The sequence below is a fragment of the Brackiella oedipodis DSM 13743 genome (genome assembly GCF_000621025.1).
Taxonomy (GTDB): domain Bacteria; phylum Pseudomonadota; class Gammaproteobacteria; order Burkholderiales; family Burkholderiaceae_B; genus Oligella; species Oligella oedipodis.
The window spans coordinates 1-57,671 of the sequence record NZ_JHZJ01000010.1 but is presented as its reverse complement, the minus strand read 5'-3'; the positions used below and the strand labels follow the sequence as shown (position 1 = coordinate 57,671).

Below are 57,671 nucleotides of genomic sequence, written 5' to 3'. Positions count from 1 at the left end.
TTACTACGATTTTCTTATCGTGTGATTTTATTGGTTTTACATCTAATTTTAGGGATCAGCTTAGCCGCCACTGTTTTGCCACTTATTAATCGCCAAAAACGAGATGCCATGGTGTCATGGTGGTCACGATGGTTGATGCATTGCTGTGCCGTCAAAATCATTATTCGCGGCCAACCTGTGCGCCAAGAATCCGTGATGTGGGTCGCTAATCATGTCTCCTGGGTAGATGTCTTTATTCTTAATAGCGTTCGTAACACTATATTTGTCGCCAAAAAAGAGATTCGTGATTGGCCGATTATCGGTTGGTTAGTGGCGGTGGTAGGCACGATTTTTATTGAGCGGGGCAATCGTAACGTGGTTTCTGCCATTGCTCAGCAATTGCAGCGCCTCTTAACGCAAAATTACTGTATTGGCTTGTTTCCAGAAGGCACCACGAGTGAAGGTTTTGGAATGCTCAACATTCATCACGGTCTGTTGTCAGCGCCTCTGCAGGCCAAGGTACAAATTCAACCTGTGGCCTTAGTCTATCGTCACAATGATCAGCGCAGTGGTTTGGTAGCATTTGTAGGTGAGCAAACCCTAGTACATAATATTTGGGTCTTACTCAGCAGCCGCAATATTTCGGTAACTGCACACTTTTTGGAGCCGGTCACTAAAAATAACCAGGAGGTGCAGGCCTCGCGCACCGAGGTGGGTGAAAAAATCAAACAGCAAATTCAAGCCATTCTTGAACAAGACTAAAAAAGCGGCGTTAACGCCGTTTTTTTTGTGCTGGATAATGGCACCACGCTTATAGGCGTTTTTCACGATTTGGAATTTGGACCAAGGTGCGGTCATTGAGGCGGATGGCTGTCAATGTGCCCCCCCAAACACAACCCGTATCGAGACCGAGTAAATGTTTGTGAATATAAAGACCGAGGGTAGACCAATGACCAAAAATAATCGTGGTGTTTGCGGTTTTGCGATCGGCTAAATCGAACCACGGACGCACCGTTTCTTTGTCGTATTTGCTAGGCGCGTTTTTGAGACTAAAGTTGAGACGACCGTTAGGTTCGCACATACGCATACGAGTTAAGACATTCACGGCAAAACGGCGCTTGGCTTTTTTGCCCATGCCTGGCTGCCAAAATGACGGTTCATTACCAAATAATTCCGCCATATGATCTTGCCAGTCATCTGCACGTAGCACTTTACTGACTTTATTAGCCATTTTGAGGCATTTCTCAACGTCCCAGTGGTTAATTACGCCTGCATGAACCATTAAATGCTGATAATCATAATGCGCGAGGGGCTGCTTTCTGAGCCAGTCAATATAGTGCTTAGCTTGTTTGTGCTGCAAAATATCTTGAATCGTGTCACTTTTACTGAGTTCACGCACACCCGCATAAGCGCCCAGCAGATGTAAGTCGTGATTACCCAGCACACAACGAGCGCGGTCCCCCAACTGCATGATGAGATCCAAAACCTTGGCAGAAGAGGGGCCGCGGTTAACGAGATCACCAGCAAACCAGATCTGTGCCGTTTTATCTTTTTTGATGGCCGGTTCGGCGAGTAAACGCTCTAGAGTATCGCCACAACCTTGAATATCTCCGACAGCCCAAATATTTGGTGAGGTTTTGTGGTTTAGTTTGTTGTCAGACATGGCGATACTTTCTACGTTTAGGTTTGTTTTTGGATTCAATTAAAAATAAAGCCGTAAAGGCGATGATCAGTGCAATGATGTTCGGTAGCGTAGCGGTTAACCAAGCGGGTAAATTATTGAGCATACCGACGTTTAAGGATAGCTGGTTGATCATAAAAAAGCATAGGCCCAACAATATACCAAAGAAGATTTTAGCGCCCACACCACCTTTGCGCGATTGTATAAACGCAATCGGCGCGGCTAAGGTAATCATGACCAGTAACGTAAAAGGATAAGAAAGTTTGCGCCAAATCGCAATGGTTTGTCGCTCGTATTGTGAGTTATTGCTTTTGAGGAAATCAATGTAATCGAGTAACTCTCGGGTCGACATACGATCGGGATCGAGTTGTCCCGCTTGTAGCCGTTTGGGTGTAAGGGTGGTGTGGACCACTAGGCTAGGTTGAGTACTAAATTGCGCAATTTGCTTACTGACATCCTTGCCTTCAGCCAAATAGTCCTCGAGATTGGTGACATTACGGTTAATAATAGGATTGATGAGCTCAATATCATTGTCGGTGGTGAAATGTGCCTCTTGGGCATAAAGCATTTCTTTGATGCGGCCGTTGTTGCTATCGAGATTAATAATACGCACTTGCGAGATATCCTTGTCGGATTGTAACTTCACCACATTAATGATGCGTAGCTCATTGTCGAGATTTTCGCGGAACCAAAAACCTGTAGACAAAGTACTCCCAGAGGATTTATCTAAAAAGCGCAGGCGTGCTTGTGCCAACTTGGTCTCGGCATAGGGCGTAATAAATTCTGATAGCAAGGCCGCAAAAATCATCAAGGGGATGCAAATCAGCCATAAATTAACAATAAAGCGCGAGCTACTGACGCCAGAGACTCGCAAAATAGTGATTTCGTTGCGTTGTACCAGGCTAGCAAGACTGATCACAGCACCAATTAACAAGGCTATTGGCAGCATATCAAACATCCGCTTGGGGATGCTGATCGCTTGTAGTTGCAGTAGATTCCAAAAAGTGAAGTTTTTGCTCAGGTTATCTAGGTTTTCTATCATGTCAAAAAATAGAAACAAAGCGACCAGCATAAACAAACAGCCCGCGGTGCTTCGGTAGATTTCTCTGGCAAGATAATGACGTGCGGTTTTCATGAGTTTTTAAATCAAATAAATATAATCATAACCGATTAACGAGAATGCATAACAGTTAAGATTTTGCGGGTTAGCGCAGGAAGTGCTAGTAGTCTACGGTGTTGGCAACTGGCTACTGCGCAAACGAGCACGGATTTTGCGACTACGCATATTGATATATTGACTATGGATGTTTTTACCATAGACACGCGGATTGGGTAATAAGGCAATCAAATGTGAGGCCTGATCAGCATTAAGCTGTTTGGCATCAATGCCAAAATAATGCTGTGCGGCACTTTGTACCCCAAAAATTCCCTGGCCAAATTCAATCACATTCAAGTACAGCTCAAGAATGCGTTGCTTACTCATTAGGAGTTCAATCATCAAGGTAATGATTGCCTCTTACAAATTCTTAGCCAGTTGCTGTGTAATGGTCGAACCACCGCGTAGGTTTTGGCTGTGAGCTTGATTATGCTGCCAACCGTCCATCATGGCCGACCAATCAAAGCCATGATGTTGAATAAAACGACTGTCTTCGGCGGCAATGGCGGCGTGTTTAATGGAATCATTAATTTGTTCATAATCGCGCCACTGGTACTGGATTTGTACTGGCGGTTTTAATTGCTTAAGGCGCACCGCTTCGCTACGCATAAAGGCTGTACTCAAAGGCGTACTAAAACTAAATATCAAGACCCAGAATAAATACCATAGCTGTAATAGTAAAAAGGCTCCCAATAATGCAAGCAGCGCGAGGCGCAGTAATTTGCGCGGTGATAAATCAGCAAAAAGTGAAGATGAATCCGACATACTAAGCTTGTAGGGTGTGACGCAGATACTGCAGGGCGCCGGCAGCGTCTGGACGTTGTTGCAGCCAAATATAAAAACTTTCGGCCCCTTGGTAGACTAGCATGCCAAGGCCATCGGCACATTGTGAGGCGCCATCGACAGCGGCTTGCTCTAAGAAAGCGGTTTGGCCATTGGCACTATAAAGCATATCGTAGGCTAGGCAATCGGCACTATAGAGGTGTTTAGGCAAGCACAAGGCTTGGCCATGCAGGCTACTGGCGCTGGCATTGATAATAATGTCAAAACGTGTCTCAAGTTGCGCTAGCTCATCGAGTCCACTGGCGCTGAGTTGTTGCTCTGAACTGGCATGCTTGTGCATCGTGTGCATGAGATTGAGGGCCTTGTGCGCCGTGCGGTTGGCGATATGTAGGGCAGAGCAAGAGCTTTGCAATAACGGTAAGACCGCACCACGCGCCGCACCTCCCGCGCCAATCAGTAGCACACGACTCTGGGATAAGTCTCGTTGCAAGCGTTTTAGGTCATTGACAAGGCCAACCCCATCCGTATTACAACCCTGTAACTGCGAATCAGACATCCACAGGGTATTGACTGCATGTGCACTTTGAGCTCTAGCAGACAGCTGCTGGGCTAAATCATAAGCCTGTAGTTTAAACGGTACGGTGATATTGAGGCCCCGGCCGCCTTTGGCAAAAAAGTCCTGCACATAGTTTGAGAATTGATCCTCGGGTACAGTGATTTTTTGGTATTGCAAAGAGATTCCGCAAGACTGCGCAAAAAACTGGTGCAATAGGGGTGAGACGCTATGCGCCACTGGATTGCCAAACACGGCAAACTGATAGAGACTCATGCTGACTCCTGTTCTTGATGGGTAACCTGAGGGCTTTGCAGTACTTTTTGGTAGCGACAATCCAGCGTTAGGGTTAATAAATCGCACCCCATTATTTCAACGTCAACGACGGTATCCCGCGCCAAGTCTGGCAAATCATTAAGAGGACAACTCAAGGGCATATGACAAAAGCGAACCCAATTATCGCGCGTCACGACCGCTTGGGCATGGTGAATCTGCTGTTGTTCAATCCAGCGCAAACACCAGTAGCGCTCCATCTTCTCCTGAAAATTACGCCAATGCGTATAAGTAGTTTCGAACTGCGCGATAATGGCCATTAGATCGACAGACTTGGCAGGATAAGGCGCGACTAGCCGCGCCGACACCCCATGTTCTATGGCACAGATAAGCTGTTGCTGATTAAGCAAGTCAACATAACGACGCAAGGGGGAGGTCATCCACCCATATTGTTCTACGCCAATGGCTTCATGTACGCCCGGATAGGTAGATTGCCGTACGCGGCCGCCCTGTTGGGATCTAAAAATACCACTGAGATTAAGCTGCTTGAGTAAGCCCGCCCAATGTTGATTGGCATACAACATATATTCTTGTACGAGTAAATCTAGGGGAGCATTGCGAGGGCGCTCGCGTAAAAGCACCACAGAGGCGGGATCATCGGCGGGCCCCTCTAACTCAAAACTATATTCAATAAAATCATTATGAATAGGCTTGCCACGCACTTGCTCGCGTCGGGCGCATAGGTGCGCGCGCATTTGCCAAAGTGGACGTAAGAACTCAGCAAAGGGTAGGGCTTGCTCTTCATCTTCGAGGGCAGCAACGCTGACATCAGCCTCTAACTGATCAGTTCTTAAGTTTTGTTTGACTTGCAGACGTTCAATCTTATCCCAAGTTTCTAGAATCTCGCCGCTCGCTATATTGCACTTAATATATAGGGAAACGCAGGGTTGCAACTTGTTTTCGTCCAAAGAGAACGCCGCGATCACATTATCGGCTTGCATGGGAATTTTTGTGCCCGGAACATACACCGTAGACATGCGTTGTCTGGCCAGTTTGTCGGCTTCGCTATCACGTTGAATCAAAAGCGCCGGCGCTGCAATATGCACACTGATTTGGTAAATGTCATCACCCAGAGCCTGTACTGCCAAGGCATCATCAATCTCGGTAGTACTGCTATTGTCCAAAGAATAGGCCGCGACGTCTGCGATAGGTAAGTCTTCTAGGTTCACACTCGCATAATCGAGTGCGGTGGGTGCGATGGCCGTGCCTTTTGGGAAATGGTTTTCTAAAAACTGCGTCCAATGTAAAGCCAAGGCATGCGGATAGACCCCTAATTGCAATAATAACTGTGGCACCGTCATACCTAAGGCCTGACAGGCTTGATCAAAGGCTTTCCAGGCCAAGCTATTTTTGTCGGGATGAGTCAAAAACGTCTGCACTGTGTTGGCGAGTTCTTCGGGGACTTGTAGATTTTGGAATTGTGCCGCCCATGCCTCTTGCTGCTCAGCTTGTTGTTGTTTTTTTTGTAGAGCCGCTAAAGCCGCTTGTAAGATGTCTTCGGGAGCCGTGCGGTATTTGCCTTTGCCCTTACGATGAAAGTACACGGGGTGCTCGTGGAGTTTGAGCAGCATGGCCAATTTTTCGGTGGCACTCACCTGCTCACCAAAATAATCCTGAGCCAATTCATCGACATGGAATTCTTCGCTAGGTGCGCATTGCCACAAAAACTCTTGATCTAATTCGTCGCTGATCGCTTGGGCTTGACTCATCATGTCGCTAGGCTTGTTTTCAAAACGAAAAATCACCAGATTGCTTTTGATTTTACTGCGTTTACCCGATTCATTTTCTATTTGTAAAGAGCTCTCTGCCTCCGAAAGAATTCTGGCAATTTTAAATTGGGAACTGTCTTCGTAGATTAAATGCATTCAAACTAATCCGTGCTAGCTGTGCCCTAATGAGCAAGAATAAAGTCAAAAATAGTCGGTAGATAGGCCTGCAAATCGGTAAAGGCATGCGTTTGCCCCTGAGCAATTACCTGCTTGGCACCCTGATAGCGCGCTACCATTTCTTGCCAATCGAGCAGTTCATCGTTCGTGCCCGCGAGTAATAAATAACGTTCTGCATGTACCTTGGGCACAAATAAGTGTGCCAGTTCCTTGACGTACTGGCTCGTAAAGCAAAACGGTTCGCCCGTATGATAGTACTGGGTTTGGCCTATTTGAGTAGATAGATCACGGGCGGCATAGATACACGGATTGATGAGTACCGCTGGGCAGGCTAATTTTTCGGCGAGCCAAGTAGCATAGTAGCCGCCTAAAGAGGAACCCATCACGATTAAAGATTCGTCTTCGGCTTTGTTTTCTGCGATCAATTTTAGGCAAGTTTCAATGGCCAATAGCGGTGACTCAGGCAGTTGTGGTGCCACAAAATGAATATCTAAGGCCTGTGCCTGAATAGTCTTGTGCAGCAGTTGAGCCTTGGCCGATGAGGGCGAAGAGCGAAAACCATGTAAATATAAAAGCATAAATAATACTCTAGAACAATTAGGATGGGTGCTTGAGTGCCTCGATTAATTTATTGTGAATATTGGCAAAAGAGCCATTGCTCATAATGACAATATGGTCCTGAGGTTGAGCCATGGCGGCAATCTCAGAGACTAATTGATCAACATCATGGCTGACGCGAATTTTGTGTTGCTCATGACCAAATAACTGCTCAGGATCCCAGCCCAAAGCATGTTTACCATGTGTTTCGCCATAGCAAAAGACGGCATCGGCTTGCGCCAGTGCTTGTGGTAATTTCGCTGCCATGGTACCGAGTTTCATCGTGTTAGAGCGTGGTTCCAAGACGGCAATAATTCTGGCTTTGCCCACATGATGCCGTAAGCCATCTAAGGTAGTGGCAATAGCCGTTGGGTGATGCGCAAAATCATCATAGATTTTGATCTGATTAATGGTGGCGCGCAACTCCATACGCCGCTTAATACCCGTAAAGTGATTTAGCGCTTGCACCGCTTGCTCAATCCCAATACCGACATGGTGCGCGGCCGCTATGGCCATCAGCGCGTTTTGGACGTTATGACGGCCACTAAAACGATAATTGATCTGCGCTTGGGCTTGACCTTTGTGGACGACAGTAAATTGCGAGCCGTCCAAGCTAATGTCCGCCGCTTCCCAGTCCTGTTGGTAACCAGTGAATTCTTGTTTAGACCAACAGCCCATCGCTAAGACTTCTTGTAAATTGCTGTCATTGGCGGGACTTAAGATGAGACCTTGGCTGGGTACGATCCGTACTAAATGATGGAATTGCCGTTGGATGGCTTCAAGGTCAGGGAAAATATCCGCATGGTCATATTCTAGGTTATTCAAAATCACCGTACGTGGGCGATAGTGGACAAATTTAGAGCGCTTGTCAAAAAACGCCGTATCATATTCATCGGCCTCTATCACAAATAGCTTAGATTCAGGCCGGTAGCGCGCTGAAACGTCAAGATCGGGAGCCACGCCGCCAATCAAAAAATTAGGATGCTGATCTGCGGATTGCAGAATCCAAGCCAACATAGAACTCGTGGTAGTTTTGCCATGCGTGCCTGCGACAGCCAATACATGTTGATTTTGCAGAATATGTTGTCCTAACCATTGAGGACCAGAGGTATACGGTAGGCCTTGGTTAAGAATGGCTTCCATCAAGAGATTACCACGGGTGATGACGTTGCCCACAATATATAAATCGGGCTTAAGGGCCAACTGTTCAGTGCCAAAGCCTTCGATCAATTCAATCCCTTGTTGCTCGAGCTGCGTGCTCATAGGGGGATACACGCTAGCATCGCAGCCCGTCACTTTGTGACCGGCTGAGCGCGCCACCAAGGCGAGCCCGCCCATAAACGTGCCGCAAATACCTAAAATATGAATATGCATAAAGTTTCTCCTGCGCATATTTTAACGAAATACGCCCACATATGCCGCGTCCCGCTTGAGTTTTCAGAAGGACGCAGATTGTTTAAAATAAGTCAGTATTTTATAGGATGGAGTACCCAAACTCATGAAACGAGGACAATTTTTCGGCGCATCATGGCGACTGTTGTTGACTGGCTTTTGGCTGGCATTGCTGGCGCTTTGTGTGAGTAGTCACAGTTGGGCGCAGCCGGCATTGTCGAGTGCGAGCGCTCAGCGCCAAGACACGGCTGCGACTCAAGCGCAGGCACTGAGTCAGCTTTATAATTTGCAATTGCCAGACCTTAAGGGGCAAAACTTTGCCTTGTCGCAACTCAAAGGCAAGGTGACGATTGTGAATTTTTGGGCTACCTGGTGCGGCCCATGCGTTCGTGAAATGCCTGAGCTCGATCGGCTCGCCAAACAGCACCCCAAGCTGAATGTGGTGGGTTTTGCAATCGATAGCGCCGAGAATATACAAAACTTCCAAAAAAAAGTTCAGGTGTCTTATCCATTGCTCGTGGGGGGACCCAAGTTCCTTAAGCTTATGCGTCAATTAGGTAACCCCAAAGGCGGTCTGCCTTTTACGCTCATTCTCAATGAAAAAGGCCAAGTCATTCACAAAATTCTAGGCGAGCTCAACCCTGAAAAACTTCAGCAAGTGCTACAAAAAATATCGACTTAAGTGCAAGATAAGATTAAAATAGTCAAAATTACTAGAAATTACCCTTAAATAGCATTAAAATAACGTCGCTCGCATGGAACAGTTGCTTATCATCAACGGTCCCAATCTCAATATGTTGGGATTGCGGGAACCGCATATCTATGGTCACAGCACCTTAGCAGATATTGAACACAGGCTAGAGCAACGTGCCAGCCAATTAGGTCTTCAGATACAATGCGTGCACAGTAATTCTGAGGGTGAACTCGTTAGCCATATCCAAAACGCTTTACATAAATTTGCTGGCATCATCATTAATGCAGGCGCCTACACGCATACCAGTGTAGCGATTCGTGATGCCTTGGCTGCGGTTAACCTGCCTTTTATCGAAGTACATTTATCGAATGTTTATAAACGTGAAGCCTTTCGCCATCATTCCTATTTGTCGGATTTGGCGCAGGCCGTTATTTGTGGTTTAGGCGCATACGGCTACGAAGCCGCTTTGTGTTATTTTGCCCAACAACTCAAGAGCACCAACTCGCCAGACGGATGTTAGTGTTTGAGTTTTTCATATTTTTTAAATATTTACAGCCCATGGAATGATTTATGGATCTTAGAAAACTTAAAACCTTAATTGACTTGGTCTCTGATTCAGAGATTGCCGAACTCGAAATCACCGAAGGTGAAGGCAAGGTTAAAATCGTAAAAACCACACCACCAAGTCCGCAAGGCACGACGCAATCGTTTTATGCGCCAGCGCCTGCACCCATGCCTACATATGCTCCCGCACCCGCTCCCGAAACCCCCGCTCCCGCTTCTAATGCGGCGGCTCCAGCGCCTGCTTCTGAACCAGAACCACAAGGTCAAGTCATCAAAGCTCCAATGGTGGGTACGTTCTATCGTGCACCTAACCCAAATTCTCCCGCCTATGTTGAAGTGGGTAGCAGCGTTTCCGAAGGCGAAACACTTTGCATCATCGAAGCCATGAAGCTGCTCAACGAAATTGAATCTGATTGTTCAGGTATCATCAAAAAGATCTTAGTAGAAAATGGTGAACCGGTTGAATATGGTCAACCGTTGTTTATCGTTGGCTAATCTAAACCTTCTTAAAGAATTCAGTTATGTTCAAAAAAATCCTTATTGCCAATCGCGGTGAAATTGCGCTTCGAATTCAGCGCGCTTGCCGTGAGCTTGGCATTAAAACCGTGATGGTGCATTCCGAGGCCGATGCTGACACTAAATACATTCGTCTAGCCGACGAATCTGTATGCATTGGTCCCGCCTCACCAACGCTCAGCTACCTCAATATGCCCGCGATTATTTCGGCCGCCGAAGTGACCGACGCCGAGGCGATTCATCCCGGTTATGGCTTTTTATCCGAAAACGCTGACTTTGCTCAACGCGTTGAAAGCAGTGGTTTTGTATTTATTGGCCCGCGCCCAGAAACCATCCAAATGATGGGTGACAAAGTTAGCGCTAAGCATGCCATGATCAAGGCGGGTGTGCCTGTCGTACCCGGTTCTGAGGGCGCACTTTCGGATGATCCTGAAGAGATCCATGAAATTGCTCATCGCATCGGTTTCCCTGTCATCATCAAGGCTGCCGGCGGTGGTGGCGGTCGCGGTATGCGGGTGGTGCACACCGAAGCGGCCTTATTTAATGCCGTGCAAATGACCAAAACTGAGGCGCAAGCCGCCTTCAATAATCCCGATGTTTACATGGAAAAATACCTCGAAAATCCACGTCACATCGAGATTCAAGTATTGGGCGATGGTAAGGGCGAAGCGGTCTGGTTAGGAGAGCGTGATTGCTCTATGCAACGACGCCACCAAAAAGTCATCGAAGAAGCACCCGCTCCAGGTATTGATCGCAAATTAGTCGAAAAAATCGGTGAAAACTGCGTCAATGCATGCCGCCAAATGAAATACCGAGGCGCTGGTACCTTTGAGTTCCTCTATGAAAACGGGCAGTTTTATTTCATCGAAATGAATACCCGTATTCAGGTGGAACATACGGTCACAGAATGCATTACAGGCATCGATTTAGTACAAGCACAAATTCGTATTGCCGCGGGTGAACCACTTAACCTCAAACAAAAAGACATTTGCCTCAAAGGTCATGCCATTGAGTGTCGTATCAATGCTGAAGACCCTTACACCTTTGTACCATCGCCTGGCTTAATTAACATATGGCATACGCCTGGTGGCAATGGCGTACGTATGGACTCGCATGTCTTTAGTGGTTATCGCGTGCCGCCATATTATGATTCCATGATTGCTAAATTAATCACTTATGGCGCTAATCGCAAGCAAGCGCTAGACAAGATGGATTTGGCACTCTCCGAAATGATTGTAGAAGGCATCAAAACCAATATTCCGCTGCATCAGGAATTGGTTCAAGACGATCGTTTCCGTCAAGGTGGCGTTAGCATCCATTATCTCGAACAAAAGCTAGACGCTAAACGTTCCCAAAAATAATCACTGCAAAATGCCAGTCTATTTACTAGGCTGGCATTTCATCCATTATGCTTGAACTCATTATTAGTTGCCCACAAAACCAAGCCGAGGAGTTATCCGATCTTATGCTCGAGCTCGGTGCCTTATCGGTGTCAGTGGAAGACGCACAGCGCGATTCTCGCAATGAAGTCCCTTTGTACGGTGAACCAGGTACAGAACCAGAGGTCTTAGCATGGCAACAAAATCATGTCATTGCTTTGCTGCCCGACGATACAGAGGTCGATGATTTTGTTGCTCGTATTAATCAGGTGACCGAATACGATTGGTCGGCACAGATTCAGCAACGTCAAGTAGCCGATCAGGATTGGGTGCGTTTGACTCAATCACAATTTGATCCCATCCAGATTGGTCAAAAACTCTGGATTGTGCCCAGTTGGCAGCACCAAAATCCTGCGGTACAGCAGGCTACGCAGGACGATAGTAATATCTTGATTGAACTCGATCCTGGCTTAGCCTTTGGTACAGGTACCCATCCCACCACGCGTTTATGTGCTGAATGGCTAGAAGCCCATTTGCAAGGGACTGAATCGGTCCTGGATTATGGTTGTGGTTCAGGTATCTTGGCCTTGATTGCCAGTAAATTAGGGGCGCGCCCAGTCGATGGCGTCGACATCGATGAGCAAGCGGTGACCGCGGCAAAATTCAATGCGGACAAGAACCAATGTGCCGCCAATTTTTATTTGCCGGATGACTTTCAAGCTGGGCAATACCAAATCGTAGTCGCGAATATTCTTTCAAGTCCTCTTAAGCTCATGGCTTCTATGCTGTGTCAACGGGTTGCACCCAACGGTCATCTCGTGCTGTCAGGCATCCTCGAGCGCCAAGCCCAAGAAGTCGCTGATGCGTATGCGCCGTGGCTGCAAATGCAAGTGTGGCGTAGTGCTGATGGCTGGGTTTGCTTAACCGGTCATAAGCCAAGTGCGTAATTCTAAGGTCGCTTATGCAAACCTCATGCCCACAATGCGGTGCTACTTATACCTTAACCGCTGATCAAATTAAACAACGCCAAGGCATGGTGCGTTGCGGTCAATGTCGTCATGTATTTAATGCCCTCCATTATCAGACAACGGCCAGTCAGGCTTATGCACCCAGAGTCAGTGCGCGATCCCATCACAGTGTCGAACCACATCTACAAGCGCCTACAGCGCAGGCCGACAAGAGTTTTGATGAACGTATGGCAGAGTTAGCGCATGAACCGAGTTTGGGACTTTATGAGCAAGAACCCTCACCTTCTTTTGGGGCAGACCAAGAAAGGGCTTATCCTGTTCGCCACTACAAAACCTCTTCGGGTTGGGCGGGGCTATGGTTTTTCTTGAGTGTGCTTGCTCTGATCGCCTTAGTTGTACAAGCACTGTTTGTGTTTCGGAATCAGATTGTCAGTCAATGGCCTCAAACCCGCGGGCCAATGATGCAATTTTGCGAGATTCTGTCTTGCCAAGTGGGCGAAGTACGCAATGTCAAGAATATGACCTTAAGTGATGTCAGCATAAAAACCCGACCAGATAAAGCCGCCAAGGATGGTTTTGTCTATGTCATTCTGAGTGCGAAGCTGAATAACCAAGGTCAAGCCACCTTGCCTTGGCCTCATTTGGTTTTAAGTTTTCAAAATGCTTTGGGAGCAGTAGAAAGTAGCCGGATTATTGCACCTAAGGATTATTTAATCACTGAACTACAGACGCGGCCCATGAATCCGGAGTCTGATTATACGATTCGCTTACCGCTCAAAATTGAAGCCGACCAGTTGCATGGTTTTAATTTGAGTTTATATTTTTCTGATGAGAACCAACCATGAGTAAAGACGTTTTAATTTGTGGCTCAATAGCCTATGACACAATTACGCAATTTCATGATTATTTCAAGAATCATATCCTACCAGAGAATGTACACAGCTTAAGTATTTCTTTTTTGGTTCCAACGATGCGTAAAGACTTCGGGGGTTGTGCCGGTAATATTGCCTACAACTTGCACAAATTGGGCGGTCAAGCCGTGCCAGTGGCGGCAGTGGGCAAGGATTTTGGCGACTACAAAGAACATCTAGATCGTCTCGGTATTACTCAGCGTTGCATTAAAGTATTTGCCGAGACTTTCACGGCTCAATGCCATATCACGACCGACAAAGAGGGTAATCAAATTGCAGCCTTCCACCCGGGGGCGATGGAGCTGGCCGTGCAAAATCAGATTGATGAACCCAAGGCGGCTTGGGGTATTATTGCGCCTGAATCCAAAGATAGCATGATCGCTAAGGCGGACTATTTTTACCAACACAATATTCCGTTTATCTTCGACTTGGGTCAAGCCATGCCATTGTTTAGTGGTGAAGATATTTTGCAAATGCTTGCTAAAGCCTCTGTACTCACCGCTAATGATTATGAAGCTTCGATTATTGAGCACAGAACCAACAAAACCATCTCTGAATTAGCACAACAACTCAAAGCCGTCGTGATTACGCGTGGCACCAAAGGGGCAGAGCTTTATGAGAACGGCCAGACCACCACTATTCCAGCGGTTAAACCCGAAAAAATCGAGGATCCGACGGGCTGCGGCGATGCCCATCGTGCTGGTTTGTTATATGGATTAAGTCAAGGTTGGTCTTGGCTCAATAGCTGCCGTCTCGGTAGCATCATGGGTAGTCTAAAGATTGCGAGCCAAGGTCCACAAAACCACGATATCGATTTAGACCATGTCAAAGCCTTGTTTACACAAAACTTCCAAGAAAATCCATGGCAAGCTAACTAATTTGCACCTACCTAAAAAAGGCTCCCGAATGGGGAGCCTTTTTTTTAGTAGTAAAGCGGCAAGGGATTTAAATTGAGTAAAAACTGCGATAAGAATTGGCAAATCACCATTAAGATTAAACTAGAAAAATCAAATCGTTGTGCATCACGGATTAAGGGTAGGGTACGAATGGGAGCTAAGAAGGGTTCCAGTAAAGTTCTAAACATCGTCATCGCCGGTGAGCTTGGATTAAGCCAGCTGGTGAGCGCATAAATCAGGCATAGCCAAAAAATCAAATCCAATAGATTACGCAACAGCAAAATAAGACCAGTAATTGGAATTAGCCAGATATTATCGCCCACATACACATGACTCAAAGATAACATTAGAATCACTTGCAATAAACAAATCAACCAGGCGCCTACCAAGGACGCACTATCGAGTCGGTTGTGGGTGGGTAGGATTTTGCGCAAAGGCACAATTAACCAATTGGTATAGCGATAAATCCCCATGGCCAATGGGCTAAATGGAGGAATGCGCAAGTAATACATCCAAGCGCATAAAAGACAGGCCACAGACAGCAGGGTGCAAACGATGGAAATAAGAAAGAACAGTATACTCATAGAGTGACTAAGAAAGAAAAAAGTCTAAGACTGGTTAATTTACCCATCCCAAAAGTATAGCAAAAAGCGCCTCTGGAATACTCAGCAGCACTGGCTATATTCATATCTAATAAGGCGCGTGATTTAAGCAAGCTGAAAGAGGGGATTAAGGCCTGCATTAATCGTTTACAGCATACAGGGCCTTGGCAGCATGACAAAAAGCGATCAAGTCGATTTGATCGCTTTTTGGTTAAATCGTAGTTACTAGAAAAACAGACTAGTTATTTTGGTCATTGCCGGTCGGGAAAGGCCATACCGGTTCTTTTTTAGTTTTGTTGATCTGAATGCGTTTAGCTGATTTAGGTTTCTTCTCAGGGGCGGGATTCACCACCGCTTTGCGAGAAGCGCGCTTACTCGGGTTGATTTTTTTCTTGGTGGTTTTTTTGGTTTGAGAGCTTTTACTTGACGCTGCAGCTTTGTCAGTCTTGTCAGCTTTGTCATCCTTGGCTGCAGTGGCAGTAGGAGTACTAGTAGCTTGCGCAGGGCTTGTCTCTGGCGTAGGCTCGGCCGTTACGGTGGCGTTCTGCGCTAGAGTTGATTCACTGGTTGCCTCTGCTGCGCTATCGACGCTATCGACGCTATCGATGCTAGCGGGTCTAGCGGTGCTGATGCTTGTTTTAGTGGCCTTAGCGCGAGTATTCTTGGCAGTACTTGTCTTTTTGGGGGTTGTTGAGCTCGTTTTAGCAGTACGGCGACTGGTTTTTGGGGTTGCCGCGTTGCTGGCTTTAGTACTGGTTTTGGTTGTGCTGGTTTTAGTGCGACTGGTTTTGCGGGTACTAGTAGTAGTTGCAGGTTTGCTGCTAGTCGTACTGCTGGTCTTGCGTCGCGTGCTGCTTTTTGGTGAATCCTCTGTTGGCGCTTGCACTGGGCTCTCCGCTACAGTGGCTTTGCTAGTAGCGGTTTTGGATGATGTTTTAGGCGTGGTACTGGCTTTAGTGCGGGTCGCCGCTGAGCGTGCCGTTTGAGTGCGGCTAGCCGTTTTTTTGGTGGTAGTACGACGTGAAGTAGTTGTTTTTTTGGGACTTTCAGTGGAGCTAGCACGTTCTGTGCTGCTGTCTTTGGCGACGGCGCTACGAGTGGATTTAGTGGTTTTAGTTGCTTTGGTAGATTTACTCGTTTTTGCAGCGGATTTTTGGGTCGCCATAACACACTCCTTGTCCAGTAATAAGGTTAGATTACTCCATAATGCATTAAATTGCATCATGCCTTTGCGAAGATACAGGCAGTTACTGCCTAAAATTAATAACTTAGCGACAATTTAGCAAAAAAACAACAGGCGGGCGTCTGCACTTAAAGATCAACCACCGTGACGCTACCTCGTCGCTATATGAGTGGGTAGGATCACGGCTAGTTGGGCAATGATCCTACAAGATTGATGGGCAATTTTAAAGTAAGGGGCCTGGCACGACAAGCCTTGCATAAAAATTTATGCTTGGCTGGCTTTTTGTAAGCGTTCAAGCACCGTATCACGTCCCATGAGGGCTAGCACAGCATCGACGGATGGCGTTTGTTTTTGGCCCGTGACAGCCACCCGCACAGGAATACCTAGGGCTGGCATTTTGATACTGAGGTCTTGAAGCGTTTCTTTGATGGCCGCATTGATGGCAGGCGCTTGCCAGTCATCGAGTGCCTCTAGTTTTTGCAAAAAGTGTGTCAGTACCGTTTTGCTTTCTTGTGTAATAAATTGCTCATACAAGGCACTATCGACCTCATATTCAGGCTTACAAAACAACATGGCATTATCGGCCAATTGTTCTAGTGTTTCGGCACGGTCTTTAAAAAGGTTGAGCACGGCTGGCAAATTGACATGCTCCGTGACGCCACCGCGTTTAGCAATACGTGGTGCTACGGCTTGTTGCAGTTGCTCATCACTCAGTTGACGGATGTAATGGGCGTTAATCCAATTGAGTTTTTTGGGATCCCATTGCGCTGCTGCTTTGGAGAGGTGTTTGGTATCGAACCATTCGACGAATTGTTGACGTGAAAAGATCTCGTCATCGCCATGACTCCAGCCGAGACGGGCTAAGTAATTAATCATGGCTTCGGCCAAATAGCCTTGCTCGTGGTAGTCCATGACATTCACCGCCCCATGGCGTTTTGAAAGTTTCTGACCGTCAGGGCCCAAAATCATTGGCATATGACCGTATTCGGGTACCGGGGCATTGAGTGCCTTGAAAATATTAATTTGCCGTGGCGTATTATTGACATGGTCATCGCCACGAATCACCTGAGTAATACCCATATCCCAATCGTCTACCACCACACAAAAGTTATAGGTTGGGGAGCCATCGGGACGAGCGATAATTAAATCATCCAACTCCTCGTTTTTGATGGTGATGGTGCCTTTAAAGAGGTCGTGCCATTGCACCTCACCTTGCTGAGGATTTTTGAAACGCACCACGGGTTGGCGACCTTCAGGAATAGGCGGTAAAGTTTTACCGGGTTCTGGGCGCCAAGTGCCGTCATATCGTGGTTTTTGGCCTTTTGCTTTGGCGGCTTCGCGCATGGCATCAACTTCTTCGGGGGTACTATAGCAATAATAAGCCGTACCGTCTTTAAGCATTTGCTGAAGCACCTCTTGGTAACGGTCAAAGCGTTTGGTTTGGTAAAAAGGCCCTTCGTCGTAGTCTAAACCGAGCCAATCCATGGCATGCAAAATCGCATCAACAGCTTCTTGGGTGGAGCGCTCTAAATCGGTATCTTCTATCCTTAAAATAAACTTACCCTTAGCGTGGCGCGCGTATACCCAAGCAAATAAAGCTGTGCGAGCACCGCCTAAATGTAAAAAACCCGTTGGAGAGGGAGCAAAACGGGAGCGAACAGGAGAATCTGAAGTCGTCATTTGAAATTCAAAAAGTAAGGATTAAAGAGAATAGTTTAAGACTGAAAAATAGTTTATAACAGTACAGTAAGCCCTATTTTATCTTAATTAAAGGAGCTGTCATGTATTCGCATCGACTTTCCTCAGTGTTTAATCCACAGTCCATTGTGCTGATCTATAATCGTCCACTAGAGGGATTTGAACAGCTACCTGCAAGGCTCAAGAGTAAGTCTTTGTCGATTTGCTTAGATACTCATGATCCCAACACGAGTCGCGAAGCCTTGAAAGCCATGGGGCAATACGATTTGGCCGCTATTTATGTTGAGCAAGAGGAACTTGACAAAGCGTTACAGTTGCTCGAGGTTCAAGCCCCCAAGAGTTTATTGGTTCTAGCCAGCAACGAGATCACAAGAAACCCACGCCAAGATATCGAGACCCTAAGGCATTGGTGTCAGCAACATGACTGTAATTTCTTGGGGCCCCGCGCCTTTGGTGTGCAGCGACCTAATCTAGGGCTCAATATCAGTAAGATTGAACAAACACGCGCTGGTAGGGTGGCGGTAGTGTCACAATCACGCATGATTGCCAATGCCATTATGGACTGGGGCAGCGATATTCAAGTGGGTTTTTCGACCGTGGTGTCTTTGGGCGAAGCCGGCAATATTCATATCCCCGATATGTTGGAGTTTCTGGCCGGAGACTCGCAAACCGATAGCGTCGTATTGTACTTAGACAAATTGTCGCATGGCCGTGAATTATTTAGCGCTATGCGTATGTTAGCGAGTGTCAAACCGCTAGTGATTTTTAGAGCGGGCCGCAGCGATCCACAAATCGAGGGGCTCGATTCGGTGTTCGATGCCGTGGTACGGCGTGCCGGCGCGATGCGAGTGAATTTTTTCGTCGAAATCTATTCGGTCATCAAATCCATGACGCACAGAAGTCGCCCCAAGGGTGGCCGCTTAGCGATTCTGGGCAATAGTCGTGGCACGATTCAGCTTTTGTGGGATCGCATTCGACCGTATCGCGACAGCATTAAATTGGCGCAAATTAGTGATAAGGGACAGAGTAAATTGGCCGAGATCTTAAGTCCAGGTTCTATTCCTCAGAATCCAGTGGTCTCCTATGCCCCCTTTACGAGTCAGAGTTTGATCGATAGTCTCAAGTTGCTCGTGGCCGAAAAAAATGTGGATGCGATTTTATTGATTTTGGCACCTGATGATAGCTCGTCAATGAGTGATATGATCGAAGACTTAGCGATTTATGCCGCCAAAACCAATAAACCCATACTATGTACCTTATTTGGCGAAAAGAAAATGCGCTTGCTGCGCCACAAGCTGGATGCTGCCGGTACACCTGCCTTTAGAACCCCAGAAACGGCTTTTGGGGGAATCCATGCCTTAATCGCTTATCACTATAATCAACAATTGCTGCAACAAGTGCGCATTCCATTGCTCCTTTCGGAGGATCCCGATAAGGCTAGAGCCTTGGAGATTATTAATCAGGCGCGTCAGGATCAACGCCAGCAACTCAATAACACAGAAGCGGCGCAGTTATTGCAGGCGTACCTCATCGGTGAGATTAGACAGGATGCCATTTTAGATACGGCTCAGCGACACCAAGGTCAAGAGGATTTTTTACCGAGTGTCAAAATCGCGGTAGGACGTGACGAGATCTTTGGTCCTTGGATTATGTTTGCCGAAGATGGCCATAATATGTCTTCGGGTGATTTAGCCGTAGATTTGCCACCGCTCAATGCGTTCTTAGCCCAAGAATTAATTTATCGTAGCCGTGTCTGGCGCCAAGAACTAAAGGGCTTAGTCAGTCCAGAAGCCTTACAAAAATTGCAGAAAACGCTGGAGCTGGTGGGCGAAATGGTCACGGATGTTGCCGATATTTGTTCACTAGAGATTAGTCCTATCGTCATTGACGGTGATGAATTGATCTTTGCCGATGTCAATGTCACGCTGACCGAAAATCAACAAGTCGATCCGCTGAATGTCGAATATCGACATATGACGATTTATCCGTATCCTTCTCATCTTATTCAGCACCGCCATTTCAAAGACGGTACCCCTTGGACCGTGCGGCCGATCCGCCCCGAAGATGCCGATGCCTTACAGCTGTTTATTCGTAATTTGTCCGAACATTCTCGGTATATGCGCTTTGTCTCAATGATGACAGAGCTCACACCCAAAATGCTTAGTCGCTATACCTATGTGGATTACTACAAAGAGTTGGCGTTAGTGGCCACCACTAAAGTTAAATCGGAGGGCGAGCAAGCAGAGCATGAGATGATTATTGGTTTTGCCCACTATCTTATGAATAACGATGGCTATGGCGCCGAATATGCCTTGGTCATCGCGGATGATTGGCAACGTATGGGCTTGGGTCGCGTGCTAATGTCGCAATTATTAAGCGAAGCCAAGAATCAAGGACTCGAATATATCGAGGGCTTTATCTTAAGCAATAACCGTGCCATGTTAGGCTTGATGACCGGCTTAGGTTTACAAAATGATCCAGAGCCTGAGGATCCAACAATGCGCCGAGTTTGGATGCCCTTTTAGGCAAGCCCCAAATAAAAAGCAAAAACAGCTAGTTGCTCAAAGCGGACTAGCTGTTTTTTAAATCTTAAGGGATTAGAGGTGTTAGTTAGACAGCATATTTATTAAAAAATTGGCTAATATCGGCGACTTCTTCGGCGCAGACCTCGTGCTGCATAGGATAGGTATGATGCTCGACCTGGTAGCCAAGTGATTGTAAATGCTGTAATGATTGCTCTGATAATTGCAAAGGTACAATGGGATCCATGGTGCCGTGGCACATTAAAATAGCGGTGTCATGATTGGCTTGGCTAAATTTATCGCTTTGATCGGCTAGAGGTAGATACCCAGAAAGCGCGATTAGACCGGCGAGTTTTTGGGGATAGCGTAAACCACTCAATAAAGTCATCGCTGAGCCCTGAGAAAAGCCAGCAATAAAGATTTTTTCGGCAGCAATACCATGGGCAATCTCTTGTTCGATCAAATGATGAATCGCGGCCATGGACTCGAGTAAACCCTCTTCATCCTCGCCTGTGCGGATACCATTGAGAGATTTAATATCGTACCAACCGCGCATTTGCATGCCGTTGTTGGCGGTGATGGGACGCACCGGCGCATTCGGAAAAACAAAGCGCAATTTAATATCATCATTAAGCTTGATATGTGGGATGAGGGGCACAAAATCATTGGCATCTGCACCTAATCCGTGCATCCAAATCACACTATGACTGGCATTATCGATGCTAGCACCGGCTTCAATAGTCTCGATAGAATTAGCGGTTTTAGTCATTGTTTGTCTCCATGGGTTTGAGGGTTTTGAGTTGTTGAAATAAGGCCCGATAGGCTTTGCGTTGTGGATCTTGATTAGCGCTCAGTTGTTGATTGTGTTGTTGCTCCTTGCGTGCCGCACGGATTAAATTGCGTAATTCTTGGATATTCTCAACCTGATAGTGTTCAATCACTTGGGTCAGATAACTGTCATTTTCAAGCAAGCGATCGCGCAATAATTCCAAACCATGGAAGTGCGCGTTTTGTTGTTCGGACGTGTTGTTCCACTGACTAATTTTTTCTTTGAGGGCGTCTACGTCTTCGTCACGTAGCAATTTGCCGACATACGCTGTTTGGCGCCGTTTACCCTCACGACTGGTAATTTTTTGGGCTGTTTGCACGGCCTCTACACAACTTTCAGAGAGCGGCAGTTGCGATATATTGTTCGCTGGAAGCGCTATGATGTCTTTGGCGAAATCTACCAAAGCATGCATTTCACGTTTGATTTGCGATTTGCTAGGACGATCATAAACCTGATCAGTGTCTTCTTCTGGGCTGTGTTGGTACGGCGACATGGTTTTTACGTTATAGTTTTGAATACTCAAATATGATAACTTGTAGGCTTCTTGCAAAGCAAACTAGCCTGCTACCACCGTATTATACGTTTTATACAATGACTGAAAAACCAACCGATTTTCAACAATTAATTGATTATGTTTTACAACAAGCCAAGACGCTGGGCGCCACAGCGGCAGCCGCCGAAGTCTCCGAGAGTTCTGGCTTGTCAGTAAGTTGTCGCAAAGGGCAACTAGAAACGGTTGAGCGCAATCGTGATCGTGGCCTTGGTATCACCGTTTATAATGGCCAAAGTCGTGGCTCAGCCTCAAGCTCAGATTTTAGTCAAGAGGCGCTGACGCAAACTGTCCAGGCCGCTTGGAATATAGCGCGTTATACCGCCGCCGATGAGGCCGCGGGCCTCCCCGATGCCGCAGATCTGGCCACGGAGTTTCCGGATCTTGAACTCTATAAACCTTGGGACATTGACCCAGACCAAGCACTACAAATTGCCCTCGAAGCCGAAACGGCCGCCCTGGAATACGATCAAGCGATTAGTAATTCCGAAGGCGCTCAAATTAATACCCATCAGGGCCGTTTCCTAATGGGCAATAGTCTGGGGTTCAGAGGGGGCTATGCCGATACCCATCATAGCTTGTCGGTGTCTGTTATTGCGGGTCAGGGTAGTCGTATGCAAAGAGACTATTGGTATAGTAGCCACCGCTATCCCGAACGCTTAATGGCTGCCAAAGACTTAGGTCAATATGCCGCCAAACGAACCATGGATCGGCTCAATGCCAAACGTCTCAAAACAGGTAAATATCCTGTCTTGTTTGAAGCGCCGTTAGCGATTGGTCTCATTGGCCACCTGACCCAAGCCATTAGTGGTGCTGCTTTGTATCGTAAGGCTAGCTTTTTATTAGACGCCCTTCAAACCTCGGTCTTTGCCGACCATATCAGCATTCTCGAGGATCCGTTTATCAAGGGCGCTATGGGCAGTTCAGCTTTCGACAGCGAGGGGGTTCGTACCCGTAAGCGTCAGTTGATCGCACAAGGTGTCCTGCAAGGTTATCTACTATCGAGCTATACCGCACGTAAATTGGGCATGCATACCACTGGTAATTGTGGTGGGTCGCATAACTTAGTACTGCAATCGAGTTTGACGCAGGCCAGTGATAACTTGGCCGCGATGCTCAAAAAAATGGATCGTGGCTTGCTAGTAACCGAACTGATCGGGCAGGGCGTTAACTACGTGACTGGTGATTATTCGCGAGGTGCTTTTGGTTACTGGGTAGAAAATGGCGAAATCCAATATCCCGTCCAAGAAATTACTATTGCAGGCAATCTCAAAGAGATGTACCAAAATATCGCCGCCGTGGGCGCAGATACCCTGACACGTGGCTCCAAAACCAGCGGTAGTATCCTGATTGCAGAGATGCAGGTCGCGGGTCAGTAGGTGTTGTCCTATGTGCTGGACGGATGTTGTGCTGTTCGGATTCTGTTAGCCTTGTCGCTTCCAGGACTAACGCCCCCTATACGGCCCTAAATGCTTGTACTCAGAGGCAGCGGCAGCACCGACCCAGATCCGTAATAATCCTCTAAGTCACTGATTAAACTGTTGTTTTTTGGGACTTAAATAAGTAGATCACGCTATAAATTTATGCGTTTAGGTGATTTTGTGGTAGAATGTTAGGCTTACTATTTGGTACTGTTGCTTTGCTTTTAGGAGTAGTTTAGGAGCAAAAACGCATAATAACAACATGGCCAAGTAGTTGTTTTTAAATATTTTTATTAGGATTTATATCATGAAGACTTTTGTGGCAAAACCCCATGAAGTCAAACGTGAATGGTTTGTTATCGATGCAAAAGGCAAAGTCTTAGGACGTGTGGCCAGCGAAGTTGCACGCATTTTGCGCGGTAAACATAAACCTGAGTACACTCCTCACGTTGACACTGGCGACTATATTGTAATTATCAATGCGGCCGATCTTGTTGTGACTGGCAACAAATTCGAAGACAAAAAATACTATCGCCACTCTGGCTATCCTGGCGGCATTTACGAGACTAACTTCCGTAAAATGCAAGAGCGTTACCCAGGTCGTGCTCTAGAAAAAGCCGTCAAAGGCATGTTACCTAAAGGCCCTTTAGGCTATGCCATGATCAAAAAACTAAAAGTGTATGCGGGTAGCGAGCATCCACATGCAGCTCAACAACCGCAAACACGGGAAATTTAAGGATAAGCTATGATTGGTGAATGGAACTATGGCACTGGCCGCCGCAAAACTTCAGTGGCCCGTGTATTTATCAAAAAAGGTACAGGCAATATTATTGTTAATGGTAAACCTGTAGATCAATTCTTTGCTCGTGAAACTGGCCGCATGGTGGTACGTCAACCCCTAGAATTGACCAAACACTCCGAAGATTTTGACATCCAAGTCAATGTTCACGGTGGCGGTGAAAGTGGTCAAGCTGGTGCAGTTCGTCACGGTATTACGCGTGCCTTGATCGATTACGATGCCTCACTCAAACCTGAACTCTCTAAAGCAGGTTATGTGACTCGTGATGCTCGTGAAGTGGAACGTAAAAAAGTCGGTCTTCGCAAAGCACGTCGTCGCAAACAGTTCTCCAAACGCTAAGCGTATCTGGTTTATTGTTCTGCAAAACCACCTGTGTTTACAGGTGGTTTTTTTGTCCCTAGTGGGCATCGTATAAAGCGATGGCCGCCTTACAATTTAGTAAAATGACAGGACTTTTGGGATAACACTAAAACATTCAGACATCCGGGATGGCTGAATGACACCCACAGGGCGTCACTCAAGGAATCAATATGAGTCACTCAAAGATCAATGTTGCCATTGTTGGAGGCACCGGCTATACCGGTGTAGAGCTGCTACGCTTATTGGCGCAGCACCCAAATGTATCGATTAAGGCGATTACCTCAAGACAAGACGAAGGAATGGCAGTCGCGCAGATGTTTCCCAACTTACGCGGGATGATTGATCTGCAATTTACGAATCCAGAGCAGACGCCTTTGCACACCATGGATGTGGTGTTTTTTGCGACCCCTCACGGTGTGGCGATGTCACAGGCGCAGCGCTTAGTAGCGCAAGGCGTAAAAATCATTGATCTCGCCGCTGATTTTAGATTACAGGACAAGACGGCCTTTGAACGTTGGTACAAAATGCCGCATGCTTGTCCTGATGTCCTCAAACATAGCGTCTATGGCTTACCCGAGATTAATCGTGATAAGATTCGCCAGGCTCAAGTCGTGGGTAATCCAGGCTGTTATCCGACGACGGTGATTTTGGGCTTATTGCCTTTGCTCGAAAAGGGCTTAATTGCCCCCCAAGGCATCATTGCGGATTGTAAATCCGGGGTATCAGGTGCGGGTCGCAAGGCCGCGGTCGCCAATTTATTCCCAGAAGCTTCCGATAACTTTAAAGCCTATGGCGTGAGCGGACATCGTCACCACCCAGAAATCACTGAGCAGCTCTCAACGATTGCTAATGAACCGGTGGGCCTGACCTTTGTGCCACATCTCGTGCCCATGATTCGCGGCATGTTTTCAACGATTTATGTGCAGCTACGACAAGTGCATTCTGCTCAGGCAATTCAGCAACTCTTTGCGCAACGCTATGCTCAAGAGGCCTTTGTGGATGTTTTAGCGGTTGGCGACGTGCCACAAACCCGCACGGTGAGAGCCTCTAATTATTTACGCATTGCCGTACAAGTACCTAATCCAGATAACCGTACCTTAATTGTGATGGTGGCTCAGGACAATCTCGTCAAAGGCGCTTCTGGACAAGCGATTCAGAACATGAATGTGATGTTTGACTTGCCAGAAACTACTGGTCTAGCGCATATAGCGGTATTGCCATAGAGGCGTTTGAGTATGATTGCACGAGTTTCTTTACTAGCCTTGGGGATTGTGATTGGCGCTGGCGCGACGTATTATTTTGGGTCTCAGGCGCTGCAGCGTCAGCAGATCCATCAGCAGCAAGTTACGCAAGATCAAATTGATCATGCCATACGTCAGGCGCATATCAATCAAGAAGCATTGCAGAATAAATACAATGACTTGCATGCCAAATCTCTGCTCGATCAAGTGACCATCGAGCAATTACAAAATGAATTAACGCATAGTCAAGATGAACTCGATCAAGCCAAAGAGCAACTGGCGTTTTTTCAGGAGTTAGCACCTGCCAGTTCTAATAATCGCATCAGTTTGCGCGGTTATAGTGTCAAACTGCAGGGTCAGCGCATTCAGTTTAAAGTGCTTTTATCCCAAAATGGTAATCCGCTCAATCACTTTAAAGGGCGTCTGCAGTTTATTGCCCATGGTCAGCGTGAGGGTAAGGCGGTCGATCTGGCCTTATACCCAGAAGTCCAGGAAGGGCAAACCTTGATTGCGACCGATGCCCCCAAGGATCAACAACCGCCCGCGCTAAAGCCAGTGCAAGACTTGAAAAAAGACGATCTTGCCCCCATATTAAACTTAGATTTTGAGCGTATTCAACGTAGCGAGGGGCTTCTTGTCGTCCCCGATGATTTCCAAGTACAACAAATCACTCTCAAAGTGCTAGAAGGCAATAGCGTCTTGCTTAGCCAAACCCAAAATCTTGATGCGGATACACCCTAAAAGCATCACCCTCATGCATAAAGCTTGACACCATACGCTACACTATCAATATGCTAAAATTAAACTGAGACAGCTCAGTTAATCATTACAATAAATTCATTTTATCTTTAGGTCACTGTATCTGACCGGGAGTACACAATGGCAAACACTCACACTGTAGAATCTGTTGATTTACAAGAACCCCCTAGTCCTTTAATCTTTACCGATGCCGCTGCCGCCAAGGTTAAAGATTTACTCGAAGACGAGGGTAACCCAGACCTCAAATTACGTGTCTTTATTCAAGGTGGGGGTTGCTCAGGTTTCCAATATGGATTTACTTTCGATGAGGTCATCAATGATGATGACACCACGATTGATAAGTCAGGCGTCCAACTCCTCGTAGATCCGATGAGTTTTCAGTATTTAGTCGGTGCTGAAATTGACTACAAAGAGGACATTGAAGGCGCACAATTTGTGATTCGCAATCCAAATGCTACGACGACTTGTGGCTGCGGCTCTTCTTTCGGTGTCTAATAATCCACCCTTCCGCATAGCCTAGCGGCTCATCACAGTTTAATAGACTGACCCCCACTATAGAGATATAGCTGGGGGTTTTGCTTATTTAGGATACAAGCAACCCGCAATAGTGGCGTGACGGGCGCCCGTGATCGCTGGCGTGCAAACGGCTTGCCTTTCCGTAAAGGCTTTGGCTAGCCAGGCGAAAGCCAACGCCTCCATGGCCTGGGGATCAATCCCTAGTCGGGCACTCGACTGCACCGCCACTGAGGGTAAGGCGCTTTGTAAAGAAGCCATTAAGGCTGCATTTTGTACGCCACCACCAAACACAATTAATTCTTGCAAATCCATGTCGTGGATCGGTTGGCAGATGCTGCTAACTGTGAGCTCTCGTAGGGTTGCCTGTATCTGTGCGGCACTGAGAGGCGCCGCCTTGTGTGCTTGAAACTGCGCTAATCTATGTTGCAGCCACTGTAGATTGAATAAATCACGACCGGTGGATTTTGGGGGCGATAGGGCAAACCAAGGCTCTGATTGCAGCAAAAAATTAAGCAAATCGGCATTGGGCTCAGCGCTGAGTCCCCACCGCCCTGATTGATCATAAGCTTGGCCAGTGTGTTGGTAGCACCAGGCATCCATCAACATATTGCCAGGTCCTGTATCAAAGCCAGAGACGGCCTGTTGCGGCAGTAAGAGACTGAGGTTAGCAATGCCACCTATATTGAGTAAGGCGCGGCGCGATTCATTGCTGAACACGGCCGCATGGAAGGCTGGTACCAATGGTGCACCTTGGCCCCCTGCTGCAATATCACGACTCCTAAAATCTGCAATGACATCAATACCACAGATTTCGGCTAACAAGGCAGGCGCGTTGAGCTGCACCGAAAAGCCTAGCTCTGGATGGTGCCTAACGGTTTGACCATGAGCTCCGATAGCCACGATTTCTGAGGTCGTGATCCCAGAGGCTTGAAGCAATTGCTGCACCGCTTGCGCATATAGCTGCGTGAGTTCTTGGGCCGCCATATAACTGCGTTGCAATTCATTGTCACAGAAATGATTGAGAGCGAGCAAATCCTGTCTGAGTGGCAAGGGCATAGGGATAGACGCAAATTCAATCACTTTGGGGATACCTGTATTAGTGTGAAAAAGCGCTAAAACAGCATCGACGGCGTCGGTACTGGTGCCCGACATCAGACCAATGTAATACGGCTTTTGATGGCTCATAAAATCCCTTGTTTTTGCAGCAATTGCGCTGTAATCTAGTGGATAAACGTTTATTATAGTGACTAGATTTTTTCTGTCCAAAGCATTAGTATATTTTAATTATGAGCGATAACGAAACCCATTTAAATCCATCTTCAGACACATCCAACAGCTCAGCAGACGTCGTCATTAGCGATATTGTTAAGGACGAGATGCGTACTGTGTTGCGCGGTTGTGATGAGCTTATCGTGCAAGAGGATTTTATGCGCGCCATGCAAGTGAGCAAGAACAATAACAAACCATTGCGCATTAAATTAGGCCTGGATCCCACGGCTCCCGATATCCATTTAGGGCACACCGTAGTGCTCAACAAAATGCGGCAACTTCAGGATTTAGGTCATCAAGTGATTTTTTTGATCGGTGATTTTACCGCGGCCATTGGTGATCCAAGTGGTCGTAATGCGACCCGTCCGCCGTTGACCCCCGAACAAATCGAAACCAATGCCCAAACGTACTATGCCCAAGCAAGTATGATTTTGGATCCCCAAAAAACCGAGATCCGCTATAACTCCGAGTGGTGCGACAAACTCGGGGCTCGTGGACTGATTCAATTAGCCTCGCGCTATACCGTAGCACGTATGATTGAACGGGATGATTTCACTAAGCGCTATAAAGGTGGCATTCCAATTTCGGTACATGAATTCCTCTACCCTTTATTGCAGGGGTATGACTCTGTCATGTTACAGTCCGATTTAGAGTTGGGCGGTACTGATCAAAAATTCAATTTATTAGTCGGTCGCGAGCTCCAAAAAGAATATGGCCAAAAACCACAATGCGTTTTGACCATGCCTTTACTCGAAGGTCTGGATGGAGTCGACAAAATGTCCAAATCCAAAAACAACTATATCGGCATTAAAGAAGACCCCAATAGTATGTTTGGCAAAATCATGTCAATATCAGATGATTTGATGTGGCGCTACTATGATTTGCTGTCCTTTAAGTCCGTGGATCAAATTGCGCAACTCAAGATCCAAGCTCAAGAAGGTCGTAATCCCCGTGATATCAAGGTTGAACTGGCCCAAGAAATCGTCGCCCGTTTTCATAATCAAGGGGCGGCTGATCAGGCCCTACAAGATTTTGAAGCGCGTTTTCGTCAAGGTATCATCCCCGAAGATCTGCCTGAGATTAAATTAGGTCAGGGACCCTTTACTATGATCCAAGTTTTGCGTGACTCAGCGCTAGCGAGTTCTGGCTCAGAAGCCTCACGCAATATCCAACAAGGTGGCGTCAAAGTTGATGGCCAAAAAATCGCTGACAAAACACTACAATTAAGTACCGGTAGTTATGTGGTGCAAGTGGGTAAACGCAAAATCGCGCGGGTTATTATCGATTAAGAACTCATTTATAGGAGAATGCAATGAAGCTTACCAGTCAATCTATACAACAAGGTCAAGCCATCGACCCCAAATACGCTTTTGCTAAGCAGGACCCCGAAAGTCATGTCGCATTGTCCGATAACATCAGCCCACAATTCAGCTGGTCCGATTTGCCAGAGGGCACCCAATCCTTAGTCATGATTTGCACCGATACCGACGCACCTAGCGTGGCCGACGATGCCAATCGCGAAGACAAAGAAGTGCCTGCTGATTTGGAACGTGCCGAGTTCTATCACTGGGTGCTCATCGATATCCCTAGTAGCACGCAGGAGCTTGCCGAAGGGGAGTTCTCCAAAGGAGTGACCCCCAAAGGTAAGCAGGGTCCGGCCGCACCTAATGGCTTACGCCAAGGTTTAAATAATTTCACACAATGGTTTGCGAATGATCAGGACATGAAAGGTGAGTATTTTGCATATGATGGTCCTTGCCCGCCATTTAATGACTCACTTGTGCATCATTATCACTTCACTCTATATGCACTTGATATTCCTAAAGTCAATGTAGAGGGCAGTTTTGATGCTCCTAAGGTATTAGAAGCAATCAAGTCTCATGTACTCGCACAAGATACGATTACTGGTACCTATACGCTTAACCCACGTTTATCTTAACTTTTTAATTTTCAAGGACAAATAATGTTTTTACGTGAGAATACCTTAGACAAAGTTGATCCAGAATTATGGAGCGCCATCAAAAAAGAGGATCAACGTCAAGAAGATCATATTGAGCTCATTGCCTCAGAGAACTACACCAGCCCAGCAGTTATGCAAGCCCAAGGTTCACAACTAACTAATAAATATGCCGAAGGTTATCCGGGCAAACGCTATTACGGTGGTTGTGAGTATGTCGATATTGTCGAGCAATTAGCGATTGATCGTGTCAAGGAGTTATTCGGGGCTGAGTGCGCGAATGTTCAACCTAATTCAGGCTCTCAAGCCAATCAAGCCGTTTATCTTGCTGTACTCAAACCCGGCGATACCGTATTAGGTTTAAGTCTAGCAGAGGGGGGACACCTAACTCACGGTGCTTCTGTCAATGCTTCAGGTAAGTTGTATAACTTTATTCCATATGGTCTCAACGACAAAGAAGAAATCGACTACGAGCAAATTGAACGCCTAACCAAAGAGCACAAACCTAAGCTTATCGTTGGTGGTGCATCGGCTTACTCTTTACGCATTGATTTTGAGCGCATCGGTAAAATCGCCCACGACAATGGCGCCTTATTTATGGTCGATATCGCTCACTATGCGGGTTTAGTCGTTTCTGGTCAATATCCTAACCCTGTCCCGCATGCAGACTTTGTGACGACAACTACGCATAAATCTTTACGTGGTCCGCGTGGTGGCGTGATTCTTACTACCGCCGAGTTCGAGAAAAAAATCAATTCTGCCATTTTCCCGGGTATTCAAGGTGGTCCACTAATGCACGTGGTCGCTGCCAAAGCCGTGGCCTTTAAAGAAGCCTTAGCGCCAGAGTTCAAAGAATACGGTAAACAAGTGATTGCTAATGCCAAAATCATGTCAGAAACCTTGGTTAAACGGGGTATTCGCATTATTTCTGGACGCACTGAAAGCCACTTAATGTGCTTGGATTTACGCTCCAAAAACATCACTGGTAAAGATGCCGAAATCGCGCTAGGTAAGGCCAATATTACTGTCAACAAAAATGCAATCCCTAACGACCCAGAGAAACCGTTTGTGACTAGCGGTATTCGTTTAGGAACGCCAGCGATTACGGCGCGTGGTTTCAAGGAAGCCGAGGCGGAATTAGTGGCGAATCTTGTGGCGGATGTCCTAGACAATCCAAACGATGAGGCTAATCTCGACAAAGTACGTAAACAAGTATTAGAGCTCACCGCTAAATTACCTGTTTATAAATAATCGCTCATAGGGCACCCGTTAAGCGACGGGTGCCCTGATACTTTGTGACATGAAGTGTCCTTTCTGTGGTCATACCGAAACGCAGGTGATCGACTCCAGGGTAGTCGAAGAAGGCAGCGCTATGCGGCGTCGCCGTCGCTGCACGTCTTGTGATAAGCGTTTTACGACCTTTGAACGGATTGAGCGTAGTATGCCCATGGTAGTGAAACGCAATGGCACTCGTGTTGAATTTAATCTCAACAAAATCCACGACAGCATGCGTTTAGCCTTGCGTAAACGCCCAGTGTCTGCCGAGAAATTCGAAGCGGCCCTCAGTCGCGTGCAAGATAATCTTTTTAATCTAGCCACCAAAGAAGTCAGTACAGAGACGATAGGCGCTTTAGTAATGCAAGAATTACAACAACTGGATGCCGTCGCTTATATTCGCTTTGCGTCGGTGTATCAGAGTTTTGAGGACATAGAAGAATTCTTACATGCGATTCAAACCATGCGCCAAACCTCCTCAAGTTCGTCTTCTTAACCGCTATTTTCTATCTACTTCGTTCCTTTTTAACGCCTCAGCGATTTTATTATTCATGGTGCCTTAGGTAGCGCTTTTTGACCCTATGCCAAGCTCTTATTTCAGCGATCAAGACCAACAATATATGCAGCTAGCTCTCGCCTTGGCTGAGCGCAATCGGCATATTACGACGCCTAATCCAGCCGTCGGTTGTGTGCTCGTGAAAGCACAGCAATGTGTGGGGCAAGGAGCCACGCAAGCTGTAGGCGGATCTCATGCCGAGATTTGTGCTTTAAAGGAGGCTAAGACTCAGGGACATGATGTCGCTGGCGCCACGGCCTATGTCACCTTGGAGCCATGCAGCCATTTTGGACGCACGCCCCCTTGTGTGGATGCGTTAATTGCAGCAGATATTCGTAAAGTCGTCATCGCTTTACTGGATCCTAACCCTTTGGTGGCAGGCCGCGGTGTCCAACGTCTGCAGGCTGCAGGGATTGAGGTGCAATATGGTTTGTGCGCAGAGCAAGCGCTACAGCAGAATCTTGGCTTTATGTCAGCGATGACGCGCCAGAAAGTTTGGTTGCGTAGCAAAATCGCCAGCTCTTTGGATGGACAGGTGGCTTTAGTCAATGGGGTTTCGCAGTGGATTACCGGCGCCTTGGCTAGGACAGACGGTCAGCGCTGGCGTGCCCTTAGCTCGGTTGTCTTAACCGGGATTGGCACAGTATTGGCGGATAATCCTTTACTCAATGTGCGAGATATTGTCACCCCACGCCAGCCGCTACGCGCGCTTATCGATCGTCGTTTTCGTATAGCACCAGACTGCCGGCTCCTAAATGGCGATGAGGTCTTAATTTTTGTGGCCCCCGCATATTACGACAAACAAAAGGCGCAGATGTTAGAGGCCCATAACGCCAAGATTTTATGTGTTTCCGAACATGAGCAAGGTTTAGATTTACACGCCGTATTACAATCCTTGTATGAGCGTCAGCTGTATGATGTTCACCTAGAAGCGGGCCCTCGGTTAAATGCCGCCTTCCTGCAGGCGGGGCTTATCGACGAAATCATCCATTATCAAGCGCCGACTATTCTCGGGCCTGGTCAGAGTATGATGGCACTTGAGGCAAGGCAACGCTTGCCCGAAGACCACGAATTTGCCTTTATCAAGAGTCAATTGGTGGGGTCGGATCTGTGTTTACAGCTACGCCATGTGGCTTCGTGGCAAGACCTAAAACAACGTGCCTTAGGGGCAATACACAAAACATAAAAAGAGAAGTCAATGTTTACTGGAATTATTACCGCTATTGGTCAGATTGACCAGGTCACCCCATTAGGAACCGATCATAAAAGTGGTGTGAGGTTGCGTATTCAGGCGCCTAATTTTGATTTAAGCACCACCAAGATCGGCGATTCGATTGCCATTCAAGGTGCCTGCATGACGGTAGTGCAGTTACACGCTGCTGGTTTTGAGGTCGAAGTCTCTCGCGAAAGTCTCAATAAAACCACCGGTCTCGATAAACCTGGTCCAGTTAATTTAGAGCCGGCTATGCGCTTAGGCGATACGTTAGATGGTCATTTAGTAGCGGGGCATGTGGATGGTTTGGGCCAGGTCTTAGCGATCAATCACGTAGGTGAATCCACGCAATTGCGCGTTCAGGTACCTGCTGAGCTGGCCAAATACCTAGCCTATAAAGGTTCTATCGTCATTAATGGGGTAAGTCTGACCGTCAATGCCGTTGCGGATAATTCAAAAGGTTGTGAGATCAGCATCAACTTAATCGCCCACACGCTAAAGGCCACGACCTTGCAATTTTTGCAGCAGGGACAAGCCGTCAATTTAGAGATTGATCTCATTGCAAGATACGTGGAAAGAATGCTACAATATCGGGCTTAGCTTTACAAAAAAGGATTGGTGGCCGAGTGGCTGAAGGCGCACGCTTGGAAAGCGTGTATACGGAAACGTATCGGGGGTTCGAATCCCCCTCAATCCGCCAAAATCTATTTGTCTAAATCCCACCGCATAATTTTTCCCCACATTCGTTATCCCTGCACATCAGTTATCCCACTATATGAGTTAGCGTCAATCAGTGTTTTAAGCGGATGCAAATTTAAAGGCGCTTTTCAAGGGGCTTATTGTCTAATAGTTTTGATATCGTTTTTATCTGGAAGGGCTCAACTTAATGAATGTTTGGGTATTTTACTGCCCTTACAGCCTAGCGCTCTATTACAGTCCATCAAATTACAGTCCACCAAAGCCTTGATCACTTAGCTCTGACTCATTTTGTTTCTTTATAAGAAGGGCCGAGGCGGTGCTCACATAATTTTTTAGCAAGAAAAAACGAGCTTGGCGCATATCTGTCAATTTTTTGATTAAGGATATCAAGTAGTAACGCCCAGAAAGCCTACTCGGCGCTAAATATAAGCATTCTACAGCGAAGACAGTCGTGTTATGTGCGGACTCGAGTGGATTGCCAACAGAGTATAGAGCCCAAACAGACCATGGCGGCGCCTTTCCAAAAAGAAAATGGCAATGGCGTGCCGAGTACCAAAGCGGAAAGGGCAGAGGAAATCACTGGGATGAAATAAGAGGCACCGGCCATAATTGTCATATTGCCATGCAGTATGCCGACATTCCAGGCGGCATATCCAAAGCCCATAGCACAGGCGGCTAACGCTAAATAGCCAATGGCTGAAAAGCTGAAATGCATGGGCTCACCACCCATCAAGAAAAATTTGCACCACAAAGCCAGAGCCGTCAACATAATAAATAGGGTCACGCCATTCTGACCTTTTGCCATGCGAATAGTAATCACACAGTAAGTCGACCAAATAATAGCCCCAATAAAGGCCATGCCATAACTTCGGGGGTTGTCTTGAATGTTAAGCAGCATGCCTTTAATATCTAAGCCCTGATCACCCCCTAAGACCCAAGCCACCCCCGTAATGGCCACAAAAAGCCCAGGAACGAATAGCCAGCTAGCTTTTTGTTTATTAAATAAAATGGCAAATGTCATGGTCAGCGCTGGCCACAAATAATTTACGATGCTAACTTCGATGGCTTGGCGATTGCTATGCGCGTAACCAATAGAAAGTGCTAAGCATAATTCATAGCTGACAAATAACACGCTGCCAATCAGCAAATAAGGGCGTGGCAAGGTACGTAGTCGAGGGCGGCCCAAGGTAAGTAGTAGTAATAAAAAGGCACCACTATAAATCATGGCCGCCCCACCTGTAGCGCCCAGATAGGCACTAGCCCCTCGAAAAGCCCCTACAATTGTGCTCCATAATAAGATGGCGGTTAATCCAATGATCGTGGCTTTATGTTGCGTCATTTGTTGTCGTTATTAGGTGAAAAGGTCTTTGGGTAAATGGCGATGCCTTCACTCATTGGCTAATGCACTGGCACAGAGCCATACTTATTGGTATGTGGTTGACTCTTAAAGCACAGGAGAACGATCATTACGAGTTCTAATAGAAAGTAAATAGGCGCAAAAAGCAGTAGCTTATTATACAAGACGGCTAAGATCGGTATGCCGAATAGAAGAACGGATATGACTACTAATATGAGACAGCTGTAGCCGGCATCATGCAAACGTCTGACAGTGACGGCCAAAGAAGGGCAAAGCAAGAACAATTGGATACAAAGTTCGACGTTATCCCAAGCAGCAGGAAGATTCTCGATGCTGCCTACTACTTTTAAAAGAAAGTAGACGATAAATATAAACAGCGTAAACCACCAAAATTCTGCACGAGAAGCACGTCCACTAAACGTAAAATACTTTTTAAAGCACGTGCGAACCGCTTCAACAAACCCCATACTGCCCCGATGCTTGGGGGACGGTGGTGGTGCTGGAGAGTGGCTCCCTTGATTCTTGAAGTGTGCGTCTTTCCAGGTATTCGGTGTTAAGGTCGAGGCGCTATCTTTAGCATCGTCGTGAGCATCGAAATAACTCTGAAGACATTGAACAGATACGTTCATTCTTTTAGTCCTGAGCGTTGGCGATTTGTATACCCGTAATATTGTGACGCTGCGCCGCATCGGCCACAAAGCCGTTATTGAGCATCTCAGTGACAAATTCATTGAGCAGTTTTATGACGCTTGGATCGCGGTCTTTGGCGCAGCCCATGGCTTGTTCGATCACCATAAAGCGTTTATCGAGTAAATGTAAGCCTGATTTATCGGCTATATCTGATTGCAATTGCTGCTTGACACCGGCGGCTACTTCGTAATCATGGGTTAGAAATTCTTGCACCACTTGTTGCGATGAAGCGGCGCGGATAATTTCAGCCTTCTTAATATGACGACTCAAGAATAAATCATAGGCGCTGCCTTGACCGACGACAATTCGATTGCCTGCCTGGTCAATATCGGCGTTAGTCTGAAAAGGTGACTCATCGCGCACCAGGTAATAGCCCTCAATCAACACATAAGCTGGGGTGAAGGCAATGCTCTGACCGCGTTCAGGGTCGATCGCAAAAAAACCAAAATCGGCTTCATTGTTGCTAACGGCCGCCACAGATTGCATGGCTTTGTCGAACACTTTAAATTCAATGGCCAGCTCGAGTTGATGCGCAAGTTCATTGGCTAGATCAACGCTGATGCCGTAAATCCCCTGGTCATTGCGACCGGCTAATAATTTATTGCCAAGATTAATAGAGGCTCTAAGCACGCCCTTCGGTGCGATGGCTTGTTGGATGGCTGGTGTAATAATCATAGTACTTGTCTCCGCAGTCAGTCTGACGCTTTGAGAAGCCATGACGTTTTTTGTTGGGTGGGCGCTGGCCAGTGAGCTCTTGGTGCTGAAGTAAGGATAGGGTTTTGTGAAAAAACTGCCGGGTTTTTTTGCGGGCTTTAAAGCCAAAAGTGCGTCTTAACCAGTATTGAAAATTGAGATCTCGAGCGCCCAGACCGTCGATAAAAACTAGGCTACGTGAGCCGTCATCATGGGTTCGCAATAGCATGTTATCACTGCCATAATCAGCCAAGATGACATTATTGTCAAGCATCCAATTAAATGCTTCTGTTACAAACTCCCGCCCCTGGTCATAGCTGATCAAGCCGGATTCGCATGCTTGAAAAATCGTAGGTGAAGGCGTACCATCGAAATCATGTACAAGCTCATAAATGAGCCCTTCACCTTTATCGGTATGTGCCCAACCATAGTAGTCAGGTAGGTGCACACTACGATGAATCCCGTGCTTTTGCAGATGCTGCCAGTAATGGCTTTCGATTTTGTTTTGGTCACGTTCTAATTGTTGATTGGCGACCTTGATGCACAAATCCGCATGATTTGGATGCTGCCAACAATTACGGTCATTGCCGGCACCAATGATGTGATCTAGATGTAACGGAGTGGTTGCAGAACCCCTTAAAAGTAAATTTTTCATATCAGAAACACGGCTTGTGGTTTGGATATGAAATTTCAGCGTGCACAAGCCTTTGCTAGAAAGTTTGCGTTAAGATGGCAATAGTGGAGTTGGTGGTGTAACCAATGTAAATTAGAGATGTTGTTACACTATTGTGATATTTATTACCATTTTAGCAGCTATTTCATTAAATTGTAATAAACTAGGAGAAATTCATGAGTCAAAAAAAAGTCTCTGACATTATGGTAGAGGTTTTGGAGCAGGCGGGCGTCAAGAATTGCTATGGTATTGTTGGTGATACCCTGAATCACTTCACGGATTCACTCTCCAAAAGCAGCATTAATTGGGTTCATGTACGCCACGAAGAAGTGGGGGCTTTTGCTGCTGGCGCTGATGCCTTTATGACAGAGGGTATTACCGCTTGCGCAGGCTCTAACGGTCCTGGCAGCTTACACTTTATTAACGGAATTTATGATTGTCATCGCAATCGTGCACCCGTGGTTTTAATCTGCTCTCAATTGAGTAATGCGGCCATTGGTTATTTAGATTTCCCCCAACACGTAGACTTCAAAACCATTTACAAAGATTGCTCTGTCTTTTGTGAAGAGATTTCCGCGCCTGAGCAAGCGCGCTATGTGATGACCCAGGCGTGCCAAGCGGCTCTCACTAAACGCGGGGTCGCCGTCGTCATTATGCCGATTAATGTCAGCGAACAAACGACCGATGATGAGGTCGCTTTCACGATACACCATCCTAAACCAGTGATTCGCCCCTCCGACAGCGAGCTTCAAGCAATGGCGGATCTACTCAATCAGCACAAAAAAATCACCATTTATGCGGGGGCCGGCTGCCAACACGCGCATGATCAAGTCGTCGCCTTATCCCAAAAGCTCAAGGCGCCCGTCGCCCATACGTCAAGAGCCAAGGATTTTATCGAATATGATAATCCCAACAATATGGGTATGACCGGCGTGTTTGGTTGTAAATCGGGTTTTTATGCGATAGGCAATAGTGAGGTGCTTTTATGCCTAGGCTGCGATTTTGCTTGGACCCAATACTATCCCGATCATGGCAAAATCATCCAAATTGATGCCGATGCCACGCACTTAGGTCGTCGTCACCCCATTGAAATTGGTGCAGTGGGCGATATTGCTCCTTCCATTGAGGCATTGATGCCATTATTGCACGGCAATGATGACGACAGTTTCTTAAACGATTGCCTTGACAAACGTAAGAGCACCCTAGAAGCCCGTGCCAACGAAGAAAAAGTCGGCAAAGATGTTATTCATCCGCAGTACCTAGTCTCTTTGCTTAATAAATACGCCGACGATGATGCTATTATGACCGCCGATGGTGGCTCACCGATGGTGTGGAGTTTGCGTCACTTTGATGTTAATGGTAAACGACGTACCTTGGTGAGCTTGTTGCATGGTACTATGGCCAACGCCATGCCACATGCCTTAGGTTTATCCAAAGCCTTTCCTAAACGTCAGATTATTTCTTTAAGTGGTGACGGCGGTATTGCCATGTTATTAGGTGATTTATTGACGCTGCGCCAAGAGGATCTCAATATTAAAATCGTGGTCCTTAACAATAGTTCTCTAAACTTTGTCGAACTAGAACAAAAAGTTGAAGGTTTGCTCGATAATTACACAGACCTCAAAAACCCAGATTTTGGTAAGGTTGCCGCGTCTTTAGGTATGCTTGGAATCACCCAACCCACCAATGATGGACTCGAAGAAGCGGTGCAAAAATTCTTGGCCCATGACGGGCCAGCGTTATTAGACGTTCATACTAATCCAACGGAATTAGTCATGCCGCCTGATCCGACTTTCCAACAAGTCAGTTCATTCTCTTTATACGCGACTAAAGCCATGTTCAATGGTAGAGCCAAAGATGTGGTTGAACTCCTAAAAGATAATTTCTTACCTAATCACTAAGCACGAAACAGTCAACCCTCACCAAGCTGGTAAATTTGGTGCTTGAACCTCACAAAAGCCAAACCATTACGGTTTGGCTTTTTTATTCACTCTTTAGTCAATCACTCATAATGCATTGCCTATCACAGAGAGCGGCCGACTCACCGCTAACGTGGCTCTGCCAAGCTGTTATGCAATGGTCGCAATGGTGGCTTGTGCGTCGATAAAGCTACCTTTCTGGACTTGATGTTTAAGTTTTCCGCTAGTGTGGGCTTTGACTTCGACTTCCATTTTCATCGCCTCTAAAATCGCCACTGTTTGCCCAGCGTGGACCTCAGCGCCATCCTCTAGCACCCATTTTAAGAGCGTACCGGCGATGCTCGCTTGCACCGCTGAGTCATCTATCTCTTCGCTCTGTGGGGCACTGGTGTGGCTGGTATGGGCTTGTAGACTATTGATTAAAACGCTTGGCAAGGCAATTTCATGACGTTTACCATCGATCTCCATAACGGTATGAAGCAATGACTGAGCGCTCGACAAGCTACGTGGCGCCGGTGTAAATTCGGCTTGCAGTTCTTCTTCGATCCACTTAGTATGCACCGCAAAATCCTTGCAAAAGGCCGGCTCATTTAAGACTGCTTGATGAAAGGGCAGGACTGAGGCCACCCCTTCGATTTTGAATTCTTGCAAGGCTTGGCGTGCTCGCGCCAGCGCTTGTTGGCGCGTTTGGCCCCAGACAATGAGTTTTGCCATCAAGGAGTCAAACTGGGCCACTACTTGGGAGCCCGCATGAACCCCGCTATCTAAGCGAATGCCCAGGCCGCCAGGGACATCAAAGCGCGTAATAGTACCAGGGGTTGGTAAAAAGCCATTGGCAGGGTCTTCGGCGTTAATCCTAAATTCAAAAGCATGTCCGTGGGGACGCGGTGTTTCTGTGAAACTAAGGTCTTGGCCGCTGGCCAGCTTGAGTTGCTCGAGTACGATATCGACGCCGCTGGTGGCTTCTGTGACAGGGTGTTCGACTTGCAAGCGGGTATTGACTTCCAAGAAAGACAATTCGCCATTGGCGCTCAACAAGAATTCCACCGTACCCGCACTACGATAATTAGCCGCGGCCGTAATATCGTGTGCGGCCTTGAATAACTGGCTCTGTAGGGCCTCACTTAGAAAAGGGGCCGGCGCTTCTTCAACTAGTTTTTGATTGCGGCGTTGTAAAGAGCAATCACGGCTACCCAAGACCAACACTTTGCCGTGACCATCACCAAGAATTTGTACTTCGATGTGGCGCGGTTTGGCCAAGAACTGCTCGATAAAACACTCACCACGTCCAAAGGCCACCTCGGCTTCACGTACGGCAGATTCATACAGGCTCTTCACATCGGCTAATTCGTAAGCGATTTTTAGGCCACGACCGCCGCCACCAAAAGCGGCCTTAATGGCTATAGGTAAACCATATTCTTGCGCAAATGCTAATGCTTCTTGGGCATTCTTGACGGGCTCACTCGTGCCCTTGGCTAACGGTGCACCTACACTAAGCGCTAATTGCCGGGCACTTACTTTATTACCAAGAAGTTCAATCGTTTCTGCCTCAGGGCCCACCCAAATTAAACCCGCATCTTCAATGGCGCGGGCAAACTCTGCATTTTCTGATAAAAAACCATAACCGGGATGCACCAGGGTGGCCCCTGATTGTTTCGCAATCTGAACAATCTTAGTGATAGATAAATAGGTTTCAGTCGTACTAGTGCCTTGTAAACCATAGGCTTCATCAGCCATTTGCACATGCAAGGCATCGATATCCTGATCGGCGTAAATGGCCACGGTTTGATAATCAAGCTCATGGCAGGCACGGATAATACGTACGGCAATTTCGCCGCGGTTCGCAATCAGAACTTTGTGTTTTTTATTTAGAGAAGAAGTGGAGTTGCTCATAGGATTAATCTGGTTTTGAATTATTGTGGAGATCTGGGTGCAAAACATTAAAACGCACGTGGCAATTAGGCGGTAATTGTGCGGCGAGATCCAAATGCTGGGCGCAGACAGAGGCAATCACGGGATAGCCACCGGTAACAGGGTGGTCATTTAGAAATAGTACGGGTTGACCATTTTGGGGCACTTGTATCGCACCTTTGCAAGTCCCTTCACTCGGCAGTTCACGTGTGATTTTTCTGCTAAGGGGCGTCTTACCCTGCAAGCGTACCCCAATACGATTGGAAGTTGCGGTCACTTGCCAATGTTGTTGTGTCAATAAATTGAGCGATTCGTCGGTAAACCAATCTTGGCGTGGTCCCAATTCAATATCTAAGGTGACGATATGCTTAGCGTCTGGCATGGCAAACGCTGGTGCTTCATAGATGGAAACTGTCTGCAATGCCAAGGGATCACCTTTATAGAGAATATCTTCAGTCTGTAAAGGGGCGGGACCCAGTCTAGCAAGCGTGTCGTAAGAAGCACTATTGAGCACACGAGGACACGCGAAACCATCTCGAATGGCCACGTAGTTACGGACCCCCGCCCGAGTGCTTTTGAGCTCGATCACATCTCCCACTTCGGCACTGAAGGCGTGCTCGAGAGGTAATATATGCTGGCTGCCCTTGCCGGTGGTCAGGCATAATTCAGTAATCGCCCCGGTAATGGCTATGACACAGGGGCTCATGACCTGAAATTTAGCATGGCCTTGAGTAATTTCTAGGGCTGGGGTATGGCTTGGATTACCACATAAGCGATTGGCTCTGCCAAAAGCCTGCTGATCGAGAGCGCCTGATTCGGAGACGCCTGAGCTGAGTAAGCCATGTCGACCTTGATCTTGGATTAATGTTTGTAAACCTGGCGCTAAAACCTTGAGAAGGGCGGCTCTGGCAGGTTCCGCTGCTGGCGTTTGTTTAGCTACTGAGTGAATACTAGCTAGTGTATTAGTCGAAGGCGCGGCAAATACTTTGGCGGCTTGGCTATCTTTAAAGAGCACTTGATCGCCCGCTTGCAAGAGCGCTGCTGGTTCGCGCGCTAAATCCCACATCGGTGTATCTGTATGCCCCAATAATTGCCAACCGCCGGGACTGGCTTGTGGATAAATGCCACAAAACTCATCCGCCAAGGCCACCGAGCCAGCTGGAATACGAGGCCGAGGCGAGGAGCGACGCGGCACGACAAGACGATTATGTTCGGCAGCCGCCATATAGGCAAAACCCGGTGCAAAACCTGTAAACGCCACTGTGTAGACCGTCTCTGTATGGGTTTTAATGAGTTCAGCGACACTCATGCCACAATATTCGGCAATAGCCGCGAGATCTTCACCGTTATATTCGACCTCTAGAATATGTTGTTTTTGGGCAGCGTGGTCCGCTTCATAAGGCGCTAGCGCTTGGATTTGCTCCTGTAGCGCGGCTGCCGTGGTGAGCCACGGTTGAAAATAAATTAGCAAAGTACGTGCCGCAGGCACAATTTCTTGTATGCCCTTGAGGCCGGCTTGTCGTATGGCCTGATGTAGATTCAAGGTGGCTTGTAAACTGGCCAACTCGATTAAAAAGGCCCTTTGATTCACAAATAAAAAACGCATAATACTTACTTGTTTGTGGTACTAAAGGCCTGAATACGGATCCCCGCTTGTTGCAATCCCTGCCGCAGCGCCTTGGCAATATTGACGGCTCCTTCGGTGTCACCATGTACACAAATAGACTGTGCCGCCAAAGGTATAAATTTGCCATTAATTGAATAGACGCCACCCTCTTTGACAAGACCGATCATGCGCTCGGTAATAGTTTTGGCGTCGTGAATCACCGCCTGTGGATGCTGGCGTGATACCAAGCGACCGTCGTCCTCGTAATTGCGGTCAGCAAAGGCCTCTGCGACAACCTTAAGGCCTGCATTTTGGGCCCAATCGATTAGTGGTGAACCGGCCAGAGCCATCAAAATCAACTCATCATCCAAGGCCAACATGCCATCAATAACGGCTTGTGCCTGCTTAGCATCATGCGCAATCGTGTTATAGAGCGCCCCATGGGGCTTAACATATCGCACTTGCGTCCCGGCGACCTTGGCGAGTCCTTGCAGGGCGGCAATCTGATAAATCACATCGGCTTTGAGATCCTCATAACTGAGTTGCATACTGCGGCGGCCAAAGCCCACTAAGTCTGGATACGCTACATGCGCGCCCACAGCGACCTGTTGCGCTTGTGCTGTCTGCAATGTCTGTAGCAGATTGCTCGGGTCACCCGCATGAAAACCACAAGCAATATTGGCGCTACTAACGATAGGTAAGATGAGGTCATCGTGACCCATGCGCCAGGCACCATAGTGCTCACCGAGGTCACTGTTGAGGTCAATAGAAACTGACATACGTTGAAGATGGGAGTAGGTTTTAAATAAAAACTATCAATATTATACAAATCGCATAAATTCGTTAAGTGGTGATAACCCCGAAGCTGAAAACTAGGACAAACCCTTGTAGGTAAAAATTGTAGGACATAAGTAAAAAACTGTTATTACAATGATTTTGGTACAAAAACAAGAGGCGGCAAGTGCCTTGCTTATCGCCTAATTTAAGAATAGTTAATAACAAATACCTACATATTCACTTGTGTTATGTGAATTATGTGATTTTTAAAAAAGGAGTTTTATTTCATGCAATTCGAGCCAGAGACCAAGACCTTTGAATTCAATGGTCTAAACGTCACTTATCATTCCCTCACGCGTCCCGAGCATACACGTAACCCTGTGGTCTTGGTGCATGGCACCGGTGGCACGCTTAAAACCCATTTTTATTACGTTTTCAATATGCTCTCAGTGCACCAAGATGTTTATGGCATCGATTTAGCCACACCAGAGGGCGATGATCCCATGGAATTGAATGATTGGTCAGATCAAGTGATTCACCTCATCCAAAATGAACTAAAACTCAAGAATGTCACACTTGTCGGCTATTCCTTAGGGGCTGTAGTGGTATGCGACGTGGCCGCTCGCATTCCAGAGAGCATCGATAAATTAGTACCCCTAGCGGGCTGGGCAAAAACCGAAAACGATCATCGTTTGCGTGCGGTGGCTTTTGATACCGTCACCAAAATGGGGGGGGCCGAAGCGATGGATCATATGCGTACTTTATTTTTCTTAAGCGACAAAGCCATTGCGGCCATGCCTCTAGAAGATAGTATGGCCATTGGCGCCCGTTTGCGCGAAAACCATACGCCCGGATTTGGCAAACAAGCCGAATTGACCACTCGTATCGATATTCTCGATCAACTGCTTAAGATTAAGGCTGAAACTTTGGTAGTCGGTTGTACATTTGACCGTCTAATTCCCGTCAAACACAGTCATATGCTGTATGGCGCCATCGAGGGTGCACGTCTGGCGATCTTAGATACCGGTCATGCCCTGATGGTAGAAATGCCAGCTCGCGTGGTGCAACTCATCAATAATTTCAACCAAGACAGCAATATCTATCCACGCGATCAAGTGATCGAAAATTATTCCGTTTAAGCAGTGATTCACAAAATTTAGGAGCTGACTATGCATGCAGGTTTACAAGCACAGCCACAAGGCTTTTCAAACATTAACTATGAATTTGATAAGTATGACGAGCAACCATTAGTGACCATAATTGGCGCTGGTTATGCGGGTCTTGGCTTAGGTATTTTACTCAAACGCAGTGGCTACAAGAATTTCCGTATTCTCGAGCGTCAAGAGGATGTTGGCGGTTGTTGGCAAGCCAATACTTATCCAGGCATTGCCTGCGATATTCCCTCTCACTTGTATTCTTTTTCGTTTATAAAGAATCCAAATTGGAGCAAGATGTGGTCGCCAGGCGACGAAATTCAACGCTATTTACGCAAATGCGCCGAAGATGAAGGTCTACTCGACTACATCACTTTTGGTGTTGAACTCGATGAATGTCATTGGGATGAAGCCCAAAACAAATGGCTCGTCAAAACCAATCAAGAAGAATTCGCCACCGATTACTTTATTAATGCAGCAGGTGCTTTAGTCGAACCCGATATTCCAGATATCCCTGGTATCGACACCTTTAAAGGCAAGATCATGCATACCGCCAAGTGGGATAATAGCGTAGATCTTAGTGGCAAGCGCGTGGCGTGTATTGGTACCGGCGCTTCGGCTGTCCAGATGGCCCCACAAGTCGCAAAAATTGCCAAGGAATTGATCGTCTTTATGCGTACGGCGTCTCATGTGATGCCACGTGAGAATTTTCCCTATTCTGAGGCACACAAACGTATGTTTGCCAAAGACCCACAAAGTATGGAAAAGCATCGTATGGATATTTTCTGGATGTGTGAAAACCGTTATGGGGCGCGTCGTAATATCGAAGGTCTGGTTCATGAACAGGCCGAAATTGCGCGCAAACATCTAGAGGCGCAGGTCAAAGATCCCAAACTGCGTGAACAACTTACCCCTAAATTCAAACCAGGGTGCAAGCGTCTATTGTTCACTAGTGACTTTTTCCCGATTTTTGAGCGCGACAATGTCACACTTGAACCTTCTGCGCTCAAAAGCGTCACCGAAAACACCGTTATTAGTGCCGATGGCAATGAGTTTGAAGTCGATGTGATTGCTTTCGCAACGGGTTTTGAAGTGGCCGATAGTCCTATTCGCCATCATTTATATGATCGCAATGGCAAGTCGATGCAACAAAACATTAACGAAGGGGTACGCGGTCTACGGGGTTTGACCATGCCAAATTTCCCTAACTTCTTTAATTTAGCGGGTCTTAACATTGGTTCAGGTCATAATTCTCAAGTGATCTATATTGAAACCTTGATTGCCGAGACTTTAGGCGCGCTCAAGTATTGTCTCGAAAACAAGGTCAAAACCCTAGAGCCAACGACCAAAGCGGAGCATCATTACAACCAAGATCTTGATCAAGAAGCCGAGGGCACCATCTTCTTAGATGGGGGTTGCAGTAGTTGGTACCTTGACGAAAATGGTAAATTGACGGCGTTGTGGCCAAGCTATACGCATGAGTTCCAATTTGCGAATGGCTATTTCCGTCCCGAGGAATATGGTTTAAGTAATTCCAAAAAAGCCGCTTAAATTGCCCTAAGCCTCAAGGCTAAGCAAGCCTGCTCCTAAGAGCAGGCTTTTTTAGTGTTCAAAAGAAGTTGTAGAGTAGCGTGCAGCAAGCGAGTGCTCGCTAGAATAGAGTGTACGCTGTACTATATAATAGCGCTTGAATAGGGGCTGGCAATGCCGTAATTGGCCCCACAAATCGATTATACATATGAGGTGTCATCATGCGTTGGCAAGGTAGAGAAGGTAGTTCTAATGTCGAAGATAGACGAGGCCAAGGCGGCCGCGGTCTATTACCCAAAGGCAAGGGTTTTGGGATTTTGGGGATAGTCATCGTTTTGGTGGGTGCCTATTATGGGGTAGATCTTAGTGGCTTAGTCGGGGGAACCGGCGGGGCGCCGACGAGTCAACTGAGTTCCGAACAAGAAAGCCAAGTCAACGAATTATCCCGTGTCGTTCTCAAAGAGACAGAGGACGTTTGGTCTGCCTACTTCCAAGAACATGGTGCTCAATACAAGGCACCCACCATGGTTTTATATACCGGCACGACGTCAACCGCTTGCGGTCGAGGTCAGTCTGTCATGGGACCGTTTTATTGTCCGATGGACCAAAAAGTCTATTTAGATTTATCTTTTTATGAAGATATGAAGCGGCAACTGGGTTCAGGAGGTGATGCCGCTTTTGCCTATGTGATTGCCCACGAAATTGGCCATCATGTGCAAAATTTATTAGGAATTTTGCCAAAAGTACACGAGCAACAGCAACAATCGGGGCAACTACAATCTAACGCCTTATCCGTTAAGCTCGAGTTACAAGCCGATTGTTTTGCGGGGGTTTGGGCCAACAAAGCGAACCAAAGAGGTTTGTTCGAACAAGGAGATGCTGAGCAAGCGTTCAATGCCGCCGAATCTGTGGGCGATGATCGCATCCAAAAGCAAGCGCAAGGCTATGTGGTTCCAGATAGTTTTACACATGGAACCTCAGCGCAACGTTTGCATTGGTTTCAACAAGGCCTCAAAACAGGTGATGTCGAGCAATGTAATACGCTTGCCAACTAAATTCTGCTCAATCTGATCTCATAAAAACTCCCAAGCACAAGCGTACTTGGGAGTTTTTTCATGAGGTTGCTAAAAGGTCGCTAAAAGGTCGCTAAAAGGACGCTAGAAGGTCTCTAGGTTAGGGATTATTGGCTAAGCGACTGCGCTGCTCATAAGTAGGAATTTGCGGAGCAATATACATGAGCGTAAAGCGCTTATTCTTGCTGACAGTTAAATTATAGAGACTGGTTTCCGCGAATAATTTGACGGCATTTTGATTAGGTACCGCTAAATAAAAGGGTTTGTTTTCGGCCAGTTCTTCGAGCAACTTATTGTCATCGATAATTTTGGCATGACCGCCAGAGTAGTATTGCGCCGAAAAAGGCAGTTTTGAGTAATAAAACAGAGTTTCACCGACTTGCTGATGTTGCTGAACATAATTGATCAGGGTTTTTTCTGTGTTGCCTAGATTAGGTTGTGACCACAACACAATGCTCACTAGGACTAAACCGAGTGGTGTACTTAAGGCCGCAAGGTTGAGCAAAGGCAAAGGTCGTGTTCTTGTGGCTAGATTGGCATGTAAATACAAGGCCAAGTAAATACTAAATGCGGCGATGGCCGGTAAGACATACGTCCAAAGAATATTAGCCGAAAACGTAAAAAATATAGGTGTAAAGAGCATGGCACTTAGCCAATAGCGGTTTAGAGCTGTATGTTCAATACTTTTCATGAGCGCTTTGAATTGTTTTTTGAAGATCGCACTGACCATGGCGATGAGCGCCAAAATACTCCAAGGCGAGGTCGCTGCCAAAAAATACACCCAAATCATGGCAAAAGGTTGTTGATGGGCAGTGCCATACATATCGCCTTTCCAACCAGACACGGCAAAGCGCAGGATATGTTCACCCACCAAAAAATAGTATAAAAAGCCCGGCGTTTTTAGTTCAGCCAAAATGTACCAAGGCAGCGCAAGCGCGGCGCAAAGCAGACCGCCTTTAACCCAGGGTAAGTGAGTGAGCACGGCTTGGTGATGTTTTTTATTGAAGCAATAGATAGCGATAGGCGCAAAACTAATCACCGCCGCTAAGGGACCTTTCGCTAATAGTCCGATGGCCAAACCAATAAAAAATAAATAAGACCAGAGGGTGGATGGAGTGGTTTGTTTGCGTGCATCATCTTGCATTACCACTGCAACAGAAAAGAGACAAAGATTGGTACCCAGCGTCAAAAATGGATCGGTCAACACGGCAGCCGCGCAGACTGATACCAAAAAGCAAGAACTATAAATGAGCAGGGCGAGACTAGCGATTTGGCGGTTGTAAAGGCGTTGGCAAGCTCGATAAATCACCATATTACTGAGTACGAGGCAAAGCCAAGCTGGCAGGCGTAGGGCAAATTCGCTATTACCGAGCAGTTTGATAGACAAAGCTTGGCACCAAAAAGACAACGGTGGTTTGCCCCAAAAAGGCGTATCGGCATTGAACCAAGGCGTGATCCAATCACCGCTTTGTGCCATGATGCGTGCAATTTCGGCGTAGCGTGGTTCAGTGGTGTCATAAAAAGGCAGCAAAAACATAGAGATCAGTGGTAGGAAGACAATGAGTCCAATAAGCACAACAATTTGCTGCTGAGAAGATAGGTTTGTTTTCATGATGGATCCTTGTAACTTTGCACTCTGTGAAGCCACTCAAGGAAAGCCAGTGGCTTGACAAGGGTGATGATCAATTATCAAGGCAGGCAATTTGAATGATAGACGGCGATGCAAAATGACACTTTTGATAGTTTTTCTAAAGACAGCGAGATGCCATCATTAATTGACTGCCACAAAACAAACACAGTTTAGAGAGAGTGATAACAAACAAACCTAAAGTAAATATCAAGCAAATATCAAACGCCGCAGTATTTGCTTGAGTTTTTGATAAAAAACAGAAAAAACGTTCAGTCAGGGCTGAGCGTAGGCAGGCATGACAGAGAGCTAGGGTTAGTGTGGTGGGATTAACCGCAACTGAGTACCTTGTTGATCGGAATTCAAAACCGTTAAACGCCAATGCAATTTTTCGAGTAATAAAGTGACAATATATAAGCCCAAACCGGTAGTGCCTCGCTGACCGAGTTGTAAGCGATTACTTTGTAGCATTTGTCGTTGTTGAGGACTTAAACCATGACCTTCATCCTCAATATCGAGGTAGTCCTGATGAATTTGTACAAAAATATGACCGGGGGTGTGGTTAAGGGCATTTTGTAGTAAATTGCGCAACAGCATTTGTATAAGCGTTTGATTGCTTTCTACGTGCATAGGGGCATGCGTATTGACAATGAGTCGTGTCGAAATGTCAGCATTCTGGCTTTGTAAATCTTCGCTGATTGTATGAATTAGGGCTGTGATATCTATCTGTTCTTGCTGTTTTAGTGCGGCTTTATTGCGCGCCATCGTCAAGAGCACGTTGACGTTGTCTTGCATCTCGTTGCAGGCATTGCGCACGCGCTGCAGGGTAATGCGATCGTTGGCCGCTAAGTTGTCACGCGCTTCGATCACATCGAGGGCGCCAGACATGACCGCAATCGGAGTTCGCAGCTCATGGCCAGCAAAACCCAGCAACATATTTTCGCGGGCAACGAACTCTTCTAGTTGCTCAAGAAATTGATTAAAAGAGTCAGCAATTCTGCGTAACTCGGTATCTTTATAATTTGTGTTTAAGCGCGGCATATTGGCAGCCGCGCCGGTTTGACTGATTTGCTCGGCCAGATGCTGTAGAGGGCGTACCAAACGTTTGCTACAGAGCCAAGCCAACAATATACTCACTAAAGCCAGTGCTACGCTGAGCAAAAGCAAAATTCGATTAAACATATCGACTCGATGCTCAAACGGTGTGGAATTTTTGGCGAGATAAAAAATACCTTGATCGGTGGGTTCAGCCACTACCAAAAAGGTTTGCTGTCCTTGATGGCGTTCGAGCCGTTGCTCAGGCTCTAAACCCTCAAAAATAGCGGGTATATGTATTTTATGTTCGAAGCCATGCGGCACAAATGCCATGGCTAAGGTCTCGGACTCCCATACATATTCGCCATGGTTAGCAAAGTGATTTAAATAAAAGTGTTTTTCATTGTCAAAACCCTGTACGAGCATGGTTTCTTCTAGGTCTTCATTGACAACATAAACGGTGATCACCATCACGGCTAGACACAATATGGTCACCCCCAAAATGGCTAAATAAATTTGGTGCGCAATGCTTTTAGGCTTCATGGCTATCTTCTCGAGTCATTAAACGGTAACCGCGACCGTGCAAGGTCCGTATACAGGTATAGTTAAAAGCATCTTGGATTTGTTTGCGCAAGGTATACACGTGGGTGCGTACCGTATTCATATCGACTTCTTGTTCGCCCCAAACATCATCAATAAGCTGTCGATACGACACAAAATTAGGCCAGGCTTTGATGAGACTCACAAAAATATTAGCGGATAGTCCCTTGATTTCAATTTGTTGGCCTTGATCATTGCTCAGCTCAAAGGTGTTGAGATCCAGGACTAAGCCTGCGCCTTCTAGTTTTTGGGATTTTTTGTGACCGCCACCTTGTCGTCGTAATAAGGCTTTAATGCGCATTTTAAGTTCACGTAAATCAAAGGGCTTGGTGAGATAATCATCCACCCCTAGATCAAAGGCCTGCTGCTTATCATCTAATTGGTCTTTGGAGGTCATGATGATGACTGGTACATCGCTACCTAAGTCATCACGAAGGCGACGGCAGATGTCGAGTCCTGAGACCCCTGGCAACATAATATCGAGGATAACAATATCGTACGCTTGAGTGGCCACTAAATGTAAAGCCGTCAGACCGTCATAGGCAAAATCGAGGATATATTCTTTGCCCGAAAAAAATTCTTGTAGATTGGCTGCTAAGGCAGAATGGTCTTCAACAATGAGGATGCGAGTCGTATCTTGCATAAAATAATCTCTGAGAGCTAAAGCAAGTTCATTTTACACGGCAAATAATGATTGAGAACTTAAAGAAATCGACCGAATGTCAAGCAATAACAAGCAGTAACAGGTACTGATCTTATGAGAATTGTAAAAGTCCGAGTCAGTAACAACGTCAGTTCAACAGAGCTGCTTGATCTCGAGGGATGGCTCAGTGTACTTGTTCAGTGCCAACAATCAACAAATAAGACAGAGACTTAATAGGGAAAATGAAGCTAGAAAAATGAGAAAGGAATAAGCAGGGAAGTAGAATAATATGAGAAGCGGTTTAGCAGGAGATAAGATGAAGGAATTCTGTAAAGAACTCTGCTGAAAAGATATAGAAAGGATAATGAATTTTTGGTGGCCTGGGGCGGAATCGAACCGCCGACACAAGGATTTTCAATCCTCTGCTCTACCGACTGAGCTACCTGGCCATCAAAAAATAAAATTATATCAGAATTTTTTGGTTTGTCAAAGCCTTTATGCACGTATATAGAATCTTAAGAAAATGTTGTTGGAAATTTGTCTACATCACTAAACCTCAGTGCGAGTAGTTGCTAAAAAGCGACAACTACCTGTAAAAATCCTAAACTAATCAAGCTTAGCGGTAATAGAGGCGGGAAATCCCTAGTGCATTTGGTCTGATTTGTCAAAAAGTTTTATAATGTTCTCTGTCTATTAATGAATAACTAAAAAGTAAAAGATCATGACTGGAGGTGTTTTAACATTCGGACTTAATCACCACTCCGCACCGGTTTCGTTGCGCGAGCGGGTGGCTATGTCTGGTGATTTAGTGCGACCAGCCCTAGACGGTATTCGTAACGCCTTTGGACAATCCATTCAAGAAGTCGCCATTCTTTCTACCTGTAATCGCACAGAGATTTACTGTGCCGCTAAACCTGATATTGCTTCGCAAATCCCGGATTGGCTAGCCGAGTACAAGACGGTAGACCCTACGGCTTTGGCGCCACATTTATATCAATTAAATCAGGCCGATGCGGTTCGTCACGCCTTTCGCGTGGCGAGTGGTTTAGATTCTATGGTGTTGGGAGAAGCCCAAATTCTCGGTCAAATGAAAACCGCGGTACGGGCCGCCGAAGAGGCAGGCGCCTTAGGAACCACCTTACACCAATTATTCCAAAAAACGTTCTCGGTTGCCAAAGAGGTTCGCACCAATACCGCCATTGGTGAAGAATCCGTCTCTATGGCGGCCGCCGCCGTTAAGTTGTCTGAGCGCGTATTTGGCAAACTCGATAAAACCAATATTTTATTTATTGGTGCTGGCGAGATGATTGAGCTTTGCGCCGCACATTTCTGTGCCCGCAACCCAAAACAAGCGACGATTGCTAATCGAACCCTCCAAAAAGGGCAACAATTGGCAGAGCGTTTCAATGCTAATACGATGCAGTTGGCTGACTTACCAGAGCAAATCGCCAATTACGATATTATTGTGTCCTGTACGGCCAGTTCCTTGCCAATCTTAGGCTTGGGCATGGTCCAAAAAACCATTCGTTCTAGACGCGGCAAACCCATCGTCATGATAGACCTTGCCGTGCCACGCGATATCGAACCAGAAGTCAGCGAATTAGCCGACGTGTATTTATATTCTGTAGATGATCTCGGTCGCTTTGTGCAAATGGGTAATGAGTCCCGCCAAGCCGCAGTGATTCAAGCCGAATCTATTATTGATCACCGTGTCCAGAATTTCATGTCTTGGTTACAACAACGGCATGCGGTGCCTGTTATCCAAGGCCTCAACTGTGGTGCGGATTTAGTACGTGAAGCTGAACTCCAAAAAGCCCGTAAACAGCTCGCCAAAGGCGAGGATCCCAATGCCGTGCTGGAGTCACTCGCGCGGGCCTTGACTCGTAAATATTTGCATGCGCCATTGACCGCGATTCAACGCGCTCAAGGTCCCGAACGCGAGCAATTGCTACAAGACTTACCACAGCTTTTCCCCTATCAAGAACGCAACACCCAGCATTAGCTGTGTTAACCTGTTGCTATCTCTGATGACTGCTAAGTACACGCTTAGCAGTCATTATTCTTAATTTCTACTCATTCCACAACAATAAAGAAACAATATTATGAAAGAATCAATGCGCAGTCGCTTAGAGCAACTGGCACAACGGATTGTTGAGCTTGACGCTTTGTTGGCAGAACCTTCTACCATGGAAGATATGGATAAATTCCGTAAACTGTCACAAGAACGCGCCGAGATAGACCCCATTGTGCAACTTTTTAAAGCCTATGAGCAGGCCGAAGCTGACCAAGCTGCCGCTCAAGAAATGATGTCAGATCCTGAGCTCAAAGAAATGGCTGAAGACGAATTCAAACAAGCCAAACAAACGATTGAGGATCTAGAGTCTCGTTTGCAGATTGAACTCTTACCTAAAGATCCAGATGATGGTCGTAGCGTCTTTCTTGAAATTCGTGCTGGGACAGGCGGTGACGAAAGTGCCATTTTTAGTGGTGATTTGTTCCGCATGTATTCCCGCTATGCCGAAAATAACAAATGGAAAGTCGAGATCATGTCAGAAAACCCCTCCGAAATGGGCGGCTACAAAGAAATTATTGCTCGTATCGATGGCGCTGGCGTCTATGGTCGACTCAAATTCGAGTCCGGTGCGCATCGTGTACAGCGTGTGCCAGAAACCGAATCGCAGGGTCGGGTACATACCTCAGCCTGCACGGTCGCCGTTTTGCCCGAAGCGGATGAGGTGGCTGATGTGGTGCTCAATCCAGCCGATCTGCGCATAGATACCTTCCGTGCCAGTGGTGCCGGGGGTCAGCATATTAACAAAACCGATTCTGCCGTACGTATTACTCATATTCCTACGGGGATAGTAGCCGAGTGTCAAGATGATCGTTCGCAACACAAAAACAAAGCGCGCGCGATGAGTGTTTTGGCAGCACGTATTAATGATGTGCAACGTCAAGAACAAGAACAAAAACAAGCGGCCGAAAGAAAAAGCTTAGTAGGTAGTGGCGATCGCTCCGAACGTATTCGCACCTACAATTATCCACAAGGTCGAGTGACCGACCATCGCATTAATTTGACCCTATATAAGTTACAGCAAATTATGGATGGCAGTTTAGACGAATTAACAGATGCCTTGATGACCGAAAGACAGGCCGAATTACTGGCAGAATTAGGTCAAGATTAAACGCCATCAATGAGCCCAACTGTGCCACAAACCGTCAAACAAGTAATGGCGCTGAGCCCCTTACCCTTGCTCGAAACGCGCATGATTATGGAGCATGTATTGCAGGTGCCTCGTGCTTGGTTGTTTAGTCACGACACCGATGCGCTGACTCAGGCTCAGGTACAAGCGATTGAGGCCTTGTACGCCAGAAGAGCGCAAGGCGAGCCCATGGCGTATTTATTGGGTTATCGTGAATTCATGGGTTTAAATTTTATGGTTAATCCCCATGTGTTAATTCCAAGGCCCGATACCGAAACCCTGGTCGAGCAAGCCCTACAATCAATTGAACAATTGCAAAATTCAGGCCAGTCTTTGTTGGTGTTAGACGTGGGGACAGGCAGTGGTGCCATTGCGCTGGCCATCAAATACTATGCGCCAAAGACGCGGGTGACGGCATTGGATATAAGTACGGTTGCACTGGCGGTGGCGCGGGCGAATGCCAAGTTACTGAATCTCGAGGTTAACTTTATGCAAAGTGATGTCTTAGATGCTTTGCAGTGCCTAGAGGATGAGCATGAAAGGGCGGGTTTTAATTTAATTGTTTCTAATCCACCGTATATTGCGGCCCGAGATCCGCATCTGCAAAAAGGCGATTTACGCTTTGAACCGAGCTTGGCCTTAACGGATCAGGCTGATGGTTTAGAGATTATTCGCAAGCTAGTGTGTCAAGCCAAAGAGCACTTAGCACCACAAGGGCAATTGTGGTTAGAGCATGGTTGGGATCAGGCACCAGCCGTACGAGCGCTTTTGCAAGCCCAGGGGTTCGTAGCGGTGAGCAGCAAAAAAGACTTGGCGGGCATTGAACGTATTAGTGGTGGCACCCGGCCATAAATGCCGAATTAAGCCGATATTTCATAACCGTTAAGCACCTATGGCTTTTGTTTATATGAAGGCCAAAAGGTTTACAATGCAATAAGTTTTTTAAAGAGGATAACTATGAGTTCAGACGTTAATGATTTCATCAAAAATACAGTGACCGAGCATCCTGTCGTATTATTTATGAAGGGTACGGCGCAATTCCCACAATGTGGTTTTTCTGGTAAAGCGATCGAATTGTTGCGTGCCAATGGTGTGCGTAAACTAGTCACGGTCAATGTCTTAGAAGATCCAGAAGTGCGTGAAGGCATCAAAACCTACTCAAATTGGCCAACTATTCCGCAACTCTACGTCAAAGGTGAGTTTATCGGCGGTGTCGATATTATGGATGAAATGTCCAAAAGCGGCGAGCTCAAAAAAGAATTGCAAGCAGCGGGCGCCTGTGCCGACGACGAATAAATAAGTTAATAAAGTCATGACCCTAGCTCGAGCCAACTTGCCCAAAAAGCGTTTAGTAATCGCTGTCACCGGTGCAACCGGAGCTATTTATGCAGTACGTATGTTGCAGATGCTACAAAACAAACCTGAGGTGGAGACCCATTTGGTGGTGTCTTCCTCAGGTGTGTTAAATTTGCAATACGAGCTGGGCATGGGGCGCCATGAGCTTTATAAATTGGCGGATTTCACCTACAACTTCAAAGATGTGGGGGCGAAATTAGCGAGTGGTGCTTTTGCAACAGCAGGTATGGTGATTGTGCCGTGTTCCATGCATACCTTGGCGTCTACCGCGATTGGCCTATCGGATAATTTAATCACGCGTGCTGCAGATGTACACCTCAAAGAAAAGCGTCGATTGGTGCTGGTGGTGCGCGAGACGCCTTTTAACTTGGCGCATTTGCGTAACATGACGAGCGTCACTGAAATGGGTGGCATTATTTATCCGCCGTTACCCGCCTTTTATCAGCATCCCAAAGATATGGCAGAGATGATTGACCACACGGTAGGACGAATCTTAGCGCTGTTTGATATCCAAACGGATATGCCTGAGTGGCAGGGTGCCTAACTAAAATCAAAAAGGTCGCTTAGTGGTATAAGCGACCTTTTTTGTGGTTAATCGACGGTTTTCTAGTAGCTTTCTAGTAGTTAGCTGGCCGCCTCGATGACTTTAGTCTGACGGAGCTGACGCTCGAATCCAAGCGCTGTTAAGCCATAGTGGGTATTGGCCAAAATGGAGTATACAGGCATAACTAATAGTCCTACCAACGGAATCAGCGCCAGCAAGGCACACACCAAACCAATTAACCAAAAACCACCGTTATATTTGTCTAGAATTAATTGACGTTCAGCTTTGTTAGCATGTTCGACAATAGCATCGATCTTGCCCATCTGAGAAAACGCATAGCTCCCCCAAAAAACACTCAGTACGATGGGCATAAAAGGGATTAGCCAAAACGGTAAGGTCAGTAGCCAGCCAATAATGGTAATCGCTGAGACTTTGATGGCATTAGTAATGCTGACGGTATTGGCATTAACGCCTTGCTTGCTGAGCTGGGTATAGTCTTGCTGACTCAGGAGGTTAAGCGCCATTGGCGTCACAAAGATAGAGGCACTCGCAAAGCCAATAATGGCACTAAAAACCATGACTGTCACACCACTGATGATTTTGATAAACCAGTCAGTAATCGCAAAATCGCCAGTGTGAGCCATCAGCCATTGCACCCAACCCCACTGGCTCACAGAATTGAGTAACCAATGATTCAAGGGACTATATAAAATAAAGCTTAGAATTAATAAGCTGATTAAACCGACCACGATAGGCAGGCAAACAGCAAATAGCATTTTGGGGTGCAATTGCGAACGCAAGGCTTTGAGTAGCGCGATCCAGGGATTGGGGGCGGCCGCTAATTGCGGTAATTTACTGGTAGGCATAAAAGGTAAAGATCACTAAAATACAAAGACACTAAGATACAAGGCAATATAGCACGGGACAAGAGAGAACTGGATAAAGTTAGCATATGACCCAAACACGCCGTGCTCAGACAACACTTAACTGTATCAGATGGTTAACGTATTGATTTATCGTGACTTCAAAAAGACGAGTGCAAAAAAACCAAAAAAATATAAAATTTTTTCTAAAAAGGCTTGCCAAGCTTTAAAAATACTGTCATAATTTCATTCTTTCTTGATAACCAACTAGGGGTTATCCACTAGTGGTGATTGAGAAGCTGACTAAAGTAAACGTAGAATAAGTGTGAAAAAACGCTAAACATTAGTTACGTTAACTTTAAAGTTAGCCATATTCTAAAAAGCCTTTTAAACGACATATAAACATCGCTTAAAAACTTTTTAAAATATTTAAAAAAATCCTTGACAATGATTTAAAACGCTGTCATAATTTCAATCTTTGCTGCTGAGCAAACAGCGCAGTTAAGCAAAAGAAATTAAATGAATTTAATCTGGATATTAAAAGCGATATCTAGATCGATTGATAAAGTAAATAGCTTTATTAATCACTTTGTTCTTTAACAATTAACAGCCGATAAGTGTGGGCACTAACAGGTAGTTAGCTCAAAAGCAAACTTTCACGAGTTTGCGTGCACAACTATTTA

Annotated in this window: 53 protein-coding genes, 2 tRNA genes and 1 pseudogene (1 of these 56 running past the window's edge); 31 read left to right on the top strand and 25 right to left on the bottom strand. The window is 46.5% G+C overall.

Annotated elements, in window-relative coordinates; translation table 11 throughout:
* Window positions 1-741, top strand: the 3' portion of a protein-coding gene (locus Q335_RS0101760; RefSeq protein WP_028357161.1) for a lysophospholipid acyltransferase family protein. It extends 6 nt beyond the left edge of the window; the window shows 741 of its 747 coding nt (coding positions 7-747); its start codon lies beyond the left edge, outside the window; its stop codon occupies window positions 739-741.
* A gap of 49 nt (window positions 742-790) precedes the next feature.
* On the opposite strand, the gene Q335_RS0101755 is transcribed toward Q335_RS0101760, so the two are convergent.
* The 7 genes and pseudogenes from Q335_RS0101755 to mpl all read right to left on the bottom strand — a co-directional run bounded on the left by Q335_RS0101755 (window position 791) and on the right by mpl (window position 8,342).
* Window positions 791-1,642: a symmetrical bis(5'-nucleosyl)-tetraphosphatase gene (locus Q335_RS0101755; RefSeq protein WP_038369211.1), complete on the bottom strand. Its 852-nt coding sequence runs from the start codon at window positions 1,640-1,642 to the stop codon at window positions 791-793.
* Window positions 1,635-2,795 (bottom strand): LPS export ABC transporter permease LptG, encoded by a 1,161-nt coding sequence (gene lptG, locus Q335_RS0101750; protein WP_028357159.1) that lies wholly within the window; start codon window positions 2,793-2,795, stop codon window positions 1,635-1,637. Before lptG ends, Q335_RS0101755 begins: the two co-directional genes overlap by 8 nt.
* A gap of 93 nt (window positions 2,796-2,888) precedes the next feature.
* A pseudogene (mtgA, locus tag Q335_RS10365) lies at window positions 2,889-3,425 on the bottom strand (monofunctional biosynthetic peptidoglycan transglycosylase).
* 157 nt (window positions 3,426-3,582) lie between these two features.
* Window positions 3,583-4,428 carry a shikimate dehydrogenase gene (aroE, locus tag Q335_RS0101740; protein ID WP_028357158.1) on the bottom strand — a complete coding sequence of 282 codons (846 nt, stop codon included), beginning with the start codon at window positions 4,426-4,428 and terminating at the stop codon, window positions 3,583-3,585.
* Complete coding sequence (locus Q335_RS0101735; protein ID WP_028357157.1) at window positions 4,425-6,350, bottom strand: ribonuclease catalytic domain-containing protein; 1,926 nt, start codon at window positions 6,348-6,350, stop codon at window positions 4,425-4,427. The genes aroE and Q335_RS0101735 overlap by 4 nt, the downstream gene beginning before the upstream one ends.
* Before the next feature lie 26 nt (window positions 6,351-6,376).
* Window positions 6,377-6,949: a YqiA/YcfP family alpha/beta fold hydrolase gene (locus tag Q335_RS0101730; protein WP_028357156.1), complete on the bottom strand. Its 573-nt coding sequence runs from the start codon at window positions 6,947-6,949 to the stop codon at window positions 6,377-6,379.
* Between the two features lie 19 nt (window positions 6,950-6,968).
* Entirely contained in the window at window positions 6,969-8,342 is a 1,374-nt protein-coding gene (gene mpl / locus Q335_RS0101725) for a UDP-N-acetylmuramate:L-alanyl-gamma-D-glutamyl-meso-diaminopimelate ligase (RefSeq protein ID WP_028357155.1), read from the bottom strand.
* 124 nt (window positions 8,343-8,466) lie between these two features.
* Here mpl and Q335_RS0101720 point away from each other — a divergent pair, with 124 nt between their 5' ends.
* The 7 genes from Q335_RS0101720 (at window position 8,467) to Q335_RS0101690 (ending at window position 14,270) form a co-directional block, all read left to right on the top strand.
* The gene (locus Q335_RS0101720) at window positions 8,467-9,042 is read left to right on the top strand and encodes a TlpA family protein disulfide reductase (RefSeq protein WP_051532224.1); all 576 of its coding nucleotides are present in this window, start codon (window positions 8,467-8,469) and stop codon (window positions 9,040-9,042) included.
* Window positions 9,043-9,115: 73 nt separating this feature from the next.
* Window positions 9,116-9,574 (top strand): type II 3-dehydroquinate dehydratase, encoded by a 459-nt coding sequence (aroQ, locus tag Q335_RS0101715; protein WP_028357153.1) that lies wholly within the window; start codon window positions 9,116-9,118, stop codon window positions 9,572-9,574.
* A gap of 50 nt (window positions 9,575-9,624) precedes the next feature.
* Complete coding sequence (gene accB / locus Q335_RS0101710; protein ID WP_028357152.1) at window positions 9,625-10,113, top strand: acetyl-CoA carboxylase biotin carboxyl carrier protein; 489 nt, start codon at window positions 9,625-9,627, stop codon at window positions 10,111-10,113.
* 26 nt (window positions 10,114-10,139) lie between these two features.
* The gene (gene accC / locus Q335_RS0101705) at window positions 10,140-11,495 is read left to right on the top strand and encodes an acetyl-CoA carboxylase biotin carboxylase subunit (protein WP_028357151.1); all 1,356 of its coding nucleotides are present in this window, start codon (window positions 10,140-10,142) and stop codon (window positions 11,493-11,495) included.
* Between the two features lie 47 nt (window positions 11,496-11,542).
* A complete protein-coding gene (prmA, locus tag Q335_RS0101700) occupies window positions 11,543-12,460 on the top strand; it encodes a 50S ribosomal protein L11 methyltransferase (RefSeq protein WP_028357150.1) in 918 nt (305 codons plus the stop codon).
* Between the two features lie 14 nt (window positions 12,461-12,474).
* Entirely contained in the window at window positions 12,475-13,326 is an 852-nt protein-coding gene (locus Q335_RS0101695; protein WP_028357149.1) for a DUF3426 domain-containing protein, read from the top strand.
* Window positions 13,323-14,270, top strand: coding sequence for a carbohydrate kinase family protein (locus Q335_RS0101690; protein WP_028357148.1), 948 nt, complete (start codon window positions 13,323-13,325; stop codon window positions 14,268-14,270). Before Q335_RS0101695 ends, Q335_RS0101690 begins: the two co-directional genes overlap by 4 nt.
* A gap of 44 nt (window positions 14,271-14,314) precedes the next feature.
* Here Q335_RS0101690 and Q335_RS0101685 read toward each other — a convergent pair whose 3' ends face one another.
* The 3 genes from Q335_RS0101685 to gltX all read right to left on the bottom strand — a co-directional run bounded on the left by Q335_RS0101685 (window position 14,315) and on the right by gltX (window position 17,753).
* Window positions 14,315-14,872: a YggT family protein gene (locus Q335_RS0101685; RefSeq protein ID WP_028357147.1), complete on the bottom strand. Its 558-nt coding sequence runs from the start codon at window positions 14,870-14,872 to the stop codon at window positions 14,315-14,317.
* 256 nt (window positions 14,873-15,128) lie between these two features.
* Window positions 15,129-16,055 carry a hypothetical protein gene (locus tag Q335_RS0101680; RefSeq protein WP_028357146.1) on the bottom strand — a complete coding sequence of 309 codons (927 nt, stop codon included), beginning with the start codon at window positions 16,053-16,055 and terminating at the stop codon, window positions 15,129-15,131.
* A gap of 282 nt (window positions 16,056-16,337) precedes the next feature.
* Window positions 16,338-17,753: a glutamate--tRNA ligase gene (gene gltX / locus Q335_RS0101675; protein WP_028357145.1), complete on the bottom strand. Its 1,416-nt coding sequence runs from the start codon at window positions 17,751-17,753 to the stop codon at window positions 16,338-16,340.
* Window positions 17,754-17,854: 101 nt separating this feature from the next.
* Here gltX and Q335_RS0101670 point away from each other — a divergent pair, with 101 nt between their 5' ends.
* Window positions 17,855-20,296, top strand: coding sequence for a bifunctional acetate--CoA ligase family protein/GNAT family N-acetyltransferase (locus Q335_RS0101670; RefSeq protein WP_028357144.1), 2,442 nt, complete (start codon window positions 17,855-17,857; stop codon window positions 20,294-20,296).
* Between the two features lie 85 nt (window positions 20,297-20,381).
* On the opposite strand, the gene Q335_RS0101665 is transcribed toward Q335_RS0101670, so the two are convergent.
* Both Q335_RS0101665 and yjgA read right to left on the bottom strand, forming a co-directional pair.
* A complete protein-coding gene (locus Q335_RS0101665) occupies window positions 20,382-21,062 on the bottom strand; it encodes an alpha/beta hydrolase (protein ID WP_028357143.1) in 681 nt (226 codons plus the stop codon).
* Window positions 21,055-21,645 carry a ribosome biogenesis factor YjgA gene (yjgA, locus tag Q335_RS0101660; RefSeq protein ID WP_342664083.1) on the bottom strand — a complete coding sequence of 197 codons (591 nt, stop codon included), beginning with the start codon at window positions 21,643-21,645 and terminating at the stop codon, window positions 21,055-21,057. Before yjgA ends, Q335_RS0101665 begins: the two co-directional genes overlap by 8 nt.
* Before the next feature lie 68 nt (window positions 21,646-21,713).
* On the opposite strand from yjgA, the gene pmbA reads away from it, so the two are divergent.
* The 6 genes from pmbA to erpA all read left to right on the top strand — a co-directional run bounded on the left by pmbA (window position 21,714) and on the right by erpA (window position 26,747).
* A complete protein-coding gene (gene pmbA / locus Q335_RS0101655) occupies window positions 21,714-23,051 on the top strand; it encodes a metalloprotease PmbA (protein WP_028357141.1) in 1,338 nt (445 codons plus the stop codon).
* Window positions 23,052-23,400: 349 nt separating this feature from the next.
* Window positions 23,401-23,829 carry a 50S ribosomal protein L13 gene (gene rplM / locus Q335_RS0101650; RefSeq protein WP_028357140.1) on the top strand — a complete coding sequence of 143 codons (429 nt, stop codon included), beginning with the start codon at window positions 23,401-23,403 and terminating at the stop codon, window positions 23,827-23,829.
* A 9-nt stretch (window positions 23,830-23,838) separates the two neighbouring features.
* Window positions 23,839-24,231 (top strand): 30S ribosomal protein S9, encoded by a 393-nt coding sequence (gene rpsI / locus Q335_RS0101645; RefSeq protein ID WP_028357139.1) that lies wholly within the window; start codon window positions 23,839-23,841, stop codon window positions 24,229-24,231.
* A gap of 191 nt (window positions 24,232-24,422) precedes the next feature.
* Complete coding sequence (gene argC / locus Q335_RS0101640) at window positions 24,423-25,475, top strand: N-acetyl-gamma-glutamyl-phosphate reductase (RefSeq protein ID WP_038369208.1); 1,053 nt, start codon at window positions 24,423-24,425, stop codon at window positions 25,473-25,475.
* A gap of 12 nt (window positions 25,476-25,487) precedes the next feature.
* A complete protein-coding gene (locus Q335_RS0101635) occupies window positions 25,488-26,234 on the top strand; it encodes a DUF6776 family protein (RefSeq protein ID WP_028357137.1) in 747 nt (248 codons plus the stop codon).
* 138 nt (window positions 26,235-26,372) lie between these two features.
* Window positions 26,373-26,747 carry an iron-sulfur cluster insertion protein ErpA gene (erpA, locus tag Q335_RS0101630; protein ID WP_028357136.1) on the top strand — a complete coding sequence of 125 codons (375 nt, stop codon included), beginning with the start codon at window positions 26,373-26,375 and terminating at the stop codon, window positions 26,745-26,747.
* An 84-nt stretch (window positions 26,748-26,831) separates the two neighbouring features.
* On the opposite strand, the gene Q335_RS0101625 is transcribed toward erpA, so the two are convergent.
* Window positions 26,832-27,953: an anhydro-N-acetylmuramic acid kinase gene (locus tag Q335_RS0101625; RefSeq protein ID WP_028357135.1), complete on the bottom strand. Its 1,122-nt coding sequence runs from the start codon at window positions 27,951-27,953 to the stop codon at window positions 26,832-26,834.
* A 191-nt stretch (window positions 27,954-28,144) separates the two neighbouring features.
* On the opposite strand from Q335_RS0101625, the gene tyrS reads away from it, so the two are divergent.
* The 7 genes from tyrS to Q335_RS0101590 all read left to right on the top strand — a co-directional run bounded on the left by tyrS (window position 28,145) and on the right by Q335_RS0101590 (window position 33,738).
* A complete protein-coding gene (gene tyrS, locus Q335_RS0101620) occupies window positions 28,145-29,326 on the top strand; it encodes a tyrosine--tRNA ligase (protein ID WP_425393501.1) in 1,182 nt (393 codons plus the stop codon).
* A 23-nt stretch (window positions 29,327-29,349) separates the two neighbouring features.
* Entirely contained in the window at window positions 29,350-29,976 is a 627-nt protein-coding gene (locus Q335_RS0101615; protein WP_028357133.1) for a YbhB/YbcL family Raf kinase inhibitor-like protein, read from the top strand.
* Window positions 29,977-30,000: 24 nt separating this feature from the next.
* Window positions 30,001-31,245 (top strand): serine hydroxymethyltransferase, encoded by a 1,245-nt coding sequence (glyA, locus tag Q335_RS0101610; protein WP_028357132.1) that lies wholly within the window; start codon window positions 30,001-30,003, stop codon window positions 31,243-31,245.
* Window positions 31,246-31,294: 49 nt separating this feature from the next.
* Window positions 31,295-31,765 (top strand): transcriptional regulator NrdR, encoded by a 471-nt coding sequence (gene nrdR, locus Q335_RS0101605; RefSeq protein WP_028357131.1) that lies wholly within the window; start codon window positions 31,295-31,297, stop codon window positions 31,763-31,765.
* 85 nt (window positions 31,766-31,850) lie between these two features.
* Window positions 31,851-33,011, top strand: a complete 1,161-nt coding sequence (gene ribD, locus Q335_RS0101600; RefSeq protein WP_028357130.1) for a bifunctional diaminohydroxyphosphoribosylaminopyrimidine deaminase/5-amino-6-(5-phosphoribosylamino)uracil reductase RibD — start codon at window positions 31,851-31,853, stop codon at window positions 33,009-33,011.
* 12 nt (window positions 33,012-33,023) lie between these two features.
* Window positions 33,024-33,638 (top strand): riboflavin synthase, encoded by a 615-nt coding sequence (locus Q335_RS0101595; RefSeq protein WP_028357129.1) that lies wholly within the window; start codon window positions 33,024-33,026, stop codon window positions 33,636-33,638.
* A gap of 12 nt (window positions 33,639-33,650) precedes the next feature.
* A tRNA-Ser gene (locus Q335_RS0101590) sits at window positions 33,651-33,738 on the top strand.
* 453 nt (window positions 33,739-34,191) lie between these two features.
* On the opposite strand, the gene yddG is transcribed toward Q335_RS0101590, so the two are convergent.
* The 4 genes from yddG to Q335_RS0101570 are packed head-to-tail and all read right to left on the bottom strand — an operon-like array spanning window position 34,192 to window position 37,132.
* Complete coding sequence (gene yddG / locus Q335_RS0101585) at window positions 34,192-35,076, bottom strand: aromatic amino acid DMT transporter YddG (protein WP_028357128.1); 885 nt, start codon at window positions 35,074-35,076, stop codon at window positions 34,192-34,194.
* 59 nt (window positions 35,077-35,135) lie between these two features.
* Complete coding sequence (locus Q335_RS09950) at window positions 35,136-35,723, bottom strand: DUF805 domain-containing protein (protein WP_051532222.1); 588 nt, start codon at window positions 35,721-35,723, stop codon at window positions 35,136-35,138.
* 4 nt (window positions 35,724-35,727) lie between these two features.
* Window positions 35,728-36,459 (bottom strand): transporter substrate-binding domain-containing protein, encoded by a 732-nt coding sequence (locus tag Q335_RS0101575; protein WP_028357127.1) that lies wholly within the window; start codon window positions 36,457-36,459, stop codon window positions 35,728-35,730.
* The gene (locus tag Q335_RS0101570) at window positions 36,407-37,132 is read right to left on the bottom strand and encodes a YrbL family protein (protein WP_028357126.1); all 726 of its coding nucleotides are present in this window, start codon (window positions 37,130-37,132) and stop codon (window positions 36,407-36,409) included. Before Q335_RS0101570 ends, Q335_RS0101575 begins: the two co-directional genes overlap by 53 nt.
* Before the next feature lie 194 nt (window positions 37,133-37,326).
* On the opposite strand from Q335_RS0101570, the gene Q335_RS0101565 reads away from it, so the two are divergent.
* On the top strand, window positions 37,327-39,051 hold the full coding sequence (locus Q335_RS0101565; protein WP_028357125.1) for a thiamine pyrophosphate-dependent enzyme: 1,725 nt from the start codon (window positions 37,327-37,329) through the stop codon (window positions 39,049-39,051).
* 168 nt (window positions 39,052-39,219) lie between these two features.
* On the opposite strand, the gene Q335_RS0101560 is transcribed toward Q335_RS0101565, so the two are convergent.
* From Q335_RS0101560 to Q335_RS0101550, 3 genes are read right to left on the bottom strand one after another with little or no spacing between them, the layout of a single operon-like run.
* Entirely contained in the window at window positions 39,220-40,962 is a 1,743-nt protein-coding gene (locus tag Q335_RS0101560) for an acetyl/propionyl/methylcrotonyl-CoA carboxylase subunit alpha (RefSeq protein ID WP_028357124.1), read from the bottom strand.
* A gap of 4 nt (window positions 40,963-40,966) precedes the next feature.
* Window positions 40,967-42,586, bottom strand: a complete 1,620-nt coding sequence (locus Q335_RS0101555) for a 5-oxoprolinase subunit B/C family protein (RefSeq protein ID WP_028357123.1) — start codon at window positions 42,584-42,586, stop codon at window positions 40,967-40,969.
* 5 nt (window positions 42,587-42,591) lie between these two features.
* Window positions 42,592-43,365, bottom strand: a complete 774-nt coding sequence (locus tag Q335_RS0101550) for a LamB/YcsF family protein (RefSeq protein WP_028357122.1) — start codon at window positions 43,363-43,365, stop codon at window positions 42,592-42,594.
* Window positions 43,366-43,650: 285 nt separating this feature from the next.
* On the opposite strand from Q335_RS0101550, the gene Q335_RS0101545 reads away from it, so the two are divergent.
* From Q335_RS0101545 to ypfJ, 3 genes are all read left to right on the top strand, one after another.
* Window positions 43,651-44,502, top strand: coding sequence for an alpha/beta fold hydrolase (locus tag Q335_RS0101545; RefSeq protein WP_028357121.1), 852 nt, complete (start codon window positions 43,651-43,653; stop codon window positions 44,500-44,502).
* Between the two features lie 30 nt (window positions 44,503-44,532).
* Window positions 44,533-46,068, top strand: coding sequence for a flavin-containing monooxygenase (locus tag Q335_RS0101540; RefSeq protein ID WP_051532221.1), 1,536 nt, complete (start codon window positions 44,533-44,535; stop codon window positions 46,066-46,068).
* A 200-nt stretch (window positions 46,069-46,268) separates the two neighbouring features.
* Window positions 46,269-47,102, top strand: a complete 834-nt coding sequence (gene ypfJ / locus Q335_RS0101535; RefSeq protein ID WP_028357119.1) for a KPN_02809 family neutral zinc metallopeptidase — start codon at window positions 46,269-46,271, stop codon at window positions 47,100-47,102.
* 118 nt (window positions 47,103-47,220) lie between these two features.
* Here ypfJ and Q335_RS08890 read toward each other — a convergent pair whose 3' ends face one another.
* The 4 genes from Q335_RS08890 to Q335_RS0101515 form a co-directional block, all read right to left on the bottom strand.
* Window positions 47,221-48,732 carry an ArnT family glycosyltransferase gene (locus Q335_RS08890; RefSeq protein ID WP_051532220.1) on the bottom strand — a complete coding sequence of 504 codons (1,512 nt, stop codon included), beginning with the start codon at window positions 48,730-48,732 and terminating at the stop codon, window positions 47,221-47,223.
* Window positions 48,733-49,062: 330 nt separating this feature from the next.
* Entirely contained in the window at window positions 49,063-50,325 is a 1,263-nt protein-coding gene (locus Q335_RS0101525; RefSeq protein ID WP_038369206.1) for a HAMP domain-containing sensor histidine kinase, read from the bottom strand.
* A complete protein-coding gene (locus tag Q335_RS0101520; protein WP_028357117.1) occupies window positions 50,315-51,025 on the bottom strand; it encodes a response regulator transcription factor in 711 nt (236 codons plus the stop codon). Before Q335_RS0101520 ends, Q335_RS0101525 begins: the two co-directional genes overlap by 11 nt.
* A gap of 373 nt (window positions 51,026-51,398) precedes the next feature.
* A tRNA-Phe gene (locus Q335_RS0101515) sits at window positions 51,399-51,474 on the bottom strand.
* A gap of 272 nt (window positions 51,475-51,746) precedes the next feature.
* Here Q335_RS0101515 and hemA point away from each other — a divergent pair.
* The 5 genes from hemA (at window position 51,747) to Q335_RS0101490 (ending at window position 56,125) form a co-directional block, all read left to right on the top strand.
* Window positions 51,747-53,027 (top strand): glutamyl-tRNA reductase, encoded by a 1,281-nt coding sequence (gene hemA / locus Q335_RS0101510; protein WP_028357116.1) that lies wholly within the window; start codon window positions 51,747-51,749, stop codon window positions 53,025-53,027.
* A gap of 100 nt (window positions 53,028-53,127) precedes the next feature.
* Window positions 53,128-54,207 (top strand): peptide chain release factor 1, encoded by a 1,080-nt coding sequence (gene prfA / locus Q335_RS0101505; protein WP_028357115.1) that lies wholly within the window; start codon window positions 53,128-53,130, stop codon window positions 54,205-54,207.
* A 9-nt stretch (window positions 54,208-54,216) separates the two neighbouring features.
* Entirely contained in the window at window positions 54,217-55,077 is an 861-nt protein-coding gene (prmC, locus tag Q335_RS0101500; RefSeq protein ID WP_038369205.1) for a peptide chain release factor N(5)-glutamine methyltransferase, read from the top strand.
* Between the two features lie 105 nt (window positions 55,078-55,182).
* Window positions 55,183-55,521, top strand: a complete 339-nt coding sequence (gene grxD / locus Q335_RS0101495; RefSeq protein ID WP_028357113.1) for a Grx4 family monothiol glutaredoxin — start codon at window positions 55,183-55,185, stop codon at window positions 55,519-55,521.
* A 16-nt stretch (window positions 55,522-55,537) separates the two neighbouring features.
* Complete coding sequence (locus Q335_RS0101490) at window positions 55,538-56,125, top strand: UbiX family flavin prenyltransferase (protein ID WP_028357112.1); 588 nt, start codon at window positions 55,538-55,540, stop codon at window positions 56,123-56,125.
* Between the two features lie 80 nt (window positions 56,126-56,205).
* On the opposite strand, the gene Q335_RS0101485 is transcribed toward Q335_RS0101490, so the two are convergent.
* Window positions 56,206-56,991 (bottom strand): EI24 domain-containing protein, encoded by a 786-nt coding sequence (locus tag Q335_RS0101485; RefSeq protein ID WP_028357111.1) that lies wholly within the window; start codon window positions 56,989-56,991, stop codon window positions 56,206-56,208.
* Between the last annotated feature and the right edge of the window lie 680 nt (window positions 56,992-57,671).

Coding starts and splice junctions, on each gene's coding strand:
- Q335_RS0101595 (WP_028357129.1), top strand. CDS start 33,024: ATGTTTACTGGAATTATTACCGCTATTGGTCAGATTGACCAGGTCACC.
- Q335_RS0101560 (WP_028357124.1), bottom strand. CDS start 40,962: ATGAGCAACTCCACTTCTTCTCTAAATAAAAAACACAAAGTTCTGATT.
- nrdR (WP_028357131.1), top strand. CDS start 31,295: ATGAAGTGTCCTTTCTGTGGTCATACCGAAACGCAGGTGATCGACTCC.
- tyrS (WP_425393501.1), top strand. CDS start 28,145: ATGCGTACTGTGTTGCGCGGTTGTGATGAGCTTATCGTGCAAGAGGAT.
- gltX (WP_028357145.1), bottom strand. CDS start 17,753: ATGACGACTTCAGATTCTCCTGTTCGCTCCCGTTTTGCTCCCTCTCCA.
- aroQ (WP_028357153.1), top strand. CDS start 9,116: ATGGAACAGTTGCTTATCATCAACGGTCCCAATCTCAATATGTTGGGA.
- Q335_RS0101550 (WP_028357122.1), bottom strand. CDS start 43,365: ATGTCAGTTTCTATTGACCTCAACAGTGACCTCGGTGAGCACTATGGT.
- Q335_RS0101575 (WP_028357127.1), bottom strand. CDS start 36,459: ATGATTATTACACCAGCCATCCAACAAGCCATCGCACCGAAGGGCGTG.
- erpA (WP_028357136.1), top strand. CDS start 26,373: ATGGCAAACACTCACACTGTAGAATCTGTTGATTTACAAGAACCCCCT.
- yddG (WP_028357128.1), bottom strand. CDS start 35,076: ATGACGCAACATAAAGCCACGATCATTGGATTAACCGCCATCTTATTA.
- Q335_RS0101615 (WP_028357133.1), top strand. CDS start 29,350: ATGAAGCTTACCAGTCAATCTATACAACAAGGTCAAGCCATCGACCCC.
- Q335_RS0101485 (WP_028357111.1), bottom strand. CDS start 56,991: ATGCCTACCAGTAAATTACCGCAATTAGCGGCCGCCCCCAATCCCTGG.
- Q335_RS0101490 (WP_028357112.1), top strand. CDS start 55,538: ATGACCCTAGCTCGAGCCAACTTGCCCAAAAAGCGTTTAGTAATCGCT.
- Q335_RS0101565 (WP_028357125.1), top strand. CDS start 37,327: ATGAGTCAAAAAAAAGTCTCTGACATTATGGTAGAGGTTTTGGAGCAG.
- prmA (WP_028357150.1), top strand. CDS start 11,543: ATGCTTGAACTCATTATTAGTTGCCCACAAAACCAAGCCGAGGAGTTA.
- Q335_RS08890 (WP_051532220.1), bottom strand. CDS start 48,732: ATGAAAACAAACCTATCTTCTCAGCAGCAAATTGTTGTGCTTATTGGA.
- Q335_RS0101540 (WP_051532221.1), top strand. CDS start 44,533: ATGCATGCAGGTTTACAAGCACAGCCACAAGGCTTTTCAAACATTAAC.
- Q335_RS0101670 (WP_028357144.1), top strand. CDS start 17,855: ATGTATTCGCATCGACTTTCCTCAGTGTTTAATCCACAGTCCATTGTG.
- ribD (WP_028357130.1), top strand. CDS start 31,851: ATGCCAAGCTCTTATTTCAGCGATCAAGACCAACAATATATGCAGCTA.
- lptG (WP_028357159.1), bottom strand. CDS start 2,795: ATGAAAACCGCACGTCATTATCTTGCCAGAGAAATCTACCGAAGCACC.
- Q335_RS0101680 (WP_028357146.1), bottom strand. CDS start 16,055: ATGGCGACCCAAAAATCCGCTGCAAAAACGAGTAAATCTACCAAAGCA.
- hemA (WP_028357116.1), top strand. CDS start 51,747: ATGACTGGAGGTGTTTTAACATTCGGACTTAATCACCACTCCGCACCG.
- accC (WP_028357151.1), top strand. CDS start 10,140: ATGTTCAAAAAAATCCTTATTGCCAATCGCGGTGAAATTGCGCTTCGA.
- Q335_RS0101525 (WP_038369206.1), bottom strand. CDS start 50,325: ATGAAGCCTAAAAGCATTGCGCACCAAATTTATTTAGCCATTTTGGGG.
- Q335_RS09950 (WP_051532222.1), bottom strand. CDS start 35,723: ATGAACGTATCTGTTCAATGTCTTCAGAGTTATTTCGATGCTCACGAC.
- Q335_RS0101635 (WP_028357137.1), top strand. CDS start 25,488: ATGATTGCACGAGTTTCTTTACTAGCCTTGGGGATTGTGATTGGCGCT.
- rpsI (WP_028357139.1), top strand. CDS start 23,839: ATGATTGGTGAATGGAACTATGGCACTGGCCGCCGCAAAACTTCAGTG.
- Q335_RS0101555 (WP_028357123.1), bottom strand. CDS start 42,586: ATGCGTTTTTTATTTGTGAATCAAAGGGCCTTTTTAATCGAGTTGGCC.
- Q335_RS0101730 (WP_028357156.1), bottom strand. CDS start 6,949: ATGCTTTTATATTTACATGGTTTTCGCTCTTCGCCCTCATCGGCCAAG.
- Q335_RS0101720 (WP_051532224.1), top strand. CDS start 8,467: ATGAAACGAGGACAATTTTTCGGCGCATCATGGCGACTGTTGTTGACT.
- Q335_RS0101685 (WP_028357147.1), bottom strand. CDS start 14,872: ATGAGTATACTGTTCTTTCTTATTTCCATCGTTTGCACCCTGCTGTCT.
- glyA (WP_028357132.1), top strand. CDS start 30,001: ATGTTTTTACGTGAGAATACCTTAGACAAAGTTGATCCAGAATTATGG.
- ypfJ (WP_028357119.1), top strand. CDS start 46,269: ATGCGTTGGCAAGGTAGAGAAGGTAGTTCTAATGTCGAAGATAGACGA.
- Q335_RS0101690 (WP_028357148.1), top strand. CDS start 13,323: ATGAGTAAAGACGTTTTAATTTGTGGCTCAATAGCCTATGACACAATT.
- mpl (WP_028357155.1), bottom strand. CDS start 8,342: ATGCATATTCATATTTTAGGTATTTGCGGCACGTTTATGGGCGGGCTC.
- Q335_RS0101625 (WP_028357135.1), bottom strand. CDS start 27,953: ATGAGCCATCAAAAGCCGTATTACATTGGTCTGATGTCGGGCACCAGT.
- Q335_RS0101755 (WP_038369211.1), bottom strand. CDS start 1,642: ATGTCTGACAACAAACTAAACCACAAAACCTCACCAAATATTTGGGCT.
- prfA (WP_028357115.1), top strand. CDS start 53,128: ATGAAAGAATCAATGCGCAGTCGCTTAGAGCAACTGGCACAACGGATT.
- Q335_RS0101520 (WP_028357117.1), bottom strand. CDS start 51,025: ATGCAAGATACGACTCGCATCCTCATTGTTGAAGACCATTCTGCCTTA.
- Q335_RS0101545 (WP_028357121.1), top strand. CDS start 43,651: ATGCAATTCGAGCCAGAGACCAAGACCTTTGAATTCAATGGTCTAAAC.
- Q335_RS0101735 (WP_028357157.1), bottom strand. CDS start 6,350: ATGCATTTAATCTACGAAGACAGTTCCCAATTTAAAATTGCCAGAATT.
- argC (WP_038369208.1), top strand. CDS start 24,423: ATGAGTCACTCAAAGATCAATGTTGCCATTGTTGGAGGCACCGGCTAT.
- Q335_RS0101570 (WP_028357126.1), bottom strand. CDS start 37,132: ATGAAAAATTTACTTTTAAGGGGTTCTGCAACCACTCCGTTACATCTA.
- Q335_RS0101695 (WP_028357149.1), top strand. CDS start 12,475: ATGCAAACCTCATGCCCACAATGCGGTGCTACTTATACCTTAACCGCT.
- Q335_RS0101665 (WP_028357143.1), bottom strand. CDS start 21,062: ATGACTAAAACCGCTAATTCTATCGAGACTATTGAAGCCGGTGCTAGC.
- accB (WP_028357152.1), top strand. CDS start 9,625: ATGGATCTTAGAAAACTTAAAACCTTAATTGACTTGGTCTCTGATTCA.
- prmC (WP_038369205.1), top strand. CDS start 54,217: ATGAGCCCAACTGTGCCACAAACCGTCAAACAAGTAATGGCGCTGAGC.
- rplM (WP_028357140.1), top strand. CDS start 23,401: ATGAAGACTTTTGTGGCAAAACCCCATGAAGTCAAACGTGAATGGTTT.
- grxD (WP_028357113.1), top strand. CDS start 55,183: ATGAGTTCAGACGTTAATGATTTCATCAAAAATACAGTGACCGAGCAT.
- pmbA (WP_028357141.1), top strand. CDS start 21,714: ATGACTGAAAAACCAACCGATTTTCAACAATTAATTGATTATGTTTTA.
- aroE (WP_028357158.1), bottom strand. CDS start 4,428: ATGAGTCTCTATCAGTTTGCCGTGTTTGGCAATCCAGTGGCGCATAGC.